The 56768-nt window shown below is 73.1% G+C and carries 49 protein-coding genes and 2 pseudogenes (1 of these 51 running past the window's edge); 28 read left to right on the top strand and 23 right to left on the bottom strand.

Annotation, left to right across the window (positions count from 1 at the left end; all coding sequences use genetic code 11):
* A protein-coding gene (dprA, locus tag FHS22_RS25035) for a DNA-processing protein DprA (protein WP_338047933.1) crosses the window boundary here: on the top strand, positions 1-831 show its 3' portion. It extends 402 nt beyond the left edge of the window; only the last 831 of its 1233 coding nucleotides appear in the window; the start codon falls outside the window, past its left edge; the stop codon is at positions 829-831.
* Between the two features lie 98 nt (positions 832-929).
* Here dprA and FHS22_RS25030 read toward each other — a convergent pair whose 3' ends face one another.
* Positions 930-1553, bottom strand: a complete 624-nt coding sequence (locus FHS22_RS25030; protein WP_338047932.1) for a murein hydrolase activator EnvC family protein — start codon at positions 1551-1553, stop codon at positions 930-932.
* Positions 1550-2017 (bottom strand): hypothetical protein, encoded by a 468-nt coding sequence (locus FHS22_RS39350; protein ID WP_221474073.1) that lies wholly within the window; start codon positions 2015-2017, stop codon positions 1550-1552. Before FHS22_RS39350 ends, FHS22_RS25030 begins: the two co-directional genes overlap by 4 nt.
* A 68-nt stretch (positions 2018-2085) precedes the next feature.
* Between FHS22_RS39350 and FHS22_RS25025 the strand changes: the two genes are divergently transcribed.
* The 6 genes from FHS22_RS25025 (at position 2086) to FHS22_RS25000 (ending at position 7483) form a co-directional block, all read left to right on the top strand.
* Complete coding sequence (locus FHS22_RS25025) at positions 2086-2688, top strand: ArsR/SmtB family transcription factor (protein ID WP_184945451.1); 603 nt, start codon at positions 2086-2088, stop codon at positions 2686-2688.
* A gap of 394 nt (positions 2689-3082) precedes the next feature.
* The gene (rpsB, locus tag FHS22_RS25020; protein ID WP_184945449.1) at positions 3083-4003 is read left to right on the top strand and encodes a 30S ribosomal protein S2; all 921 of its coding nucleotides are present in this window, start codon (positions 3083-3085) and stop codon (positions 4001-4003) included.
* Between the two features lie 158 nt (positions 4004-4161).
* Positions 4162-4995 carry a translation elongation factor Ts gene (gene tsf, locus FHS22_RS25015; protein ID WP_184945447.1) on the top strand — a complete coding sequence of 278 codons (834 nt, stop codon included), beginning with the start codon at positions 4162-4164 and terminating at the stop codon, positions 4993-4995.
* Between the two features lie 121 nt (positions 4996-5116).
* The gene (gene pyrH / locus FHS22_RS25010) at positions 5117-5815 is read left to right on the top strand and encodes a UMP kinase (protein WP_221474072.1); all 699 of its coding nucleotides are present in this window, start codon (positions 5117-5119) and stop codon (positions 5813-5815) included.
* Between the two features lie 214 nt (positions 5816-6029).
* Positions 6030-6587 (top strand): ribosome recycling factor, encoded by a 558-nt coding sequence (gene frr, locus FHS22_RS25005; protein ID WP_184945443.1) that lies wholly within the window; start codon positions 6030-6032, stop codon positions 6585-6587.
* 68 nt (positions 6588-6655) lie between these two features.
* On the top strand, positions 6656-7483 hold the full coding sequence (locus FHS22_RS25000) for a phosphatidate cytidylyltransferase (RefSeq protein ID WP_338047931.1): 828 nt from the start codon (positions 6656-6658) through the stop codon (positions 7481-7483).
* Positions 7484-7495: 12 nt separating this feature from the next.
* Here the strand turns inward: FHS22_RS25000 and FHS22_RS24995 are convergent, their stop codons facing one another.
* On the bottom strand, positions 7496-8581 hold the full coding sequence (locus FHS22_RS24995) for a suppressor of fused domain protein (protein WP_184945441.1): 1086 nt from the start codon (positions 8579-8581) through the stop codon (positions 7496-7498).
* 72 nt (positions 8582-8653) lie between these two features.
* On the opposite strand from FHS22_RS24995, the gene rlmN reads away from it, so the two are divergent.
* Positions 8654-9778, top strand: a complete 1125-nt coding sequence (rlmN, locus tag FHS22_RS24990) for a dual-specificity RNA methyltransferase RlmN (protein WP_184945439.1) — start codon at positions 8654-8656, stop codon at positions 9776-9778.
* A gap of 95 nt (positions 9779-9873) precedes the next feature.
* Positions 9874-10443, top strand: coding sequence for a hypothetical protein (locus FHS22_RS24985; RefSeq protein WP_184945437.1), 570 nt, complete (start codon positions 9874-9876; stop codon positions 10441-10443).
* A 126-nt stretch (positions 10444-10569) separates the two neighbouring features.
* Here FHS22_RS24985 and aspS read toward each other — a convergent pair whose 3' ends face one another.
* From aspS to FHS22_RS24970, 3 genes are all read right to left on the bottom strand, one after another.
* Complete coding sequence (gene aspS / locus FHS22_RS24980) at positions 10570-11946, bottom strand: aspartate--tRNA(Asn) ligase (protein WP_184945435.1); 1377 nt, start codon at positions 11944-11946, stop codon at positions 10570-10572.
* Positions 11947-12408: 462 nt separating this feature from the next.
* Positions 12409-13068 (bottom strand): hypothetical protein, encoded by a 660-nt coding sequence (locus FHS22_RS24975; protein ID WP_184945433.1) that lies wholly within the window; start codon positions 13066-13068, stop codon positions 12409-12411.
* An 8-nt stretch (positions 13069-13076) separates the two neighbouring features.
* Entirely contained in the window at positions 13077-13772 is a 696-nt protein-coding gene (locus tag FHS22_RS24970) for an ABC transporter ATP-binding protein (RefSeq protein WP_338047930.1), read from the bottom strand.
* Between the two features lie 107 nt (positions 13773-13879).
* Between FHS22_RS24970 and FHS22_RS24965 the strand changes: the two genes are divergently transcribed.
* Positions 13880-14980, top strand: coding sequence for a DivIVA domain-containing protein (locus tag FHS22_RS24965; protein ID WP_184945429.1), 1101 nt, complete (start codon positions 13880-13882; stop codon positions 14978-14980).
* Between the two features lie 63 nt (positions 14981-15043).
* On the opposite strand, the gene FHS22_RS24960 is transcribed toward FHS22_RS24965, so the two are convergent.
* On the bottom strand, positions 15044-15538 hold the full coding sequence (locus FHS22_RS24960; protein WP_184945427.1) for an Lrp/AsnC family transcriptional regulator: 495 nt from the start codon (positions 15536-15538) through the stop codon (positions 15044-15046).
* A 194-nt stretch (positions 15539-15732) separates the two neighbouring features.
* Between FHS22_RS24960 and FHS22_RS24955 the strand changes: the two genes are divergently transcribed.
* The 8 genes from FHS22_RS24955 (at position 15733) to FHS22_RS24920 (ending at position 25277) form a co-directional block, all read left to right on the top strand.
* Complete coding sequence (locus FHS22_RS24955) at positions 15733-17190, top strand: gamma-aminobutyraldehyde dehydrogenase (protein WP_184945425.1); 1458 nt, start codon at positions 15733-15735, stop codon at positions 17188-17190.
* A 26-nt stretch (positions 17191-17216) separates the two neighbouring features.
* Entirely contained in the window at positions 17217-18362 is a 1146-nt protein-coding gene (locus FHS22_RS24950; protein WP_184945423.1) for an ABC transporter ATP-binding protein, read from the top strand.
* A gap of 9 nt (positions 18363-18371) precedes the next feature.
* Complete coding sequence (locus FHS22_RS24945) at positions 18372-19625, top strand: ABC transporter substrate-binding protein (RefSeq protein ID WP_184945422.1); 1254 nt, start codon at positions 18372-18374, stop codon at positions 19623-19625.
* Between the two features lie 3 nt (positions 19626-19628).
* Positions 19629-20492 carry an ABC transporter permease gene (locus tag FHS22_RS24940; protein WP_184945420.1) on the top strand — a complete coding sequence of 288 codons (864 nt, stop codon included), beginning with the start codon at positions 19629-19631 and terminating at the stop codon, positions 20490-20492.
* Positions 20489-21271, top strand: a complete 783-nt coding sequence (locus FHS22_RS24935) for an ABC transporter permease (RefSeq protein WP_184945418.1) — start codon at positions 20489-20491, stop codon at positions 21269-21271. The genes FHS22_RS24940 and FHS22_RS24935 overlap by 4 nt, the downstream gene beginning before the upstream one ends.
* 177 nt (positions 21272-21448) lie before the next feature.
* The gene (locus tag FHS22_RS24930) at positions 21449-22843 is read left to right on the top strand and encodes an NAD(P)/FAD-dependent oxidoreductase (protein WP_184945416.1); all 1395 of its coding nucleotides are present in this window, start codon (positions 21449-21451) and stop codon (positions 22841-22843) included.
* 144 nt (positions 22844-22987) lie between these two features.
* Positions 22988-23917: an alpha/beta hydrolase gene (locus FHS22_RS24925; RefSeq protein ID WP_184945414.1), complete on the top strand. Its 930-nt coding sequence runs from the start codon at positions 22988-22990 to the stop codon at positions 23915-23917.
* Between the two features lie 202 nt (positions 23918-24119).
* Positions 24120-25277 carry a DUF418 domain-containing protein gene (locus FHS22_RS24920; RefSeq protein ID WP_338047929.1) on the top strand — a complete coding sequence of 386 codons (1158 nt, stop codon included), beginning with the start codon at positions 24120-24122 and terminating at the stop codon, positions 25275-25277.
* Positions 25278-25310: 33 nt separating this feature from the next.
* Here FHS22_RS24920 and FHS22_RS24915 read toward each other — a convergent pair whose 3' ends face one another.
* Together FHS22_RS24915 and FHS22_RS24910 are read right to left on the bottom strand one after the other, a co-directional pair.
* Positions 25311-28979 (bottom strand): ATP-binding protein, encoded by a 3669-nt coding sequence (locus tag FHS22_RS24915; protein WP_184945412.1) that lies wholly within the window; start codon positions 28977-28979, stop codon positions 25311-25313.
* A gap of 20 nt (positions 28980-28999) precedes the next feature.
* Positions 29000-29551 carry a GNAT family N-acetyltransferase gene (locus FHS22_RS24910; protein ID WP_184945410.1) on the bottom strand — a complete coding sequence of 184 codons (552 nt, stop codon included), beginning with the start codon at positions 29549-29551 and terminating at the stop codon, positions 29000-29002.
* Between the two features lie 304 nt (positions 29552-29855).
* Between FHS22_RS24910 and FHS22_RS24905 the strand changes: the two genes are divergently transcribed.
* Positions 29856-31253, top strand: a complete 1398-nt coding sequence (locus FHS22_RS24905; RefSeq protein ID WP_184945408.1) for an FAD-binding oxidoreductase — start codon at positions 29856-29858, stop codon at positions 31251-31253.
* 88 nt (positions 31254-31341) lie between these two features.
* Here the strand turns inward: FHS22_RS24905 and FHS22_RS24900 are convergent, their stop codons facing one another.
* The 3 genes from FHS22_RS24900 to FHS22_RS24890 form a co-directional block, all read right to left on the bottom strand.
* Complete coding sequence (locus FHS22_RS24900) at positions 31342-32451, bottom strand: glycoside hydrolase family 19 protein (RefSeq protein ID WP_184945406.1); 1110 nt, start codon at positions 32449-32451, stop codon at positions 31342-31344.
* 185 nt (positions 32452-32636) lie between these two features.
* Positions 32637-35345: a PEP/pyruvate-binding domain-containing protein gene (locus FHS22_RS24895; RefSeq protein ID WP_184945404.1), complete on the bottom strand. Its 2709-nt coding sequence runs from the start codon at positions 35343-35345 to the stop codon at positions 32637-32639.
* 121 nt (positions 35346-35466) lie between these two features.
* Complete coding sequence (locus FHS22_RS24890; protein ID WP_184945402.1) at positions 35467-36261, bottom strand: helix-turn-helix transcriptional regulator; 795 nt, start codon at positions 36259-36261, stop codon at positions 35467-35469.
* Positions 36262-36356: 95 nt separating this feature from the next.
* On the opposite strand from FHS22_RS24890, the gene FHS22_RS24885 reads away from it, so the two are divergent.
* From FHS22_RS24885 to FHS22_RS24875, 3 genes are all read left to right on the top strand, one after another.
* Positions 36357-36791 (top strand): hypothetical protein, encoded by a 435-nt coding sequence (locus tag FHS22_RS24885; protein WP_184945400.1) that lies wholly within the window; start codon positions 36357-36359, stop codon positions 36789-36791.
* 40 nt (positions 36792-36831) lie between these two features.
* The gene (locus tag FHS22_RS24880; protein WP_184945398.1) at positions 36832-38067 is read left to right on the top strand and encodes an NAD(P)/FAD-dependent oxidoreductase; all 1236 of its coding nucleotides are present in this window, start codon (positions 36832-36834) and stop codon (positions 38065-38067) included.
* 379 nt (positions 38068-38446) lie between these two features.
* Positions 38447-39631, top strand: a complete 1185-nt coding sequence (locus FHS22_RS24875; protein WP_338047928.1) for an ATP-binding protein — start codon at positions 38447-38449, stop codon at positions 39629-39631.
* 141 nt (positions 39632-39772) lie between these two features.
* Here FHS22_RS24875 and FHS22_RS39015 read toward each other — a convergent pair whose 3' ends face one another.
* The 3 genes from FHS22_RS39015 to FHS22_RS24860 all read right to left on the bottom strand — a co-directional run bounded on the left by FHS22_RS39015 (position 39773) and on the right by FHS22_RS24860 (position 41744).
* Positions 39773-40144, bottom strand: coding sequence for a ClpX C4-type zinc finger protein (locus tag FHS22_RS39015; protein ID WP_184945394.1), 372 nt, complete (start codon positions 40142-40144; stop codon positions 39773-39775).
* A 124-nt stretch (positions 40145-40268) separates the two neighbouring features.
* Positions 40269-40592, bottom strand: coding sequence for a GNAT family N-acetyltransferase (locus FHS22_RS24865; protein WP_184945392.1), 324 nt, complete (start codon positions 40590-40592; stop codon positions 40269-40271).
* Between the two features lie 108 nt (positions 40593-40700).
* On the bottom strand, positions 40701-41744 hold the full coding sequence (locus tag FHS22_RS24860) for a helix-turn-helix transcriptional regulator (RefSeq protein WP_184945390.1): 1044 nt from the start codon (positions 41742-41744) through the stop codon (positions 40701-40703).
* 63 nt (positions 41745-41807) lie between these two features.
* Between FHS22_RS24860 and FHS22_RS24855 the strand changes: the two genes are divergently transcribed.
* Together FHS22_RS24855 and FHS22_RS24850 are read left to right on the top strand one after the other, a co-directional pair.
* Positions 41808-42257 carry a hypothetical protein gene (locus FHS22_RS24855; RefSeq protein WP_184945389.1) on the top strand — a complete coding sequence of 150 codons (450 nt, stop codon included), beginning with the start codon at positions 41808-41810 and terminating at the stop codon, positions 42255-42257.
* Positions 42258-42484: 227 nt separating this feature from the next.
* Positions 42485-43705, top strand: a complete 1221-nt coding sequence (locus FHS22_RS24850) for an MFS transporter (protein WP_184945387.1) — start codon at positions 42485-42487, stop codon at positions 43703-43705.
* A gap of 3 nt (positions 43706-43708) precedes the next feature.
* Here the strand turns inward: FHS22_RS24850 and FHS22_RS24845 are convergent, their stop codons facing one another.
* Complete coding sequence (locus FHS22_RS24845; RefSeq protein WP_184945385.1) at positions 43709-44641, bottom strand: acyl-ACP desaturase; 933 nt, start codon at positions 44639-44641, stop codon at positions 43709-43711.
* A gap of 207 nt (positions 44642-44848) precedes the next feature.
* Here FHS22_RS24845 and FHS22_RS38345 point away from each other — a divergent pair.
* Positions 44849-46639: pseudogene (locus FHS22_RS38345) on the top strand (AfsR/SARP family transcriptional regulator); the annotation flags it as partial.
* Positions 46640-47731: 1092 nt separating this feature from the next.
* On the opposite strand, the gene FHS22_RS38340 reads toward FHS22_RS38345, so the two are convergent.
* The 4 genes from FHS22_RS38340 to FHS22_RS24825 form a co-directional block, all read right to left on the bottom strand.
* On the bottom strand, positions 47732-48526 hold the full coding sequence (locus tag FHS22_RS38340; protein ID WP_260408256.1) for a DUF998 domain-containing protein: 795 nt from the start codon (positions 48524-48526) through the stop codon (positions 47732-47734).
* On the bottom strand, positions 48523-49740 hold the full coding sequence (locus tag FHS22_RS24835; protein ID WP_184945381.1) for a glycosyltransferase: 1218 nt from the start codon (positions 49738-49740) through the stop codon (positions 48523-48525). The genes FHS22_RS38340 and FHS22_RS24835 overlap by 4 nt, the downstream gene beginning before the upstream one ends.
* Before the next feature lie 108 nt (positions 49741-49848).
* Positions 49849-50679 carry a DMT family transporter gene (locus tag FHS22_RS24830; RefSeq protein WP_184945379.1) on the bottom strand — a complete coding sequence of 277 codons (831 nt, stop codon included), beginning with the start codon at positions 50677-50679 and terminating at the stop codon, positions 49849-49851.
* 328 nt (positions 50680-51007) lie between these two features.
* The gene (locus tag FHS22_RS24825) at positions 51008-51637 is read right to left on the bottom strand and encodes a DedA family protein (RefSeq protein ID WP_184945377.1); all 630 of its coding nucleotides are present in this window, start codon (positions 51635-51637) and stop codon (positions 51008-51010) included.
* 322 nt (positions 51638-51959) lie between these two features.
* On the opposite strand from FHS22_RS24825, the gene FHS22_RS24820 reads away from it, so the two are divergent.
* The 3 genes from FHS22_RS24820 to FHS22_RS24810 all read left to right on the top strand — a co-directional run bounded on the left by FHS22_RS24820 (position 51960) and on the right by FHS22_RS24810 (position 54910).
* Positions 51960-53141, top strand: a complete 1182-nt coding sequence (locus tag FHS22_RS24820) for a sensor histidine kinase (protein ID WP_184945376.1) — start codon at positions 51960-51962, stop codon at positions 53139-53141.
* Entirely contained in the window at positions 53138-53818 is a 681-nt protein-coding gene (locus FHS22_RS24815) for a response regulator (RefSeq protein WP_184945374.1), read from the top strand. Before FHS22_RS24820 ends, FHS22_RS24815 begins: the two co-directional genes overlap by 4 nt.
* Before the next feature lie 138 nt (positions 53819-53956).
* Complete coding sequence (locus FHS22_RS24810) at positions 53957-54910, top strand: hypothetical protein (RefSeq protein WP_184945372.1); 954 nt, start codon at positions 53957-53959, stop codon at positions 54908-54910.
* A gap of 12 nt (positions 54911-54922) precedes the next feature.
* Here FHS22_RS24810 and FHS22_RS24805 read toward each other — a convergent pair whose 3' ends face one another.
* The 3 genes and pseudogenes from FHS22_RS24805 to FHS22_RS24795 all read right to left on the bottom strand — a co-directional run.
* Positions 54923-55561: a VC0807 family protein gene (locus FHS22_RS24805; protein WP_184945370.1), complete on the bottom strand. Its 639-nt coding sequence runs from the start codon at positions 55559-55561 to the stop codon at positions 54923-54925.
* Positions 55562-55827: 266 nt separating this feature from the next.
* Positions 55828-56475 carry a leucine efflux protein LeuE gene (leuE, locus tag FHS22_RS24800; RefSeq protein WP_184945368.1) on the bottom strand — a complete coding sequence of 216 codons (648 nt, stop codon included), beginning with the start codon at positions 56473-56475 and terminating at the stop codon, positions 55828-55830.
* A 91-nt stretch (positions 56476-56566) separates the two neighbouring features.
* Positions 56567-56768: pseudogene (locus tag FHS22_RS24795) on the bottom strand (ISAs1 family transposase); the annotation flags it as partial.

The following is a 56768-nucleotide window of genomic DNA, read 5'->3' as shown; positions in this document are numbered from 1 at the left end:
GCCCTGTGGCTGCGCGGTGAGGCGAATCTGCGTTTCTCCTGTGTCCGCTCGGTCGCGATCGTCGGTTCCCGGGCGGCCACGCCGTACGGCACGCATGTCGCGGCGGAGTTCGGGGCCGGGCTGAGCGAGCGGGGGCACGGGGTCGTCTCCGGCGGCGCATACGGCGTCGACGGCGCGGCCCACCGCGGCGCCCTCGCGTGCGACGCGCCCACCGTCGCCGTGCTCGCCTGCGGCGCCGACATCACCTACCCCAGCGCTCACCACGACCTGTTCGCGGCCGTGCGCGGGCAGGGCCTGCTGGTGAGCGAGTGCCCGATGGGCGTGCGGCCGACCCGGCCCCGTTTCCTGGTCCGCAACCGGCTCATCGCCGCGCTGGCGCGGGGCACCGTGGTCGTCGAGGCCGCGGTTCGCAGCGGGGCGCTCAACACGGCCGGCCATGCCGCGGCGCTCAACCGCCTGCTGGCGGCGGTGCCCGGGCCGGTGACCTCCGACACCTCGGCGGGATGCCACCGGCTGATCCGGCAGGGCATGGCGGCCTGCGTCACCACCCCCGCGGAGATGGCCGAGCTCGTCGGTGTGATCGGGGACGAGCTCGCCCCCGAACCCCGCGGTCCGGTGGTCCCACGGGACCTGCTGGGCCCGCAGACCCGCCGGGTCCTGGAGGCGGTGCCCGCCCGGACCGGGACGGGCCCGGCGACGATCGCGGTGGCGGCGGGCGTGGACATCGAGACCGTGCTCTCCTGCCTCGGCGCTCTGGCCGCCGCCGGATACGTCGAGCGCGTCCCCCGGGGCTGGCGCCTGCGCCCCGGGGGTTCGGCGGACCGGACCTGAGCGGGGCGGGGCCGGAGAGGAAGGTGAGCCGTGGGGCGCGGAGCCCGGATCGGGTGGATGCCGGAGCGCGGGTGCCGGGGCCGTGAGCGGCCGTCGGGTCAGGACGGTCCGGCGGGCCAGATCGGCAGGAGGCGGACCTGGCCGAGACCGAGGAGGAGCAGCGGGTCGAGGTAGTCGCGTTCCCGGAGCAGGCCCCAGTGGAGGCAGCCGGCCGGGCAGTGCCCCGGAACGTCCTGCACCTCTCCGATCACTTCGCCGGTGGAGACCTCCTGGCCGGCCCGGACCGACGCGCGGACCGGCAGGTAGGTCGTGCGCAGGCCGCCGGAGTGGAGCACGGTGACGACGCCCCGCCCGGCGAGCGGCCCGGCATGGCCGATCCGGCCCGGACCCGCCGAGCGGACCTCCGCTCCGGGGGAGGCGGCGAGATCGACACCGCGGTGGCCGGCCAGCCAGGGCTGCGGCGGAGGGGCGAAGCCCCGCAGGATCTCCGGGCGCCCGGTGAGGGGCCATCCCCATCGACGCGGGGGATCCACCGTCCTGGCGGGACCGGGGACGGCAGGACCTCCGGGGCCTGGGGCGCCTGCCGGGGAGAGGAGGGGATGCCGCTCCCGGGAGGCGGGGGCCGCGGTGTCCACGGGCGGCGGGGCCGCGGTGACCTGCGGGGGAACCGCGGCCAGGAAGGCCGGCAGGAGGGCGAGCGCGGTGAGGGATCGGGGAGTCACATTCGCAAGGATGAGATCGGCCAGGCGTGCACGAGGAACCGATCGGGATTCTGTGGATGGCCGGACGAGGCTGTGGACGGCCCCCGGACGCCGTACCGGACGAGGTCGTCGTCCCGGAGGAGTCTCCTGCCGTGCCGGGCGAGCTCGTCGTCGTACCGGGCGAATCCGCCGCCGTACAGGCGGAACTCGGTGCCGCGGCCGGGGAGCGGCCGTGTGCGCCGTGCCCGGAGCGCGGCCCATGCGCGCCGCGCGGCGGCGCCGATCAGGGAGAGCCAGGTCTGCGGTGCGACCGGCGGGGAGGCCTCGGCGCCGCCGGAGGCGGTGCGGGAGCCGGTGCGGGCGGCGGCGCTGGGGACGGGGACGGTGGCGGTGGGGACGGGGAGCGGCGTCCGGTGGCCGTGCCGCTCGCGCAGGGGAGTGGACCGGTGCATCGGCCACGGGTCTTTCTGAAGGGTTCGCTTCACATTTATGAAAGTAATCCTTCGGAGTTGTGAAGGCAATACTTCATATCTGGAGTGGGTACGGTTTGCACATGACCAAGGAGAGGCAGCCGCTCAGCGATCCGAGGGCGATGCGTGCGCTGGCCCATCCGGCCCGGCTCGCCATCCTGAACAAGGTCCAGACGGACGGCACGGTCACCGCGACCGAGGCCGCCGAGGTCGTCGGGATCACCCCCAGCGCGGCCAGCTACCACCTGCGCATGCTCGCCAAGTACGGCTTCGTCGAGGACGCGCCGCCGCGCGGGGACGGCAGGGAGCGGCTGTGGCGGGGGGTCAGGACGAGTTGGACCGTCAGCCCCGAACCCGACGACCAGCCCGAGGTGCGGGCCGCCAAGGACGCGCTGATCCAGATGGTCCGCGACGAGGCCGCCGCCGAGGCCGGCCGCGCCCTGCGCAACTTCGACCGGGAGCCGCCGGAGTGGCGGGAGGCGAGCACGTTCGTCCGTTCCGTGCTGTTCCTGGACGCGGCCGAGATGAAGGAGCTCACGGAGCGGATCGGCGAGCTCATCGACCCCTACCGGCTCAACGGCAGGGATCGGAGCGAGGCGCCGCCCGGCGCACGGGTCGCCGAGGCGCACATCACGCTGTTCCCCCGCGTCGAGCGGAGAACGCACGCGCCTTCCTCCGACGGCTGACGCACCCGTGCGGCCGGAGCGGCCGGGGTCTCCTCCACGCGGCGGAGGCTTGCTCGCGACCGCCGGGCGGGCTTCCGACCGGCGGCCCGCACCGGACGGCGGCCGGGCGCTCCACCCGGTGGGCGCGCCGTTCCATCCGGCGTCCGGACGCGCGTCCGGCCTGCGGCTGAGCGCGGCTCGACGCCGAAAGGTCGGGAGGCGGCGGCGCTAAGGGTACAATTTCCGATGGCCTGTCACTGGCAGGCCGACTTCGCATGCCCCATCAGGGGCCGTTCCCCCGGTCCGGACGAGAGTCCGGCTGGAGCGGCCCGGGGGCATCAGGGCGGCAGCCGAGGGCTGCCGCGTCAACCGGAACCGCGCCCAGCGATGGGCGCCCCGATCTGGAGGACGATCCATGTCCACCCCCGTCGTCACCATGCGGCAGCTGCTCGAGAGCGGCGTGCACTTCGGTCACCAGACCCGTCGCTGGAACCCGAAGATGAAGCGCTTCATCTTCACCGAGCGCAACGGCATCTACATCATCGACCTGCAGAAGTCGCTGTCCTACATCGACCGTGCCTACGACTTCGTCAAGGAGACCGTCGCGCACGGTGGCACGATCATGTTCATCGGCACGAAGAAGCAGGCCCAGGAGGCCATCGCCGAGCAGGCCGCCCGCGTCGGCATGCCGTACGTCAACCAGCGCTGGCTGGGCGGCATGCTCACCAACTTCTCCACCGTGCACAAGCGGCTGCAGCGCCTGAAGGAGCTCGAGGAGCTCGACTTCGACAACGTCGCCGCGTCGGGGCTCACCAAGAAGGAGCTCCTCATGCGCCGCCGCGAGAAGGAGAAGCTGGAGCGCACCCTCGGCGGTATCCGCGACATGTCCCGCGTGCCCAGCGCGGTGTGGGTCGTCGACACCAAGAAGGAGCACATCGGGATCAGCGAGGCCCGCAAGCTCAACATCCCGGTCGTCGCGATCCTCGACACCAACTGCGACCCGGACGAGGTCGACTACCCGATCCCGGGTAACGACGACGCCATCCGCGCCGTCGGCCTGCTGACCCGCGTCGTCGCCGACGCCGTCGCCGCCGGCCTCATGGCCCGCGCCGGCGCCGGCCGTGGCGGCGACGACAAGCCGGCCGTCGCCGGTGGCGCCGAGCCGCTGGCCGAGTGGGAGCAGGAGCTCCTCGAGGGCGCCGCCGCCCCGGCCGCCGAGGCCGCCCCGGCCGCCGAGGCCGAGGTTGCCGAGACCGAGGCCGCCGAGGCCGCTCCGGTCGCCGAGAACGACGCCGAGGCCGAGGCCGCTCCGGGCGCCGAGTCCGAGCAGGCATAGCCTCTCTCGTACGACGTCCTTTCCGTACGGCGCGCAGCCGTACGACCCGCAAGGCTCCTTCCGGGTGGGCGCCCGCTCCGGGCGCCCACCCGATCCACCCAGACACCGATCTCCTGCCGACTTCTGAGATCAGTGATGATTCCCACGAGGAAAAGACAATGGCTTCCGTGAACATGGCCGACGTCAAGCGGCTTCGTGAGCTGACCGCGGCCGGCATGATGGACTGCAAGAAGGCGCTGGAGGAGTCCGAGGGCGACTTCGACCGCGCCGTCGAGCTCCTGCGCCTCAAGGGCGCCAAGGACGTCGGCAAGCGTGAGGCGCGCACCGCCTCCAACGGCCTCGTCGCCCTGAAGCAGGACGGCGACTCCGCCGCCGCGCTGCTGGAGCTCAACTGCGAGACCGACTTCGTCGCCAAGGGCGACCGCTTCCAGGAGCTGGCGGCCCAGGTCGTCGCGCACATCCTGGCCACCAGGCCGGGCGACGTGCCGGCCCTGCTCGACTCGCAGATCGAGGGCAAGACCGTCAAGGAGCTGCTCGACGAGGCCAACGCGGCTCTCGGCGAGAAGATCGAGATCCGTCGCTTCGCGCTCCTCGAGGGCGGCTTCGTCGGCGCCTACATGCACAAGAGCGACCCGCAGCTCCCGCCGACGGTCGGCGTCCTCGTCCAGCTCGACACCGCCAACGCCGAGGTCGCCAAGGACATCGCGCAGCACGCCGCCGCGATGGCCCCGAAGTACCTCAACGCCGAGCAGGTCCCCGCCGACGTCATCGAGAAGGAGCGCGCGCTCTTCGAGGAGATGACCCGCGAGGAGGGCAAGCCCGAGGCCGCCATCGGCAAGATCGTCGAGGGTCGCGTCAACGGCTGGTACAAGGACTTCACCCTGCTCCAGCAGGCGTTCGTCAAGGACAACAAGAAGACCATCGAGAAGTACGCGGCCGAGAACGGTGTCAAGGTCGAGGCCTTCGTCCGTTTCAAGGTCGGCCAGGCTTAGGCTTAACCCAGCTTCTCTCAGCAGAACACCTTACGAGGAGGCCGCCGTCGTGCAGGAGAACCCAGGACCCGCTACGTCGGCGGTTTCGTCGTATTCGGGCACGCTTCGCTGGAAGCGCGTCATGTTGAAGCTGTCCGGTGAGGCCTTCGCGGGCAGCGAGCCGATGGGCATCGACCCGGAGGTGGTCGGTCACCTGGCCGACTCGATCGCCGAGGCGGTCCGCGTGGGCGTGCAGGTCTCCGTCGTGGTCGGCGGGGGCAACATGTTCCGCGGCGCCGCCCTCTCCGCGGGCGGTATGGATCGCGCCCGCGCGGACTACATGGGCATGCTCAGCACCGTCATCAACTGCCTGGCGCTCCAGGACTTCCTGGAGAAGCGGGGCATCGACACCCGTGTCCAGACCGCGATCACCATGCAGCAGGTGGCCGAGCCCTTCCTGCCCCGGCGCGCCATCCGTCACCTGGAGAAGGGGCGCGTGGTCATTTTCGGGGCCGGGCTCGGCTCGCCGTTCTTCTCCACCGACACCTGCGCCGCCCAGCGTGCGCTGGAGATCGGCGCCGAGGCGCTCCTCAAGGGCACCCAGGTGGACGGCGTCTACGACGCCGACCCGAGGAAGAACTCCGACGCCGTGAGGTTCGACCATCTCGAATATGGTGAGGTGCTGACCCGTGGTCTCGGTGTCATGGACGCCACGGCCATCAGCCTGTGCATGGACAACGGACTGCCGATCGTGGTCTTCGACCTCATGGGCGAGGGCAACATCCTGCGGGCCGTACGCGGTGAGAAAATCGGCACGCTGGTGAGCCCGGCAGGGAAATAGGGAGCGAACCCGACGGAGCGAGCGGAGCGGTACGCGACGTAGGAGCGGTCCGTGAAGTGAGTGAGGAGGGTGAGTGACCGGCAGACAGGTGCGAACCCGACGGAGCGAGCGGAGCGGTACGCGGCACGTGTTCACCGGAGGCGCGCCTCCGGCACGGCGGCGGTCCGTGAAGCGCGTGAGGAACGGTGAGTGACGTAGAAGACAGGGAGCCGCTGTGATCGACGAAACCCTCCTCGAAGCCGAGGAGAAAATGGACAAGGCCGTCTCGGTGGCGAAGGACGACTTCGCCGGCATCCGCACGGGCCGTGTCACCCCGTCGATGTTCAACAAGATCAACGCTGAGTACTACGGGACCCCCACCCCCATTCAGCAGCTGGCCTCGTTCCACGTCCCCGAGGCTCGCATGGTCATCATCCAGCCCTTCGACAAGGGGGCCATGGGCGCGATCGAGCGCGCCATCCGCGACTCCGACCTGGGTGTCAATCCGGGCAATGACGGGCAGGTCATCCGGGTGGCCTTCCCGGAGCTGTCGGAGGAGCGCCGCAAGGAGTACATCAAGGTCGCCCGTACCAAGGCCGAGCAGTCCAGGGTCTCGGTGCGAAACATCCGCCGCCACGCCAAGGAGGCCCTCGACAAGATGGTCAAGGACGGCGAGGCCGGCGAGGACGAGGTGCGCCGTGCGGAGAAGGAGCTCGACGACCTCACCCAGAAGCACGTCGCCAAGATCGATGAGCTGCTCAAGCACAAGGAAGCCGAGCTGCTCGAAGTCTGAGCCATGGTCCTTGTCCTGCGCGGGTCTTCCGCGCGGGACAAGGATTTTGCGTATGAGAGTAGGACCCTGTGGAACCAGCGGCGGGCGGTAGCCGTACCGGCCGGAACCTTCCCGCCGCGATCGCGGTGGGCGTCGGCCTGGGAGCGGCCGTCATCGGCTCCCTCTACTCCCCCTTCAAGTGGCTCTTCCTCCTGGTGGTGGCCGCCGCGGTGGGCGTGGGGGTGACGGAGCTCGTCCGGTCGTTCGCGGCCAGGGACGCGGAGGTTCCGATGGTCCCGGTGCTCGCCGGGATGGCGGCCATGATCGGCGGCGCCTATCTGGGCGGGCCCGGCTGGCTGCTCGGGATCTTCGCGATGACCGTGCTGGCCCTGATGGTCTGGCGGATGTTCCGCGGGACCGAGGGGTATGTCCGCGACATCGGTGCGACGGTCCTGGTCACGGTCTACCCGTCGATGCTCGCCGGGTTCGTGGCGCTGCTGCTCAAGCATCCGACGGAGGGGCCGGACCAGGTGGTGGTCTTCATCGCCACCACCGTCGCGAGCGACATCGGCGGTTATTTCGCGGGGATCTCCTTCGGCAGGCACAAGATGTCCCCGGTGATCAGCCCGAAGAAGACCTGGGAGGGGTTCGCCGGGTCGGCGCTGGCCTGCATGGCCGTGGGCGGTTGGCTGACGGCGTGGCTGCTGGAGGCCGAGGTCTGGAAGGGCGTGCTGATCGGCGCGGTCGTGGTGGTCTTCGCCACGCTCGGCGACCTGGTCGAGTCGGTGATCAAGCGGGATCTCGGGGTCAAGGACATGGGCAGCGTGCTGCCCGGCCACGGCGGGATGATGGACCGTCTCGACTCCCTCGTCGCCGCGCTGATCCCGGTGTGGGCGCTGCTGACCCTGCTCACGTGAGGCACGTGGGATCTACGCCGTCGCCCGGGTGAGCCGGGCGGCCGAGAGGCGGGGGATCAGCGGCTCGTGTCCCTCGGCTGCCACGAGCCGCAGCTCGTCCTCGGTGACCGGCAGCAGCCAGAGCCACTGCACGGCGTCGCCGCCGAAGGTGAACCCTGACAGGTCCGGCAGGCCGGGCAGGGCGGTCAGCATGATGACGCCGCCGTAGCCGGGGCCGAGCGGGAACGTCTCCGGCCGGTGGTACCACCGGGCCGTGTGGCCGTGGCCGAGCCAGGTGACCGAGTGCCATGGGTACTGGCCCAGCCAGACCAGCAGCCGGGCGGCCTCGCGGGGGTCGCGGGGGGTGGCGACGGCGAGCTCGACCCGGGCGTAGGCGTCCGGCCGGTCGATGTACTGCTCCACGGTGGGCATGCGCTGGCAGCTCATGCCGACCGTGGACAGGATGCTGTGCCGCCGGCCGCGCTCCGGGGGCCGCTCGGTGATCCCCACGGTCGGCAGCCGCCCGCCGCCGGCGTCCCAGAACCGGCCGGCGGAGCCGACGGCCCGGTCCAGATGCCCCATCACGAACTGCTGGAACGACGCCCAGGCGCCGTCTCCGCTCCGCCACTCCCAGTAGGCGCGGGCTCGGTCCAGCCGGGGGGCCAGCCCGTCGCGGGCCTCCTCCAGCGACCAGGCGAACGGCGTCTCGCCGACCGCGTCGCGGGAGTAGCCCGGCATGGCCCGCCTCATGTCCGCCCAGCCAGGAATGACCGCGAGCAGCTCGTCGTTCTCGTAGAGGGCGACGCCGTCGCCCTCCTCGAACCAGAGCGGCCGCAGTGTGCCCAGCGGCGGCCGTCCGGAGGGGTGCCGGGTGTTGGCCCGGGGCGTCACCGGGGGGAGTTCGGAGTTCAGCCGGTTCAGATCGATGGCAGGCGGGGCCGGCACGTGGTTGGCCAGCCAGACCGCTCCGTGCACCTCCCCCGTGGGCGCGCACAGGTAAGCTACCGAGGAGATCTCGTCGCGCTCGACCACCAGGGTCCGGCTCCCGTAGGGATTGACATCGGTGAGCACGACCTCGACGCCGTCTCCCCGCGTCCCTGCGGAGCGGAATGTCGCCATACATCCGGACTCTAGATCAGGGCCGAGCACCGCTTCGAGTATTCGCGCAATCGTCGAGAGAAGGCTTCGCACGTGTCGACCGCCAGCCCGGCAGGAACCCCCGCCCCCGGCCAGCTCACCTTCGTGGCGCCCCGCCGGGCCAAGCCCGCGCGCCACCTGGCCGACCTCACCATGGCCGAGCGCCGGGCCGCGGTCGCCGAACTGGGCGAGAAGCCGTTCCGCGCCGACCAGCTCTCCCGGCACTACTTCGACAAGCTCAACGGCGACGTGGCCGCGATGACGGACCTGCCCGCCGCGGCGCGGGAGAAGTTCGGCGCCGCCCTGTTCCCCACGCTCCTGACCCCGGTCAGGGAGCTGACCACCGACGGCGGCACCACCCGCAAGACGCTGTGGCGGCTGTTCGACGGCGCGCTGGTCGAGTCGGTGCTCATGCGCTACTCCGACCGCACCACCATGTGCGTCTCCTCCCAGGCGGGCTGCGGCATGAACTGCCCGTTCTGCGCCACCGGCCAGGCGGGCCTGACCCGCAACATGTCGACCGCCGAGATCGTCGAGCAGGTCGTCGCGGGCGCCCGCGCGCTGGCGGCCGGTGAGGTCCCCGGGGGTCCCGGCCGGGTCAGCAACGTGGTCTTCATGGGCATGGGCGAGCCGCTGGCCAACTACAAGGCCGTGATCGGCGCGGTCCGCCGCCTGGTCGAGCCCGCGCCCTCCGGGCTGGGCATCTCCGCCCGCGGCGTCACGGTCTCGACCGTGGGCCTGGTCCCGGCGATCGGCAAGCTCGCCGCCGAGGGACTGCCGGTGACGCTCGCGCTCTCCCTGCACGCCCCCGACGACGAGCTGCGCGACACGCTGGTGCCGATCAACACCCGGTGGAAGGTGGCCGAGGTGCTCGCCGCGGCCTGGGACTACGCGGCGAAGACCAAGCGCCGGGTCTCCATCGAGTACGCCCTGATCAAGGACGTCAACGACCAGGAGTGGCGGGCCGACCTGCTCGGCAAGCTGGTCAGGAACAAGCTCGTGCACGTCAACCTGATCCCGCTCAACCCCACCCCGGGATCCAAGTGGACCGCCTCCCGGCCCGAGGACGAGCGGGCCTTCGTCCGCCGCCTGGAGCACCACGGCGTCCCGGTGACGGTCCGCGACACCCGCGGCCGCGAGATCGACGGCGCCTGCGGCCAGCTCGCCGCGGCCGAGTAGCCCGCCGTACGGCGCCCGCCATAAAGGACGTCGAGGCACGATCAATACCAGAGGGTTACAAGTGGCATGCAAGTGTGCCAGTGGACCCTCGGAGGGTGAACATCGCACGAATCTCCCTCACCGCGCTCATGGTGGGCGTCCTGGCGGGATGCACCCATGCCCACGAGACCGCCTCGACGACCGGCGCCGAGGCGACCAAGGCGCCCGGCTCCTTCGCCGAGCCCTTCCCCGAGAGGCTGTTCACGATGGACCGCGTCTCCGTCGTGCCCGCCGCGGGGGACGACGTGATCCCGGACGGGACGCACCACAAGGCCACCGGCAAGCAGCTCACCGTGACCTACCGGAGCACCGAGGGGGTCACCGCGGGCCAACAGGTCACCGCCACCGGGTTCCAGGCGCAGGTGAGCGATCTCAAGGGCGCCCTGGACGCGCTGACCGGGAAGGCGGGCACGCCGGCCGGGGCGAGGACGGACTGGGTCGCGGTGAACCCCGGCGTGGGCCCCGCAGCCGCCGCCTGCCAGAACCTCGCCGAGGGCGAGGGCACCCGCTGCTACTGGGTCGACTCCGACACGGTCGGCTACCTGCACATGTCGAAGGAGGCCGCCCCGTACCTCCCCTTCGACAAGACCAGGCTCGAGCTGGAAGACCTGGAGAAGAAGAACTGACGCGGAACGCGGCCACCGCGGCGCTCCGGGCCTCCGGAGGAGTCCGGAGGCCCGGAGCGCCGCGGTCCCGGGGCCGCGGAGCACTCGCGGGGGCGCAGGCACCGGGGGAGTGCGGTTCCCGGGGCGTCAGGGGCTGAGGCGGTGCAGGTCGCGCGGGAACAGCGTGGCCTGCCGGATGTTGGCAGCCCCGGTCAGCCGGGCGGTCCAGCGCTCCAGCCCGATGGCGAAGCCGCCGTGCGGGGGCATGCCGCAGGCGAAGGCCGCCAGGTAGCCGGTGTACGCCTCCGGGTCCTCGCCCCGGGCGGCCAGTGCGGCCAGGTAGTCGGCGTACCGGTGCAGCCGCTGCCCGCCGGTGACCAGCTCCAGCCCCCGGAAGAGCAGGTCGAAGCTCCGGGAGAACTCCGGCCGCTCCGGGTCGGGGTGGGTGTAGAACGGGCGCTTGATCATCGGGTAGCCGGTGACGAACAGGAACTCCGAACCGTGCTCGCGCAGCGCCCACGCGCCCAGCCACCGCTCGTGCGCGGGCGCCAGGTCGGGCTCCCCCCGCGGGTCCTCGCCGGTGTGCCGACTGATCAGCTCCTGCGCGTCGGCGAAGTGGATCGCCGGGATCTCCTCCGGTACCTCGGGCAGTGCGATCCCCAGCAGCGAGAGCGCCGCCCCGGCCCCCCCTGCCGCCGACGCGTGCATGCCCGCCAGCGCCTCCCGCAGCACGGCCATCACGTCCCGGTGGTCGCGGACGAAGCCCAGCTCGGCGTCCAGACTGGTGTACTGCGCCAGGTGCCGGGCGGTGTCGTGCGGCTCGGCGCGGAAGACCGGCCCCACCTCGTAGACCCGCTCGAAGACCCCGACCAGTGCCTGCTTGTAGAACTGCGGCGACTGGGCCAGGAAGGCCGGGCGGCCGAAGTAGTCGAGGCCGAAGACGTTCGCCCCCGACTCGGTGGCGGTGCCGACGATCTTCGGGGTATGGGTCTCGGTGAATCCCAGCCCGTCCAGCGCGGCCCGGAACCCGGCGACCCCGGCCGCGGCGATCTCGAACGGCGCCCGCAGGCGCGGGTGGCGGAGCGCGGCGGGGGCGTGGTCGAGGACGGTCGGCAGCGCCGCCGGGACGGCGGGCCGGTAGAGGTCGAACGGCGGCGCCTGCACGGCCTCCGACAGCACCTCGATCGCCGGTCCGGCGGCCGGGGTACGGCTGCGCTCCGGCCCGCCGCCCGGAGCGCGGTCCGGGGCCCGCCCGGGGCCTCCCGGCCGCGGGCGGACCTCCGCGGCCAGTTCGGCGCCGCCGGGGGCCTGCGGGTTCGCGACCACGGTGCCGGTGATCTCCAGGACGGTCTCCTCCGGGTACGGCACCGGCTCGCGGAGCACGACCTGGGCGAGCCCGGAGCGGTCGCGGACCACCAGGAACGAGACGGACTTCAGCTCGCGGCGGCGGTGCAGCCAGCCGGCGAGACGGACGGTGCGGCCGACATGCGAAGGCAGGTCGGCGGCGAGAACTCGGTGGATCATCACATTCCCTTACGGAGCATGAGCTGATCCCTTGGGAGTGCGGGCGAGAAGGGCAACTCGCGGTGCCACCGCACTTTCGCCGCCGCCGCGTCGTGACGGCGGCGGGCGGCCGGATCAGGCGGCCCGCGGTGCCGTACGGTGAGGCGGCGGCCTCGTTCTGGCCCGGTGACGGGGGCCGGCCGGCGGGGCATTGGACCGTGGTGAACCGGTTCGTCCCGATCCCCGGCAGGTCGTTCCTCCCCGCGCTCGGGAGGGTCTTCACCCGGGGCACGGGACCGCCTTCGCAGCTTCCGGCGGCTCTCTCCGACCCGCGTGGTCCCCGGACTACTCGTCTCCGTCGACGCGTTGCGGTGATCTTAGGCGCAGGCCCGCCGTACCCGCAAACGTTTTCCCACCGGCCGACCCTGCGTGTCGGGGACCGCCGCAGGTGGGCGCCGTCGAACGGGACAGGCGGGGTTCGGGTCAGGGGCGGGTGCGGCGGAGCCGTACGTAGCAGGCTGTTGCGGCCGCGGACCAGAAGAAGGTGGCCGCCGCGACCTGGAGCAGGATCTCGTCGAGGGTTCCGGCGTTGGCCGCGCGTATCCACGGCATGATCGGCACCGTGAACCCGCCGGCCGGGGTGAGGCTGAGCAGCAGCAGGGCGAGGTAGCCGCCGAATAGTGCGAGCATGGCGGCGGCGGGGGAGGCCAGGATCGGCCTGCTGGTCAGCGCGCCCAGCGCGGTCCCGGCGAACAGGCCGAGCAGGTGCAGGCCCGCGCCCCTGGCGAGGTCGCCGGGGGAGGGGGCGGCGGAGAAGCCGGCGACCAGGGGGAACACCGTCGCGACCGCCGCCAGCCCGAGGTTGACGGCCAGGGCCGCGAGCAGCCCGGCGCCGATCTCCCGGCCGGGGCTCCCCGCCGCCGTCATCGAGATCAGCCGCTGCCCGGACGGCTCGGTGTCGAGCAGGCCCCGGGCGGCCCAGGCGAAGACGATGATGAGCAGCCCGGCCGAGTCCGCGTAGGAGGCGAGCTCCTTGCCAGCCGGGACCGCCGACGAGTAGAAGATCAGCATCATCGTGAAGAGCGCGATCGCCGGCTGCAGCAGCCGATGGGATCCGGCGTAGGCGGCCAGTTTGAACCGCACGAGGGAGATCATGAGGACCGCCTGGTGAGGTAGCCGTCGGCGCGGAGCTTCTGCTCGACCTCGTCGGCCTCGGCGGCGTCCACGATCACCTCGATGACCGCCCGCCGTACCCGCTCGCCGTCCCGGACGGCGACGCCGGCGTCCTCGACCAGCCAGTGGGCGGCGCCGGGGAAGCTCCGGAGCTGGTTCTGGTGGTCGCTGACCACGACCGAGCCCCCCGCGGAGGCGACCTCCGCGATGATCTCCGGGAGCTCGGCGCGGGTCTGCTCGTCGAGCCCGGCGAAGGGCTCGTCGAGGATCAGCAGGCCGGGCGGGGCCAGCAGCGACTGGATCAGGCCGACCTTCTGCGCGCTGCCCTTGGACAGGTCGCCGAGCGGCAGGCCGAGCAGGTGGGCGGCGTTCAGCCGTTCGGCGAGGGCCGCGCCGGAGGAGGGGGGAACACTCCGGATGCGGGACATGCGGGCCAGGTAGGCCGAGACGGTGAAGGGCTGCTCCACCGGGAACACGTCGGGGGCGTAGCCGACGACCGGGGGGCGTCCGGCGACCGACCCCCGGGACGGGCGGACGATCCCGGCCAGCAGCCGCAGGAGCGTCGACTTGCCGGCCCCGTTGCGGCCGGTGACCTCCACGACGGACCCCGCGGGCAGGTCGAGCCCGATGTCCCGGAGGATCCAGGGACCGCGACGGGAGTATCGGAAGGACACGCCTGAAAGCCGCATAGGCCCGTCACCCTACCGTGATCGCTCGCTTTATCCGGCCGAGTCCCCTCAGAATGGGGGGTCTGACGTGAAAGGGATGGAAAGGATCCGGGGTGAACCGCTTTCCACGGGTGCTGGGCGTGCGTTCCGGTTATGACCCCGACCAGGTGGACGCGCTGATCCGCCGGATCGAGGGCACCCTGGGCAGGGGGACGCCGGCCGGCGAGCCGATCACCGCCGACGAGATCCGCGACGCGCGCTTCCGCACGAAGCTGGGCGGCTACAACGAGACCGCGGTGGACTTCGCGCTGGAGGCCTTCATCGTGGCGGTCGAGGCCCGCGCGGCCCAGCAGTCCCACGCCCCGGACCCCCGGGCGGCGGACCCCTGGTCGGCGGACCGGGTGGCGGAGCCCCGCGCCGGCGGCCCCTGGACCGGTGAGATCAGGGCCGGTGAGGTCGTCGCGGACCCCGAGTCCGCCGCCGCCCGCCCGGGGAACGGCGAGGACCCGGTCACCGGCCCCCGGACCGGTCAGGTCCTGGCCGGGGACGCCGGAATCCCCCGTGCACCGGCCGGCGGGCCCGCGGCCGCGGCGGGACGCCCGGGTGGCCCCGCGGCGGCGGAGGAGGCCGGCACCGACGAGATATGGGTGGCCGGGGCGCAGGAGGGAGAGTCCTCCGGCGTCCGGACCGGCGGGGCGGAGCCGGAGGCCGGGGCCGCCGAGGTCCGGGAGCCGAGGAGCGACGCCCCGGGCGCCGGGGAGCCCGGGGCCGCGATCCCCGGCGCCCGGGAGGCCGGGACCGGGTCCACCGCGCTCCGCGCCCAGGAGGACCGTCCCGCCGGGAGCCGGGAGAGCGGTGCCTGGACGGGCGCGGCCCCCGCCGCCGGGCCCGGGCGCCCCCGCGACCTGTGGCCGAAGCCGCCGCTCCCGGAGAGCCTGGCCGTCGCGGGCCGGGAGGAGCAGGCGGTCAGGGTCGAGCGGGTGGCTTTCCGGCCGGGGCGGCTGGGCATGGGCTACGACGAGGGCGAGGTGGACGTCTTCCTCGACCGGCTGGTGGCGACCTTCCGGGGGACCGCCGAGCGGCCGCTGACCCCGCAGGACGTGCGGGAGGCCAGGTTCACCACGGTGATGTTCAGGGCGGGATACTCCGTGACCCAGGTCGACGGGTTCCTCGCGGAGATGGCCGAGGTCCTGGAGCGCTACCCCATCGGGTGAGGCCCCGGCGCAGGGGTCCGCGGGGCTCGGGCGCTCACGGGGCCGGCCGGTGCGCCGTGCGGATCAGCGGGTGCCCCACGAGTAGGTCTGCTTGTGGAGCTTGAGGTAGACGAAGGTCTCGGTGGCGCGCACGGTGGGGATGGCGCGGATCTTGCCGAGGATCTCCAGCAGGTGCTGGTCGCTCTCGCAGACGACCTCGACCATGATGTCGAGGGATCCGGCGGTCAGCACGACGTAGTCGATCTCCTCGATGGCCGACAGCTCGTCGGCCACCATCTCCAGGTCGCCCTCGCACTTGATGCCGATCATGGCCTGGCGGGAGAAGCCGAGGGTCAGCGGGTCGGTGACGGCGACGATCTGCATCACCCCCGCGTCCAGGAGGCGCTGGACGCGCTGGCGGACCGCCGCCTCGGACAGGCCCACCGCCTTGCCGATCGCCGCGTACGGCTTGCGCCCGTCGCCCTGCAGCTCCTCGATGATCTTCTTGGAGATCTCGTCGAGGACCACGGTGCCGGCCTTGGCGTCGTGGTCGCGGCGTACCTTGGGTGGCGTCGTCATCCGCGCTCCCTGGCGTCATGTTTCGGGGCGATGGCCGTCATGTTGCATCTCCGGTGTGACATGTTGTCAGCTTTGACCGTCGTGTCAAGCGATTCCGTAGCAATTTGGTATCTTCACAACGAAATCCCTTGTCGCGGGGCTGTCGCTCTGTAAGAGTCGCCACAACTCAGCCCCCATGTCCTAGGAGGTCGACGGTGACCACCCCGGTTGAGAACCCTGAGCTCACCCGTCTTCGCAACTACGTCAACGGTGAGCTGGTGGAGGCCGTGAGCGGCCGGTTCTCCGACGTCATCGACCCGTGCACCGGGGAGGCGTACCTCCGGGCGCCGATCTCCGGCGTGGAGGACGTGGACGCAGCCTACGCCGCCGCGGCCGCCGCCTTCGAGTCCTGGAGCCAGACCACCCCGGGTGAGCGCGCCAACCTGCTGCTGAAGGTCGCCGACGCGATCGAGGCGCGGGCCGGCGAGCTGAACGAGGCCGAGTGCCGCAACACCGGCAAGCCCCGCGCCCGGATGGCCGAGGACGAGACGCCGGTCGCCGCCGACCACTTCCGCTTCTTCGCCGGCGCCGCCCGCACCCTGGAGGGACCGACCTCGGGCGAGTTCCTCGCCGACCACACCTCCGTCATCCGGCACGAGCCGATCGGCGTCGTGGGCCAGGTCACCCCCTGGAACTACCCGATGATGATGGCCGTCTGGAAGATCGCTCCCGCGCTCGCCGCCGGTAACACCGTCGTGCTCAAGCCGTCCGACACCACCCCGGTCTCCACCGTCAAGCTGGCCGAGATCATGGGTGAGATCCTGCCGAAGGGCGTCTTCAACGTCGTCGTCGGCGACCGCGAGACCGGCGCCCTCGTCGTCGGCCACCCGACCGCGCAGATGGTCGCGATCACCGGTTCGGTGGGCGCGGGCATGGCGGTGGCCAAGACCGCGGCCGACGACCTCAAGCGGGTCCACCTGGAGCTCGGAGGCAAGGCCCCGGTCGTCGTCTTCGACGACGTCAAGGACCTCAAGGCCGCCGCGGAGGCCATCGCCACCGCGGGCCTGTACAACGCGGGCCAGGACTGCACCGCCGCCTGCCGCGTGCTGGTCCACGAGGATGTCCACGACGAGTTCACCGCCGCGCTCGTCGAGGCCGCCGCGAACATCAGGACCGGCGACCTGTCGGACGACGAGGCCCTGTACGGCCCGCTCAACAACGCCGCCCAGCTGGAGCGCGTCGCGGGCTTCTTCGACCGGGTCCCGGGCCACGCCAAGGTCCTGACCGGCGGCCACCGCGTCGGCGACACCGGCTACTTCTTCGCCCCCACCGTCGTGGACGGCCTCCAGCAGGACGACGAGATGGTGCAGAACGAGGTCTTCGGCCCGGTCATCACCGTCCAGACCTTCTCCGACGAGGCCGACGCGGTCGCCAAGGCCAACGGCGTCAGGTACGGCCTGTCGGGCTCGGTGTGGACCTCCGACCACGGCCGGGCGATGCGGATGTCGAAGAAACTCGACTTCGGCGTCGTGTGGGTCAACACCCACATCCCGTTCGTCTCCGAGATGCCGCACGGAGGCTTCAAGCACTCCGGCTACGGTAAGGACCTGTCGGTCTTCGGTCTGCACGACTACCTGCGGGTCAAGCACGTCATGCACTACATCGGCGAATAGCTGCGAACTTAAGGGATAAGCCTGGTATGACCAAAACCCAGGCGGGCACGGGGGAGGCCGCGGCCTCCCCCACCGCACCCGAGGTGCCCGCCATCGAGCTCGACGGAGTCGTCAAGGAGTACCTCGCCCAAGGTGAGGTCGTCCAGGCGGTCAAGGGCGTCACCCTGTCCATCGCCGAGGGCGAGTTCTTCTCGCTCCTCGGCCCCTCCGGCTGCGGCAAGACCACCACCATGCGGATGATCGCCGGGTTCGAGGACCCGTCGCGGGGGGCGGTGCGGCTGCGCGGTCAGGACGTGACCGGCGTCCCCCCGAACAAGCGCGACGTGAACATGGTGTTCCAGTCCTACGCGCTGTTCCCGCACATGAGCGTCTGGGAGAACGTCGCCTTCGGCCTGCGGCGCAGGAAGGTCGCCGAGGCCGAGATCAAGCGGCGCGTCGGGGAGATGCTGGAGATCGTCGACCTCGCCGGGCGGGAGAAACGCCGTCCCCGGGAGATGTCCGGCGGCCAGCAGCAGCGGGTCGCCCTGGCCCGCGCCCTGGTCAACCGGCCCCGCGCGCTCCTGCTGGACGAGCCGCTCGGCGCCCTGGACCTCAAGCTCCGCCAGGCCATGCAGATCGAGCTCAAGCGCATCCAGCGCGAGGTCGGCATCACGTTCGTCTACGTCACGCACGACCAGAGCGAGGCGCTCACCATGAGCGACCGCATCGCCGTGATGAACAACGGCGTGATCGAACAGCTCGCGCCGCCGCGCGAGATCTACGAGCGACCGGCGACCGCGTTCGTCGCCGGGTTCATCGGCACCTCCAACCTGCTGACCGGAACGGTCGAACGGGTGGCGGACGGCTGCGCCGTCCTGGCGGCGGGTGAGAGCGGCCGGGTCCTGGTGGCGGACGGCGCGCACCGGGTGGGGGACCGGATCGTGGTCACCGTCCGTCCCGAGAAGATCGTCATTTCCACCGAGGAACCCGCGGGGGAGGTAAGCGCGGTGCGCGGCACCGTCTCCGAGGTGGTCTACCTGGGCACCTACAACAGCTACGTGGTCGGGCTGCCCGGCGGCACCGAGGTGACCGTCTTCCAGCAGAACGCCCATGACAGCAGCACCACCGCCGAGCGCGGTGACTCGGTGTGGTTGTCCTGGCAGCCGCAGCACTCCTACGCGATTGGAAGTTGACCTCCCCCGATGAGCACCCCGCACAACTCCCCCTTCATCGATCCCGCGTTCCTCCGCGGTATGACGCGCAACCGCGTCGCCAGCCGCCGTGACGTGTTCCGCCTCGCCGGGCTCACCGCCGCCGGGCTCGCCCTGAGCGCCTGCGGGGTCCAGGGTCAGAAGAAGGCCGCGCCCAAGCCGTCGGAGGTCGCCGACTTCTGGGCCGGAAAGCAGAAGAACGGCAAGGTCGTCTTCGCCAACTGGCCGGAGTACATGCCCGAGGACCGCGGCCCGCTGAAGAAGTTCCAGCAGGAGACCGGTACCGCGTTCGAGTATCTCGAGGTCATCGAGGAGAACGCGTCGTTCTTCGGCAAGTCCGAGCCGCAGCTGCGGGCCGGGCAGTCGCTGGGCTACGACATCATCGTGATGACCAACGGCACGCAGTTCGCCCGCATGCAGGCCCTGGGCTACCTGGTCGCGCTGGACCACAAGCAGCTGCCGAACTTCGCCGCCAACGCCGCGCCGAAGTACAAGAACCCGGCCTACGACCCGAACAACACCTACTCCATCCCCTACACCTCCGGACTGACCGGCATCGCGTACAACACCAAGTACGTCAAGGAGCCGATCACCAGCATCCAGGCCCTGTTCGACCCCAAGTACAAGGGCAAGGTCGGCATGATGGCCGACTCCCAGGAGATCGCCAACTTCGGCCTGTTCGCGCTCGGCATCGACCCGGAGAAGTCCACCAGGGCCGACTGGGAGAAGGCCGCCGCCAAGCTCAAGGAGCAGCGCGACGGCGGCATCGTCCGCAAGTACTACGACCAGGACTACATCGACGCCGTCTCCAAGGGCGACGTGTGGCTGACCATGGGCTGGTCGGGCGACGTCTTCCAGCGGCAGCTCGCCGGGGAGCCGGTCGCGTTCGCGGTGCCCGAGGAGGGCGGCACCATCTGGACCGACAACATGATGATCCCCAAGGGCGCGGCCAACCCGGTCGACGCGCTCATGCTGATGGACTACCTCTACAAGCCGGAGATCGCCGCCGAGCTCACGGAGTACATCCAGTTCGTCACGCCGGTGCCCGCCGTGAAGGACCTCCTGTCGACCAAGGCCGCGGGACTGAAGGGCGAGGACAAGGAGGCCCTCGAGGCGATGGTCGGCAGCCCGCTGGTCTTCCCGACCGAGGCCGACTACGCCAAGCTGCACGGTTACATCTCGCCCGCCCAGCCGGCCGACCAGGAGGCCTTCGAGGGCATGTTCCAGGCCGTCACCCAGGGCTAGCGGATGAGAAGAGCCAAAGCGGCCGCCGCGCCGTACCTGCTGGCCCTGCCGGCCTGGATCTGGTTCGCGATCTTCTTCGTGGTCCCGATCGCCGCCATGGCCTCGGTCTCGCTGACGACCGGCAACCTCCTGGAGGGGTTCCAGCAGACCTTCAGCGTGTCCAACTACGCCGACGCCATCGGGCAGTACCACACGCAACTGGTCAGGTCGCTGATCTACGGCGGCACGGCCACGGTGGTCATGCTGCTGCTGGCCTACCCGGTGGCCTACTGGATCGCCTTCAAGGGCGGCAGGAACAAGTCGGTGTACCTGTTCCTCCTGCTGCTGCCGTTCTTCGTCTCGTTCGTGCTGCGCACGATCTCCTGGGGCTTCATCCTCGCCGACGACGGCATCCTGTTCGGGCCGCTGAAGTCGGCGGGCCTGCTGCCCGGTGACTTCCACGTGCTGGCCACGGACGTGGCGGTGATCGGCGGCCTGGTCTACAACTTCCTGCCGTTCATGGTGCTGCCGATCTACGTGGCGCTGGAGCGGGTGGACCCGCGGGTGATCGAGGCCGCCTACGACCTGTACGCCTCGCGGTGGGCGGCCTTCCGCAGGGTGGTGCTCCCGCTCTCGCTGCCGGGCGTCTTCGCGGGCGTGCTGATGACCTTCGTGCCGGCCACGGCCGACCCGGTCAACGCCCGGGTGCTCGGCGGCACCGGGAACACGATGATCGGCAACATCATCCAGACCGAGTACATGACCAACAACGACTACCCGACCGCGTCGGCGCTGTCGTTCACGCTGATGGCGGTGCTGCTGGTGGGCATCTTCGTCTACGCCCGGTCGCTCGGCACCGAGAACGTGCTGGAGGCGGCGGCCCGATGAGAGGCAAGCTCGGCGACCGGCTCCTGCACGGCTACACCTGGCTGATCATCGCGTGGCTCACCGCGCCGATCCTCGTGATGATCATGTTCGGCTTCAACGACAAGAAGAGCAAGTCCAACACCTCGTGGCAGGGGTTCACGCTCCGCTGGTACCGGGAGCTGTTCGCGGACGGCTCCCTCACCGAGGCGCTGGTCAACTCCCTGCAGGTCGCGGTCGTCAGCACGGTGCTGACCACCGTGATCGGCACCGCTCTGGGCCTGGCCCTGGGACGCCACCGCTTCCGCGGCAAGGGGCTGAGCAACTTCCTCGTCTTCGCGGCGATCTCGACGCCCGAACTGGTCATGGGGGCCTCGCTGCTGTCGCTGTTCGTCTCGGGGAACACCCCGAGGGGCCTGGCCACGATCACCATCGCGCACGTGCTGTTCTCGCTCTCCTTCGTGGTGGTGACGGTGCGCGCCCGGGTGGTCGGGCTCGACCCCTCCCTCGAGGAGGCGGCCAGGGACCTGGGGGCGGGCACGTGGACCACGTTCCGCCTGGTCACCCTGCCGGCGATCATGCCCGGTGTGCTCGCCGGGGCCATGCTGGCCTTCGCGCTGTCCATCGACGACTACGTCGTGACGAGCTTCGTCAACGGCAACGAGCTGACGTTCCCGCTGTGGATCATCGGCTCGGTCAAGGTGGGCATCCCGCCGCAGGTCAACGTGATGGGCACGCTCATCTTCGGCATCGGGGTCGCGATCGCGGTCGCCAACGCGATCGCGAGCCGGCGCCGCACCTGAGGACTCCGGAGCCCCGCGCCGCGCGGCGCGGGGCTCCGTCATACCGCCCGGACAGGGAACGCGGCAAGGAACAGGGAGGCGAGATCGGAATCAGGCGGGGGGAACCCGCGCCCGATCAACTGACTGATCGAGCAATCAAACAACCTTTTTTCAAGACTCACGTTGGGAAGTGAGATTGTGGATCCGCTGAAGGCACTGACTGATGCGGAGCGCAAGCCGTACTGGCTCGACAGTCCGGCGAACCCGGAGCCGCAGCCGCGGCTCTTCGGAAACACCACGGCCGACCTCGCGGTGGTCGGCGGAGGCTTCTCGGGGCTGTGGACGGCCCTGATGGCCAAGGAGCGCGACCCGTCGCTGGACGTGGTCCTGCTCGAAGGACGCAGGATCGGCTGGGCGGCCTCCGGCCGCAACGGCGGCTTCGCGATGGCGACCCTCACCCACGGCATCGCCAACGGGCTGGAGCGCTGGCCAGAGGAGATCATGACCCTTGAGCACATGGGTCTGCGCAACCTCGACGAGATCGGCGAGACCGTCGCCCGCTACGGCATCGACTGCGGTTACGAGCGCACCGGTGAGCTGCACGTCGCGACCGCGCCGTGGCAGCTCGAGGAGATGCACGAGAGCGCGCAGGTCGCCCGCGAGCTGGGCGTGCGGTTCGATGTGATGGACCGGGACCAGGTACGGGCGGAGGTGAACTCGCCCACCTACGCCGGAGGGATGTGGGAGCGTGACGGCTGCGCCATGCTCGACCCCGCCCGGCTGGCGTGGGGACTGAGGCGCGCCTGCCTGGAGGCGGGCGTGCGCATCCACGAGCGCACGCCGGTCCGGTCCGTCAAGGACGACCTCGCGGGCCTGGACCTGATCACCCCGTACGGCACGGTGAAGGCCGCCAGGGTCGCCCTCGGCACCGGCGTGTTCCAGCCCCTGCTGCGGCGGCTGAAGCACTTCCTGGTGCCGGTCTACGACTACGCGCTGATGACCGAGCCGCTCTCGGCCGGGCAACTGGCCTCGGTCGGCTGGCACAACCGGCAGGGCGTCGGCGACTCGGCCAACCAGTTCCACTACTACCGGCTGACCGCCGACAACCGCATCCTGTGGGGCGGCTACGACGCGGTCTACTACAACGGCGGGAAGATCAGGCCGGAGTACGAGCAGCGCGACGAGACCTTCGTCAAGCTGGCCGGGCACTTCTTCGAGACGTTCCCCCAGCTGTCGGGCCTGCGCTTCACCCACCGGTGGGGCGGGATCATCGACACCTGCAGCCGCTTCAGCGCCTTCTACGGGCAGTCGCACGGCGGGCGCCTGGCCTACGCCGTCGGCTACACCGGCATGGGCGTCGGGGCGACCAGGTTCGGGGCGAACGTCATGCTCGACCTGCTGAGCGGGGAGCGGACCGAGCGGACCGAACTGCGGATGGTGAAGGAGAAGCCGATCCCCTTCCCGCCCGAGCCGGTCCGCTCGGCGGGGATCCAGATGACCCGCTGGTCGATCGCCCGGGCCGACCTCAACCAGGGCCGCCGCAACCTGTGGCTGCGGACCCTGGACCGGATGGGTCTCGGGTTCGACTCCTAGGAGCGTCCTGTACGGCCGGGGCCCGCGTCGTCCGCGGGCGGGCCCCGGGCCGCCCGCCGTCGCCCGCAGGCGGGCGCCCGGCGTCGTCCACGGCGGGCGTTTCCCGGCTGGCTCCGGAGGCGCGGGCCGTACAGACTGGAGGACATGATCGAGAGAGTTGAGTTCGCCGCCGACGGGATCACGCTCGTCGGCGACCTGCGCGTCCCCGCAGGGCCGGGGCCGCACCCGGCGCTGGTCCTCACCGGACCGTTCACCGGCACCCGCGACCAGGTGGCCGGGGTGTACGGCGCGCGGCTGGCCGAGGCCGGATACGCGACACTGGCCTTCGACCACCGCAACTGGGGCGAGTCCGGCGGGCAGCCGCGCCGGCACGAGGACCCGCAGGGCAAGCTCCAGGACCTGCGGGCCGCGGTCTCGCTGCTGCGTGCCCGGCCGGAGGTGGACGGAGACCGGATCGGCGCGGTCGGCATCTGCCTGGGCGGGGGCTACGCGCTGCGCTTCGCCGCGTTCGACCCGCGGGTGAAGGCCTTCGCCGGCATCGCCGGGGCCTACAACAACCCCTACGCCATGCGCGCCGGGATGTCCCCGGCCGGCTACCAGGGTGCGCTGGCCTCCTTCACCGAGGTCCTGGAGCGCCAGGACCTCGGGGGACCGGTCGAGTACATGCCGGTCGTGGCGGAGGAGGGGGAGGCGGCGATGCCCGGCGACGAGCCGTTCGCCTACTACGGCACCTCCCGGAGCGCCTCGCCGCACTGGCGCAACGAGGTCACCCGGGCCTCCCTGCGCGAGCTGGTCACGGTCGACAACATGACCGGCGCCGACTTCCTGTCACCCAAACCGGGGTTGATCGTGCACGGCGTCGTCGACCGCTTCTGCTCGCCGGAGGGCGCGGAGGAGGCCTACAAGCGCATGGACGAGCCCAAGAAGCTCCTCTGGCTGGACGCCCGGCTGCACATCGACCTCTACGACGCCGAGCCGTACGTCACCCAGGCCGTCGAGGCCGTCACCGCCTTCCTCGGCGAGCACCTCCGCGGACCGTCCCGCGACGCGGGCGCGGCTCCGGCCGGCGGCTGACGGCCTGCCGGGCGGGGACGTCGTCCACCGTGATCCGGCACCGTGATCCGGCACAGTGATCCGTGGCCGTGATCCGTGGCCGTGACGCGCGCCGGTGCCGTCCGGTGCGACCGAAGTCGAGGGCCGTACATCCATCGATGTACGGCCGGGTCGGCACCGGACGAGGATGTCCCCTGCCGATCCGGGCGCAATCGTGGGGTAGGTGACGAACCAACGCATCGACGTGCTCGACGTGCTCAGGGGAGTGGCCATCATGGGCACGCTGGGCACCAACATCTGGATTTTCACCGACCCCGGCGGCCCTGCGGGCGTCCTCGACGCGCTGGCGCAGCCCGGTGCCGTGGAGACCTTCCTGAGGTTCCTGACCAACGGCAAGTTCCTGGCCCTGCTCACCCTGCTGTTCGGGGTCGGCCTGGAACTGCAGTACCGCTCGGCGCGGAGGCGGGGCGCGCCCTGGCCGGGCTGGTACCTGTGGCGGGCGGCGCTGCTGTTCGCCGAGGGCCTGATCCACTACTTCCTGATCTTCGAGTTCGACGTGCTGATGGGCTACGCGGTCACTTCGATGATCGTCGCCTGTCTGATCGGCCGGAGCGACCGGGTGGTCCGTGCCTGGATCATCGGCGTGGGCGTGGTGTTCGCGGTGGTGATCGGCCTGCTCACCGCCGCCCTGTCGGCAGGTAGGGACACGGCCGCCGGACCGGCCTCCGGGGAGGACACGCTGTTCAGCGCCGGAAGCTACGCCGAGCAGGTCGCCGCCCGGGCCGAGCTGTTCGTCCTCTACCGGCTGGAGGCGGTGTTCATCGTCCCGCTGGGCATCGTGCTGTTCCTGCTGGGCTCGCGGCTGATGCGGGCCGGAGTGTTCGAACGCTCCGAGCGGGGCGCCGCGCTGCGGCGCAAAATCATGATCGTCGGGCTCGGCGCAGGCGTCCCGCTGAACCTGCTGACCTCCTACGCGGGGGAGGACTGGTTCCTGGTGGACCGCTACCTGCTGCCGCCGCTGGTGGCGCTGGGACTGCTCGGCCTGGTCGCCACCCTCGCCCACCGGGTGAGCGGCGCCCCCGGCCCGGTGCGGCGGGGTCTGACGGCCGTCGGCCGGACCGCGTTGAGCTGCTACGTCTTCCAGAACCTGGTGGGGGCCGCGCTCTGCTACGGCTGGGGCCTCGGGCTGGCCGCGCGCCTGGACGGCCTGCGGCCGTGGTGGGTGCCGGTCGCCTGGGCGGGCGTCTGCCTGCTGTTCATGACGCTGGCCTCGCTCTGGCTGCGCCGCTTCGACCGGGGGCCGCTGGAGCTGCTGTGGCAGTGGGCCTACCAGGCGCCCCAGCGCTCCCGCCGCGGGCCGGAGCGCGCCCCGCTGCGGTGACCTGAGCGATCCCGCCCATGGCGCCGGCGGGTGTCAGCCCTCCCGCAGCTCCCGTACGAGGGCGGCGCTGCGCCGTTCCAGGTGCCCCAGGCCCAGGCGGCGGTGGGTCTCCAGGGCCCGCTCCGCGTGGGCGAGGGCCTCCCCGGCCCGCCCCGTCCGGCGCAGCAGCAGCGCCACGGTGTCGTCCAGAGCCCCCCACGAGATGCAGCCGGTGCCCAGGGTCACCAGCTGCGAGGCGATCGGCGTCAGCTCCGCGAGCAGGCCGTGCGGGTCGGGACGGCCGATCCGGGCGGAGACCAGCCCCCACTGCCAGACGACGAACCGCCACGTCCAGTCCCGCTCAGCGGCGGTGCCCCAGCGGTCGACCAGCCGGTGCGCGAGAGCCTCGTCCCCGGCCTCGACCGCGGCCAGCACGGCGGTGGGGCGCAGCAGGAGGTTGGAGTCGTCCTCGCCCGCCTCGGCCAGCCGGGGCAGCAGCTCGCCCGGTGGCCGTCCCCGGGCCCAGCAGGAGACGGCCGCGCAGAGCAGCTTGAGGGTGTCGGGCCCCCACAGGCTGGTGCGGCGGTAGCTGTCGGAGGCGATCGCGGAGAGCCGGTCGACCTCGTCCCAGTCGCCGCCGAGCATCGCCCGCCCCGTCGCCGCGTAGGTCACCTGCGTCTCGATCTCCGGCATCCGCACCTCGGAGGTCATCCGCAGGCAGCGGGCGAGGTCGGCGTCGTACTCGGCGAGCATGCCGGAGGTGAGGAGCCGCGGCATGCGGTGCAGGCGGGCGATGATCTCGGCCACGCGGGGCAGCTCCGGCAGCGTCAGGATCTCCTCGGCGGCCTGGAAGTGCTCCGCCTCGTCCTCGGGGGTCCAGGTCGCGATGACGAAGTTGTTCAGGGTCCGGGCCAGCAACCGGGGGTCGCCGGAACGCCGTGCCAGCGCGACGGCCTCCGCGGCGTGCCGCCGCCCCTCCTCGCGGCGCTCCCCGTAGTACAGCTCCACGCCGAGCGTGCCGAGCAGCTCCGCGCGCCGGTGCTCCCGGCCCGGTGCCTGCCGGGCGAGCTGGTCCTCCAGCACGCCCACCATGCGCTGGTCCACGACCCCGTAGGAGCGCCAGTTCCAGAGCGTCACCCCGCCGAAGACGGTCGCCGCCTCGGTCACGGCCGCGTCGTCCCCCAGCCGGGTGGCCAGCGTCACCGCCTCGTCCAGCGCGGCCCGCGCCCCGATCACGTCACCCGTCACCCGCCGGGCCCGGCCGAGCTCGATGAGCAGCGCGCAGCGGGCCGAGGCCGAGTCCGGCGCGGCGGGGTCGAGGACGGCGAGCGCCTGCTCCCAGAGCGCGACCGCCTCGTCGTAGGCGAGATGGCTCGCGGCCTGCACCGCCGCCCGTGCCGCGTACGAGCCGGCCTTGGCCGAGCGGCCGACCCGGGCGGCCATGCCGAAGTGGTGGGCCAGCACCGGCAGCCGCGTGGTCACGTCCCCCCGGGAGAGGTTCTCGATCGCCTCGCCCACCCGCCCGTGGAGCTGAGCCCGCTGCAGCCGGCTCAGCCCGGCGTACAGGGTCTCCCGCACCAGGGCGTGCGAGAAGCGGTAGTCCCAGCCGCCGTCCACCTCGGTGAGCAGGCCCGTCGCCACGGCGGGCTCCAGCAGCATCATCATCCGCGCGCCGCCGATCCCCGAGGCGGCCTCCAGCACGTCCGCGTCGACGTCCCGGCCGATCACCGCGGCGGCCCGCAGCAGGGCCTGGGAGTCCTCCGGCAGCCGCGACACCCGCTGGGTGATGACGTCGCGCACCCCGTCGGGCACGGCGAGCGAGGCCACGTCCTCGGCGGCCACCTGGTCCAGGGAGCGCACGCTGGCCAGCAGCCGGAGGAGCTCGCCCAGGAAGAACGGGTTCCCGCCGGTCCGGTCGTGCAGCGCGTGGACGAGAGCCGGGTCCGCGCCGTACGGCCCGTGCGGCGCCCGGACCGGGCCGGAGGCACCCGGCGGACGGGCGGGGACGGAGCCGGCCTCGCCCAGGTAGTCCGCGATCTGCTCGGGAGTGAAGGCGGTGACGGTCATCCGCTCGGTGCCCCGCTGCCGGGTCAGCTCACCCAGCGCGGCGGTCAGCGCCGGCCGCGCCTCGGCGGACTCCTGGCGTACGGTGGCCAGCACCAGCAGCGGAACCCGGTGCAGGTCGCCGCCGAGAAAGGTCAGCAGTTTCAGCGAGGCGGCGTCCGCCCAGTGGACGTCCTCCATGAGCACCAGCACGGGCGTCTGCGCCGCGCGCCGGGACAGGGCCTTGGCGGCGGCGTCGTAGAGCAGGAAACGCGCGGTGTCGGGGTCGGCGGCCTCCCCCGGGTCGTCGCAGGTCAGCCGGTGGAGCACCGCGCCCAGCTCGCAGCCGTCCCCCTCGTCCAGCTCCTGCAGGACCTGGATCCACGGCCAGAACGCCGGCGCCCCGCTGCTCTCGGCGCACCGGCTCCACACCACGGTGAGGCCGAGCCCGCCGGCCAGCTCCGCGGCGGCCTCGGCCAGCCGGGTCTTGCCGATGCCGGACTCGCCGCCCACCACGAACACCCCGCCCATGCCGCGTCCCGTCTCCGACAGGCGCTCGGCGATCCGGCGCAGGTGGGGCTCCCTGCCGACGAGCCGGGGCAGGATCCCCGTGCTCCCCGCGCTCCCCGGCCCGGAGGACGGAGCCGGGACGCCGCGCGTTCCGCCGGCCGCCGGTCCCGCCGGGGGGATCGGGGCCGGCCCCGGAGCGGCGGCCGGCACCGCGGGCGGGAGGGGCGGCGGGGCCGCCGGCAGGAGGCCGGTCGCGGCGGGCCCGGCCGGCTCCGCGAGGGTGGCGGACACGGGCGGCCAGGGGCCGCCGGGGCCGTCGAGGGCCTCGTCCTGGTCGAGGACGGCCCGCTCCAGCCGCCGCAGCTCCGGGCTGGGGTCCAGTCCGAGCTCGTCACCGAGGAGCGTGCGGCAGCGCTGGTAGGCGGCCAGCGCCTCCGCCTGCCTGCGGTCCCGGTACAGGGCGCGCATCAGCAGGGCCCACAGCCCTTCGCGGTAGGGGTCGAGGCCGAGCAGGCGCTCGGCCTCGACGGCCGTCTCGGCGTTGCGCCCCATGGCGAGCCAGGACTCCGCGCGGACCGACAGCGCCGACATCCGGGTCTCGATGAGCCGGGCGGCGGTCGGCCGTGCGAAGGGCTCGTCCGGGAAGTCGGCGAGCGGCTCTCCGCGCCACTCCCGCAGGACGGGTTCCAGGACGCGCTCGACCTCCTCCGGCCTGCCGCCGGACAGCGCGGCGCGCGCCGTCTCGGCGGCTGCGGCGAAGCGGCCGGCGTCCACCTGGCCGGTGGAGACGTCCAGCAGGTAGCCGGGCTCGCGGGTGCGCAGGAGCCGGGCGGGGGAGCGCGGGCTGCGCCGCGGTTCGAGGACCCTGCGGAGCTGGGAGATGTAGGCCTGGAGCGTTCCCGTGGCGCTGGACGGGGGCTCGTCCGCCCACAGCCGGCCGATCAGCCGGTCGAGGGGGAGGACGTGCGGGGCGTTCAGCAGCAGGAGCGCCAGCACGGCCCGCTGCTTGCGGGACCCGATGTCGAGAGCCGTCCCCGAGGCGTCCACGACCTCCAGCGGCCCCAGGATCCGGAAGTCCAGCAGGTCCCCCGCTCCGCCGGCCGTCCCGCTCGCGGTGCCGCCTGCGGTCCCGTCCGCGGGTCCGCCCGTCCGACCTGCTGGGGCTCGCATGCCATAGACCGCCGTTCGCATCACAGTTCCCGCACGAGCCAGACGATCGCGAGAGGCCCGGTCTCGGCCTCATCGTACTGATATGTCACCTCAAGTCCCCCGGTCTCCCTCAATTCGTGAGGATTCGGTGCTCCGGGCTGCCTCGGGCCGCCCGGACCCCCTTCCTCGCAGGTGAAACCGGCCGAGCGGAGCAGCGCGGACACGCCGCAGTCCTCGGCGTCCTCGCGATAGTGCACCCGCCGTACCCCGTCGGCGCGCAGTTCGGTCAGCAGGTCCGCCAGCAGCCGCCGGCCGAAGCCCCTGCGCCGGTACGGCGGGGCCACGGCGAGCGCGCGCAGACGGGCCCGGCGGGCGGCGGACTCCGTCTCGACCAGGACGGCGGCCGCGGGCGGAGCGGCGGCCGGGCCCGCCAGGTCGGCCAGCACGTACATGCGGCAGCGGGCGGCCGGCGTCTCCCTGAGCGCCCCGGCGAGCGCTGGGGCGAGCAGCTCCGTACCCGCCGTGCCCGCGTGCGCCGGAACCTCGCGCAGCAGCAGGGTGGTGGGGAGACCGGACTCGGGTGGCGACGGCATGCCCGCAGCATCGGCCGGTCTTCTAGGAAGCCGCTAGGACCCGGCTAGGAGGGCGCGTCACGGGACCGCGTCGCGGGGGAACCGCCGCGCGCCGGCGTGCCGGGCCCGCCGTGCCGCCCTGGCGGGGCCGGGGCGCGCTGGGCCGCCGTCCAGCCGGTTCCAAGCCGTCCCCAGGCCGTTCCCAGGCCGGCCCCCAGCCGGCGGCCCAGCGGCCTCCTAGCGGGAGGTGCGAGAACTGGAGGGCCGGACCCGGTCGTGTCCGGCGGCAACCGGCCCGACCGCCCTCACCACCAGGAGAAGATCCATGACCACCCACCCGACCGCCGCCCTTGCCGACGCGGAGCTCGCGACGCTGCGCGAGCAGGTCTCCGGGCCCGTGCTCACGCCGGGCCAGGACGGCTTCGAGGAGGAGACGGCCGGGTTCAACCTCGCCGTCCGGCACCGTCCCGCGCTCGTCGTCGGCGCGACCGGCGCCGAGGACGTGGCGGCCGCGGTCCGCTTCGCCGCCGCACGCTCGCTGCCGGTCGCCGTCCAGGCCACCGGCCACGGCGCGGTCCAGGCGGCGGACGGGGCGCTGCTGATCACCACCTCGCGGATGCGCGGGGTCGGCGTCGACCCGTCCGCGCGCAGCGCCGTGATCGGCGCGGGCTGCACCTGGGCCGAGGTCGTCGAGGCCGCGGCCCCGCACGGCCTGGCCCCGCTCAGCGGCTCGTCCTCCGGGGTCGGCGCGGTGGGCTACACGCTGGGCGGCGGGATCGGCCCGATCGCGCGGACCTTCGGCTTCGCCGCCGACCACGTCCGGGAGATCACTCTCGTGACGGCGGACGGCACCCTCCGCACCGCCGACTCCGGTCGCGAGCCCGACCTGTTCTGGGCGCTGCGCGGGGGCAAGGGCAGTTTCGGCGTGGTCACCTCGATGACCGTCGACCTCTTCCCGGTGACCTCCCTGTACGGCGGCGGCCTCTACTACGCCGCCGAGGACGCCTCCCGGGTCCTGCACGCCTACCGGGAGTGGGCCGGAACGCTGCCGGAGGCCGCCACCACCTCGGTGGCGATCCTGCGCCTGCCCCCGCTGCCCGAGCTCCCGGAACCGCTCCGCGGCCGCCTGGTCGTCCACCTCCGCTTCGCCTTCCTGGGCGAGGACCGGGCGGCCGAGGCGCTGCTGGCCCCCATGCGCGCCGTGGCCGAGCCGGTGTTCGGCGGTGTCGGGCGCATGCCGTACACCGCGCTCGACTCCGTGCACAGCGACCCGGTGGATCCGATGCCGACCTACGAGCGCGGCGCCCTCCTGCGGGAGCTGCCCGAGGAGGCGGTGGACGCGCTGCTGGCGGCGGCCGGTCCCGCCGCGGACGTCCCGCTCGCGATCCTGGAGCTGCGGCAGCTCGGCGGGGCGCTGGCCCGCGAGCCCAAGGAGCCCAACGCCGTCGGCGGGCGCGGCGCCGCCTTCTCGCTGCTGGTCATCGGGGCGCCCGTCCCCGAGCTGCTGGAGGCCGTCGTCCCGGGCTGCGCCCAGGCGGTGATCGACGCCGTCGCCCCCTGGGCGACCGGGGGCTCGCTGCTCAACTTCCAGGGCGGGGCGCTCGCCCCGGAGCAGCTCTCCCGCGCCTGGCCGGAGCCGGTGCTGCGCAAGCTGGCGGAGCTGAAGGAGCTGTACGACCCGGCCCGGCTCTTCCGCTTCGGGCACGTGGTCCCGCGCGTCTGAGCCGGTGCCCCGCCGTACGGGAAGGGCGCGGACCGGTGGTCCGCGCCCTTCCGCCATGCCCGGGAACCCGTGCTGAGAGGGGGAGGTGTCAGCAGGTCAGGTTGGAGCCCGGGGTGGTGCCCAGGATCTGGGTGAACCTCTGGTAGGAGTTCACCCGGCTCTGCACCTGGGCGGGGTTGCGGCCGCCGCACTCCAGGCTGCCGTTGATGCTGCGGATGGTCTCGCCGAAGCCGCGGCCGTTGACCATGGCGTTGTGCGGGGTCATGGTGCCGGGGCCGTTCTGGGTGTTCCAGTACCACAGGGCGGTCTTCCAGGCCACCGCCGAGTCGGTCTGCACCAGGTTGGGGTTGCTGAGCAGGTTGATGCCGAGCGCGTCGCCGGCCGCCTTGTAGTTGAAGTTCCAGCTCAGCTGGATCGGGCCGCGTCCGTAGTAGGCCGACTGGCCGGCCGGGCAGCCGTAGGACTGGCTGCGGTCGCAGTAGTGCGAGTAGTTCGCGGTGTTCTGCTCCACCACGTGGACCAGGCCGCCGGTCTCGTGGTTGACGTTGGCCAGGAAGGCGGCGGCCTCCTGCTTCCTGACCGTGTCGGTGCCGGTCTTGGCGAAGCCGGGGTAGGCGCCGAGCGCCGCGGTCAGCCCCTTGTAGGTGTAGAAGGGGTTCCGGTTCGGGAACATCTGGTTGAACTGCGCCTCGCTGACCACGAAGCCCGAGGGGGTGGAGGGACCGGTCGGCGTGGGGGTGGGCGTGGAGCCGCCGCTGCAGGCGTACGGCTCCCAGTACCAGGTGCTGATGACCGGGTCGTAGCCCGGGTTGTCGTGCTCGGCCCGGTAGTACCTGCCGTCGGTGTACCGGACGACGTCGCCCGTCTTGTAGGCCCTGCCGGCCGCCCAGGCCGGGTGGTTGCAGCTCGGGGCGGAGGACGGGGACGGGGCCGGGGTGGTCGTGCCGCCGCCGCAGGCGCCCTTGTCCGCCCAGACGCCGGAGGTGGTGACACCCGGGGTCTCGTTCTGGGTCCACCACTTGGCGGACCAGTTGCGTCCCTTGTAGGAGGCCGTCATGCCGCCGGTGTACACCTTCGAGGAGCTCCATGCCGCCGCGCAGTCCGCCGCGGCGGCGGCGGGGGACGCCGGCATGACGACCGTGAGCGCGCCCGCGGCCGCCACGCCCGCGAGGGACGCCAGGATGCGCTGTCTCGACACTCGATCACTCCTCTGTGCGGCACGACCGGCCGCGGATGGGAAACCCGTACGGCCGGAAATGCTGGCAGAGCCGGACTTAACAGCGCCTTAAGTGATCCTTTGGCTCTCCATATCCTCCCGGCCGTATCCTCCGGCTCCCGGCGGGCGGTACGGAGGTCGCCCGGCCGCCCGCCGGGAGCCGCGGGCTACCCGTCCACCGGCTCGGGGAGGGGCGAGGCCGGGGAGACCGTGCCGGAGGCGCCGTCCACGGTGATCGCCTGGCCGGTGGCGACGCGCTCGGTCGCGCGGGCGACGCCGACGACCGCCGGGATGCCGTACTCGCGGGCGACCACCGCGCCGTGCGAGTTGGCCCCGCCCATCTCCATCACCAGGCCGCCCGCGGTCAGGAAGAGCGGGGTCCAGCCGGGGTCGGTGGACGGGCAGACCAGGATCTCGCCGGGTTCGAGGTGCGCCCCGGCCGGGTCGAGCACCACCCGGGCGCGGCCGGTCACCGTCCCCGCCGAGGCCGGGGTGCCGGTCAGCGCGCCGTCCGCCGCCGCGCCGGGGGCGGTGACCGCCTCGGGTTCGGTGCCGTCCGACAGGATGACGCGCGGGATGTGCCTGCGGCGCCGCTCGCGGGCGGCCTCCTCCCGCCGCCCGGCGACGAGCGCGCGCGGTGCGGGCCGGTCCGGGCCGGGATCCGCGGTGAGCGCGGCGCGGACCTCCTTCAGCGTGAGGAAGAAGACGTCGTCGGGGGCGTCGAGGACGCCTCTGCCCGCCAGCTCCGCGCCGACGGCCCGCAGCTCCGACCGCATCGCGGCGAACGTCGTCACGATGAGGAACTTGGGCAGTTCGCGCAGGCCCGCCAGGGCGCGGACCCGGCGGAGCGCGAAGCGGACCGTCCGGCCGCGCAGGCCGCCCGCGCGGGCCGCCAGCGTCTCGATCATGCGGGCCGCCTCGGCGGCCCCCCTGGCGAACGCCGCGTCCGGGGCCAGGGCCGGGTCGTCCAGCCGCAGGTAGTTGGCGAGCACCCCGATGACGTGCGCCGGGTCCTCCGCCCAGCGGGGCACCCCCAGGTCGATCTCGGCGACCGCGCGCACGCCGTACAGCCCCAGGAACTCCCGCAGTCCCCCGTCCACGACGGCGGGCAGCGAGCCCGCGTGGAAGCGGGCGGCGAGCTCGGCGGCGGGGGCGGTCAGCAGCAGGGACGCGGCCTGCCCGTCCTCGCGGATCCGGGTGGCCAGGCGCCACAGGGCCAGGTCCATCTCGGTGGTCACGTTGTGCGGCAGGCCGCGCAGGACCGTGTAGAGCTCGCCGGGCCGGGCCCGGCCGCCCAGCAGGCGGTGGGCCAGGCCGAACATGGCGAGCCCGGCCACCGCGCTCGGCAGGATCGCCGGGATGATCGGGAACGCCTCGTCGCCCAGCGTGCGCTCGACGCGGTCGAGCCGCTCCAGCGCGGTGACGTCCTGCGGGAAGTCGAGCCGGGCGCGCAGCGCCGCCTCCACCCGTGCCGCGCTCCGGTGCGCGGCGGCCGGGCTCAGCAGGGCCCGGGCGAGGCGCGCGGGCACCCGGTAGCGGGCCGCGACCCGCAGGACCCGGCGCAGGGCGGGGCGGACGGAGGGCTGGGTCACGCCGAACCCGGGGTCGCGGATCAGCTCGCGCAGGACCACGGCCGACCGGGCCTCCATCATGTCCAGCAGCCGGGGGACGACCGCCCGCCCGGCCCGGCTCCGCATGACCCCGGTGACGTCGATGAACAGCCGCCCGGCCGCCGTGCAGAAGACGGGCGCCCCCTCCAGCCGGTCGGCCACCGGGAAGCCGAGCACCCCGCCCGCGGCCGCCGAGAGCAGCCGGAAGGTCTGCTGGCCCATGGGGGTGAAGGGCTGGAAGACCCCCTGGGCGACGCTGATGGAGAAGTAGATCCGCGTGCCGGCGGGGGCGGGTCCGGCGGGGGAGTGGCGGGGGATCGGGAAGAGGGTGGTGATCGGCCGCGACTGCGTGAGCCAGAGGGTCCCTCCGCCGTCGACGGCCCACTCGGTGTCCTGCGGCGCCCCGTAGTGGTCCTCGACCCGCCCGCCCAGCTCGGCCAGGGCCCTGACCTGGTCGTCGGTGAGGCAGGCGTGCTCCGCCCCGCCGTCCGCCCCGGTCTCCACGTGCTCCACCCCGCCGCCCGGCAGGGGCCGTACGGCCAGCCGCTTGTCGCCCGGCCGCCGGCCGGTGATCCGCCCGGTCGCGATGTCCACCGTGAAGTGGTCGGGGTTGACGGCGCCGGAGACGACGGCCTCGCCGAGCCCGGGGGCGGCGTCGATCACCGCCTCGCGCCGCCGCCCGGTGACCGGGTTCGCGGTGAACATCACCCCGGCGACCTCGGCCTCGACCATCTCCTGGATCACCACGGCCAGCCGCACGGAGCGGTGGCCGATGCCGTTGGCGGCCCGGTAGGCCACCGCCCGGTCGGTCCAGAGCGAGGCCCAGCAGCGCCGGACCGCGTCCAGCACGGCGTCGGGGCCGACGACGTGGAGGTAGGTGTCCTGCTGCCCGGCGAAGCTGGCGTGCGGCAGGTCCTCCGCGGTGGCCGAGGAGCGGACCGCGACCGGGCCGTGCGCGCTGTTCCGCACGGCCTCGGCGACGTCGTCCGGGACCGGTGCGGCGAGCACGGTCCTGCGGGCGGTCGCGGCCAGCTCCCGGAGGGCTCCGGTGTCGTCGGCGGGGGTGACGTCCAGGGAGTCGAACACCGCCTCCAGCGACCCGGAGCGCTCGGTGACCCGGCGGTAGGCCTCGGTGGTGAGGCAGACCCCGGGGGGGACGGGGAATCCGGCGGCCGTGAGCACGCCGAGGTTGGCGGCCTTGCCTCCGACGAGCGGCAGGGCGTCCGCCGTGATCTCGCCGAACTTCAGGATCAGTGGAGCGTCCATGGTGTGCCTCCCTGAACCCCACGATAGGTCCGGGCGGACATTAAATCAACAAGTGATGAAATACGCTCCTTCCGGGTTCCGCCCCCGCCGCGGTGGAGGGGTGGCGAGCCGCGCGGCCCGGTCAGGGGGCGGGCCGGAGCCGTACGCAGCACAGGCCCGGGGCGGGGGCCAGGCGCGCGGTCATCCCGGTGGGGGCCAGGCCCTCCAGGACCCCGTCGAGCAGGCGGAGGTTCATCCCGCAGACGAGCTCGGTGTGCGCCTGCGCGAGCAGGTGGAAGGGGCAGTTGCGCAGGACGACGTCGCCGCCTTCCGGGCAGGGCTCGTAGCCGTGGGCCTCCAGCGTTTCCAGTACGGCGGCCCTGCTGTCCCGGCCACCGGCGCCTGCGGCGTCCCCGCGCTCCGTGCCCCGGGGCTCCTCGGCCCCTGGACCGGTGGCGCGCCCGCCGCCCGCGGCCGGGCGGGCGGCCTGTGCGATCTCCCGGCCGAGCCGGTGGGCGCGCCGTTCCAGCGCGGCCCGCGGTGAGCCCCCCGAGTGCTCGGCCTCGGTGAGGGCGTCGGCCAGGAGCAGTCCGGCCAGGTCGTAGTGGCGCTCCGGCAGGGAGACGGCGACGTCGCAGGGCGAGCGGCGGTACAGCTTGGCCGGGCGTCCGGCGCCGGGGCCGTTGCGGCCGGTGCGCCGCTCGAAGACCACGGAGAGCAGGCCCTGTCCGGCGAGGCGTTCGAGATGGAAGGCGGCGGTCGTGCGGGGCAGGCCCAGGGATGCGGCGACCTCGTCGCGGCTGGCCGGCTCCGGCAGTCCGGCGACGTGGTCGTAGACCTGACGGCGGGTCGGCTCGTCGAGCGCGGCGACGGCGGCGATCTGCGCGGTCCGGTGCCTGCCGTGCCGGTCCTCCGGCCGCTCTCCGGGCTCTTCCATACAGATCAGTCTATAACCAATTCCCGTTGACGAAATCAGAGGGGAGGTCTAGCGTTCTAACTGAAGCGAAACCTGTTTTTAGAAGGAGAAGTGCCATGGCCTCCGGCATCTCGGCCGTCCGTTCGTCCGGCCGGACAGATTCGTCCGACCCCGCCCGCCAGGCTTTCCTGCTGCTGCGCACGGTCTTCACCGCGGCGCCGATCGCGTTCGGCCTCGACAAGTTCACCGGCCTGCTCGCCGACTGGCCGGTCTACCTCGCCTCCTGGATCGACGGCGTCGTCCCCGGCACCGCCCAGCAGGCGATGTACGGCGTCGGCGTCATCGAGATCGTCGCCGGGATCGCGGTCGCGGTGATGCCGCGCTTCGGCGGCTGGCTGGTCGCGGGCTGGCTCACCGGGATCATCGTCAACCTGGTGACCGGCCCCGGTCTCTACGACGTCGCCCTGCGGGACCTCGGCCTCCTCGCCGCCGCGGTCGCACTGGCCCTGCTGTCGGCCCGATACGCCCCCGCCCGGCGCCCGGACGCCTGATACTGAGCCGTACCACCACCCGAGCATGGAGGGGACTCCCATGGCCACCGAGCAGACCTTCGTCATCGTCGGAGCGGGCCTCGCCGGGGCGAAGGCCGCGCAGACCCTGCGGGAGGAGGGCTTCACCGGCGGGATCACGCTGGTCGGCGCCGAGGCCGAGCGGCCCTACGAGCGGCCGCCGCTCTCCAAGGGCTACCTGCTCGGCAAGGAGGAGCGGGACAAGATCTACGTCCATGACGAGGGCTGGTACGGCGAGCACGAGGTGGAGCCGGTCCTCGGCACCCGGGTGACGGCCCTGGACCGGGGCGCCCGCCGGGTCGAGCTGGACGGCGGGCGGCGGCTCGGCTACGACCGGCTGCTGCTCGCCACCGGCGCGTCCCCGCGCCGCCTCGACGTGCCCGGCGCCGACCTCGACGGCGTGCACTGTCTGCGCACCGTCGGCGACTCCGAACGGCTGCGGGAGGCGATCCGGGCCGGCGGCAGGGTGGTCGTCGTGGGAGCCGGATGGATCGGGCTGGAGACGGCCGCCGCCGCGCGGGAGTACGGCTGCGAGGTGACCGTCGTCGAGCCGCGGCCGGTGCCGCTGGAGGCCTCCCTCGGTCCGGAGATGGGCGCCTTCTTCGCCGGCGTCCACCGGGAGCACGGCGTCGACCTGCGGCTGGGCCGGGGCGTGACCGGCTTCTCCGGCGACGGGCGGGTCCGGGCGGTCGCACTGGACGACGGCACCGAGATCCCCGCCGACGCGGTGGTCGTGGGCGTCGGCGCGCGGCCGAACACCGGGCTCGCCGAGCAGGCGGGCCTGGCCGTGGAGAACGGCGTCCTCGTCGACGCGGCCCTGCGCACCGACGACCCGCACGTCTACGCCGCCGGAGACGTGGCCCGCGCCCTCAACCCGCTGTACGGCGCCCGCATCCGCGTCGAGCACTGGGCCAACGCCCTCAACGGCGGACCGGCCGCGGCCAGGTCCATGCTCGGCCTCCAGGTCGTCTACGACCGCCCGCCGTACTTCTACACCGACCAGTACGAGGTCGGAATGGAGTTCACCGGCTGGTTCGCGCCGGGCGGGTACGACGAGGTGGTCGTCCGCGGCGACCTGCAGGCCCGCGACTTCCACGCCTTCTGGCTGGCCGGGGACCGGGTCGTGGCGGGCATGCACGTCAACCGGTGGGACGAGGGCATCGCCCCGGTCCAGGACCTGATCCGCACGGCCGCCCCCGTCGGCCGCGACCGCCTCGCCGACTCCTCGATCCCCCTGGGCGACCTCGCGAAGAGCTGAACGGAACCCGGCTCCGTGATCCGGGGAGCCACGCCCGGCCCAGAAGGGCCTGACTCCCCGGATCGAGACCGTGAGCTCTGGCCGGCGGCTTGCTCCGCGCGGAGAATCTCTCCCAGGTCGTCGCCCAGCGGCTGCGGCACTGATCATCGTGGTCTCGCGCATCGGGCAGAGACCAGGAATCCGACGGTTCGGCTGATCGGACATGGAAGGTGCGTCCAATCGGACACGGATCATGCGGCTGATCGGACATGGAAGGTGCGTCCAATCGGACACGAAGTGGCATGATGGGAGGATGTCTGAGCCGGTCACACCACTCGGAAGGGTGGTTCAGCGTAGAGCCCATGGGCGAGTTCTCGAGGCTCTCTCCGATACACGTGTCGTGCTGATCAATGGTGCACGTCAATCTGGGAAGAGCACCCTGACGGCCCTCGTTGCAGGCACTCAGGAGAACCCGCTCACCAAAAGCCTGGATCGCCCGCAGATTCTTGAGGCCGCGCGGGAAGACCCGAACACGTTCGTGGAGCATCCAGGACTGTTGGTCATCGATGAGATCCAGTACGCTCCCGAGCTTCTTCTCCCGATCAAGTATCAGGTGGACATCGATCCCCGCCCCGGCAGGTACCTGCTCACCGGGTCGGCGAGAGTGCTCGGACTGAAGTCTCTCCCCGACGCACTGCCCGGGCGGATGGAGACGATCGAGCTCTGGCCGTTCTCCCAGGGGGAGATCGAGGATGGAGTCGATGGCTTCGCCGAGGCCGTTTTCCATCTGGCGGACGCTCCGCTCCCGGTGCTGCCCGGAGACAGCAGGCGGTCACTGTCCCTGCGCATTGCGCGGGGCGGGTTTCCCGAAGCCGTCGCACGATCCGATCCCCGGCGCAGACGGCGTTTTCTCGCGTCGTATGTGAGCACGCTGATCGATCGGGACATCCGGGATCTCTCTGACATTTCGAAGCCCGCCGACCTGCGTCGTCTGCTCCAGTTGGTGGCGGCCCGGACAGGGCAGCTGCTGATCGCGGCGAACCTGGCCTCGGACCTGAGCGTCTCGGCCAGAACGGTGCAGCGGTACCTGGATCTCTGTGAGGAGGTTTTCCTGATCAAGCGGGTTCCCGCGTGGTCGAGCAACCTGGCCACCAGGGTGGTCGCGACTCCGAAGGTCGCGTGTGTCGACTCGGGGATCGCGTCGTACCTTCTCGGCTTGGACGAGAACAGGCTGGCGACGGGTGGGGACCTCTTCGGGCCGCTTCTGGAGGGCTTCGTCCTGATGGAGCTGTCGCGGCAGCTCACCTGGGCCGAAGACGACATCCGGCTCTTCCACTACCGGACCAAGGACCAGGTGGAGGTCGACGCGGTGCTGGAGAAGGCAGACGGGCGCATCGCCGGCGTCGAGGTCAAGGCGAGCGCCACTGTCAGGAGCGAGGACTTCCGCGGCCTCCGCCTGCTCGAACGCCAGGCGGGTGACGCGTTCGCCGCCGGGGTCGTCCTCTACACGGGTGACCAAGCCTTGAGCTTCGGTCCCAGGCTGAAGGCGCTGCCGGTCAGCGCGCTCTGGCGGCTGCCCCGGTGAAATCACGATGGTGTGCGTACGGAACCCGCCGTGATTCCACGGAGTACGGATTGCATGAGGTCTCGTTTGCCCGTCACCGCCGTCGTGCTCGCTTTTCCCGCCTGAGGCGGGCCGCCCCAGCCGGGCTCCGGGGCTCGCGGCCTACTCCTCCCCGGAGAACCTCTCCCAGGCGGACTGCCGGGTCATGCCGAGGGCCGCGCCGATCCGGGCCCAGGTGACGCCGCGGGCGCGCAGTCGGCCGACCCAGGTCTGCAGGTCGGCGTCGACCTGGGCGCTCACCGCCGCGACGCGAGGCAGGTGGTCGAGCATCTGCTCGTCGGTCATGGTGTCCGGCCAGGGGATCGCGGGGGCCGCCGGGGACGCGGCCTCCTGGCCGAGGATGTCGTTGCAGAGCTGCACGCATCCGTCGCAGATGTGCACACCGGGGCCGGCGATCAGCTTGTTCACCTCCGCGTCCGTCTTCGCACAGAAAGAGCAGTGCACCTGCTGCCCGGCAGGGGCCGAAGCCGCCATGGAGTCCTCCTCGATCGACCTTGTCAGGGTATGCCTGACGCCGTGACATGACTCTATGGCGTCAGGCATACCCTGACAACGGGTATCCCCAGACGCTTCGTGCGCCTGCGGGAACCGGAGGGGATCAGACGACGGGCAGAGCACGGGCCATGCGCCGATCGCGCAGGCGAGGGTCGTCGGCGCAGGGCTCCTCCTCGCCGGTGAACTCGAAGCCGAGCCGGCGGTAGAGGCCCGTCGCGCGGTCGTTGCCGTCGACGACCCACAGCTCCACCCGGGGGTGGCCCCGCTCGGGCGCCATCATGGCCTGCCAGCGGGCGTCGTCGTAGGCCTGCTCCCTGGCGAGGGAGGAGCTGAACGCCTCCGGCGCGTCGGCGAGCGCGGCGAGCCGGATGTCCCGGAAGGTCCGCCAGTCCTCGGGCGTGAGGCGACGCACGTCGATCGAGCCCATACGGTCGTTCCTTCCTCGGGGTGCGGGAGTCCGCACGATATGGCCCCCCCGGCAGGATGATCAACGGATTTCCCGGTCCGCGCGGGCCGCGGCGGAGCGGGGCGGTCGTCACGGATCCGCGGCCGAGGGTGCTTCGCCGTACAGTGCGGCCAGGGAGCGGGCGGTCTCCGAGACGAGGTCGCGCAGGCCGGCGGGGGAGAGGACCTCCAGGTCCGTGCCGAACCGCAGGAACTCGCTCAGGGTGTGCGAGGGCGACTCGGTGGGGACGGTGATCCGCGTCCAGCCGGGTCGCCCGTCGGGTTCGGCGGTGGCCTCGGCGGCGCGGAGCATGGCCGGGCGGGCCATGTCGGGCAGGCGCTCCATGCCCGCGGGGGAGAGCCGGACGACGGCCTCGCCCTGGACGAGCCGGGCCTCGAACTCCTCCAGGGCGGCGCGCCAGTGGGCGGCCAGGTCGAACCCGGCGGGGCGGTCGAAGGTCTCCGCCAGCACCCGCAGGCCGAGGATCTGCGAGACCCGGTAGGTGCGCACGCCTCCGCGCCCGCCGTCGTCCCCGCCGCCCGCGGCCCTGCCCCCGTCGCCCTCGTCCGCGCGGGCGACGAGGTACCAGCGGCCCGCCTTGAGCACCAGCCCGTACGGCTCCAGCACGCGCACCACCTCCTGGGGCGCCTTCCACCGGCGGTAGCGGACCTCGGCGCGGCGCTGGTTCCACACCGCGTCGGCGACGGCCGCCAGGTACGGGGTCTCGTCGGCGTCGTGGTACCAGTTCGGGGCGTCGAGGTGGAAGCGCTCGCGGATCCGCCCGGCCCGGTCCCGCAGCTCCGCCGGGAGCGCGGCCATGAGCTTGAGCCGGGCCGCCGTCACCACCGAGCCGAGGCCGAGCTCCGCCGCGGGTCCCGGCATCCCGGCCAGGAACAGCGACTCGGCCTCCTCGGGGGTCAGCCCGGTGAGCCGGGTGCGGTAGCCGTCGAGCAGCCGGTAGCCGCCCGAGGGGCCCGCGTCGCCGTACAGCGGGATCCCGGCGGAGTGCAGGGCCTCCACGTCGCGGTAGACGGTGCGGACCGAGACCTCCAGCTCGCGGGCGAGCTGCTGGGCGGTCATCCGCCCGCGGGTCTGGAGCAGCATCAGGAGGGAGATCAGCCGGCTCGCGCGCATGACATGAATTATCCGGAAAATCACTGCCAGGAGATGTCAGTGACCCGGGCTTAGCCTTCGATCATGAGCGACTTCGACTTCCTGATCGGTTCCTGGAACATCGCCAACCGCAAGCTCGTCAAGCCGCTGTCGGGCTCCGACGAGTGGGAGGAGTTCCCGAGCACCGCCGTCGTCCGCCCCATGTTCGGCGGCGCCGCCAACATCGAGGAGATCACCTTCCCGACCAGGGGCTCCTCCGGCCTGACGCTGCGATTGTTCGACGTCGAGCGCGAGGAGTGGTCCCTCTACTGGGGGAGCAGCGTCACCGGCACCCTGTTCCCGCCGGTCGTGGGCCGCTTCACCGACGGGCGGGGCGAGTTCTACGGCGACGACGCCCACGAGGGCGCGCCGATCCGGGCGCGGTTCGTCTGGTCGGAGATCACGGAGAACTCGGCCCGCTGGGAGCAGGCGTTCTCCGCCGACGGGGAGAAGACCTGGGAGACCAACTGGATCATGGAGTTCACCCGTGCGTAGGGCGCGCGGACGGGCCCGGGCCTCCGCAGGGCGCGGGGTTCCGGGTGGGGCGGGAGTGAAGTTGAGTCCGATTCGTGGCATAAGATGACTTGTTGGTGCGTTCTGAACGGACGCACGCAATGACCGCAAGGCGGCCGCTATAAGCGGTATCTACCCCGGTCGAAGCCCACCACGACGGTGCGCTCCCGGACCGGGCAGCGCTCCGTCTGGACTCGGACGGAGACCCGTTGAAGTCGTACCTCGCCGTGCTCGGCTCCCCCGGCGCGTGGCGTTTCCTCGCCCCCGCCTTCCTCGCCCGCCTGCCGTACGCGATGCTCCAGCTCGGCGTCCTGCTGCTCGTGCACTGGTCCACCGGCTCGTACGGCGCGGCGGGCATCGCCTCGGCCGCCGCCGCGGTGACGCAGGCGCTGGTCGGCCCGCAGACCGGGCGCCTGGCCGACCGGTACGGCCAGGCGAAGGTGCTGCTCCCGCAGGTCGCCGTGCACGCCGCCGCGCTGGGCGCCCTGCTGGCGCTGGCCGCCGCGCAGGCCCCGGCCGTGGTGCTGGTGGCCGTCTCGGCGCTGGCCGGAGGCTCGATGCCGCAGGTCGGATCCATGGTCCGGGCCCGCTGGGCGCACCTGCTCGGCCGCTCGGGGCGGCTGGGCACGGCCTTCGCCCTGGAGTCGATCACCGACGAGCTGACCTTCACTCTCGCCCCGGTGCTGCTGGTGGCCGTCTCGACCGGGTTCTCGCCGGTCTGGGCGCTCTCGGCGGCGCTGGTCATGGTCGTGGCGGGCACACTGGCGTTCGCCGCGGTCCGCGCGGGCGCCCCCGAGCCGATGCCGGTCCGGGTCCGCGCCCAGCACGGCGTGCTCCGGCTGCGCGGGGTGGCCGTGCTCGCGGCCGCCTTCGTCGCGATCGGCACCGTGTTCGGCAGCCTCCAGGTCGGCATCACCTCCACCACCGCCGCCCTCGGCCAGGCCGGCGCGGCGGGGCCGATCTACGCGACGTTCTCCGGCGCCAGCCTCGCCGGTGGCCTCGTCTACGGCGTCGTCCGCTGGCGGGCGGAGATCGCGGTCCGGCTGCTGGCCGCCGTCGCCCTGCTCTCCGCCTCGACGGTCGCGCTGGCCTTCGCCGGCTCCGTCCCCCTGCTGTACGGCGCCGCCGCCCTGGCCGGGTTCGTGATCGCCCCGGCCGTGATCACCGGCTACACCCTGGTCGAGCGGCTGGTCCCGGCCGAGGTCAGGACCGAGACGTTCACCTGGCTCAACGGCGCGACGGGCCTGGGCATCGCCACCGGCGCCGCGGTCGCCGGCCAGCTCGTGGACCGTTCCGGCCCCGCGCTCGCCTTCATCGTCCCGCCGGTCACCACCGGCCTCGCCGCCCTGCTGGTGTTCTTCTTCCTGTCCGGCCTGCGGCCCGCGGCCGACCGCTCCCCGGACCGCGAGCCGGCCTCCGCCGCCGTCTGACGGTCAGGCGCGAGCCGCCTGGGCGGCGCGGCGGGCCTCGCGGCGCTCGACGAAGCGGGAGGCGGTGGCCTCGGTGCGGGCGAGGAACGCGGCGAGCTCCTCACGGGCCTTCTCGCCGTCGGCGTCGAGGTCCTCCATGTCGAACACGGCCCACTGGCGCAGCACCGGCATGAGCACGTCGTCGAGGTGCAGGCGCAGGTCGTAGATGCCGGCGTTGGCGATCACCAGGGCCTTGCGGGTGAAGCCCTCGATGCCGGTGCCGGGCATCTGGAAGGTGGTCACCACGTCGGTGACGGCGCGCATGGTCTGGCTCGGGGTGAGCTGGAAGGCCGCGTTGAGCAGGTTGCGGTAGAAGAGCATGTGCAGGTTCTCGTCGGCCGCGATCTTGGCGAGCAGCCGCTCGCAGTTCGGGTCCCCGGAGGCCTTGCCGGTGTTCCGGTGCGAGATGCGGGTGGCCAGCTCCTGGAACGAGACGTAGGCGAGGGAGTGCAGCACGCCGTCGTAGGAGTTGGTGAAACCCTCACCCATGTGGGTCATCCGCGCCCGCTCCAGGGCGACCGGGTCGACGGCCCGGGTGACCGTCAGGTAGTCGCGGATGGCGGTGCCGTGCCGGCCCTCCTCGGCCGTCCAGCGGTGCACCCACGTGCCCCACGCCGCGTCGCGGCCGAAGGTGGTGGCGATCTCGTGGTGGTAGCTGGGCAGGTTGTCCTCGGTCAGCAGGTTGACGATGAGGGAGATCCGCGCCTCCTCGGGGATGGCCGAGTCGGTCTCCGCCCACGGCTCGCCGCCGAACAGGCCGTCGTAGTCGCGGCCTTCGGACCACGGGATGTACTCGTGCGGGAACCACTCCTTGGCCACCTTGAGATGCCGGTCCAGCTCGCCCGCCACAACGGGCTCAAGCTCGTGCAGCAGCTCGGTCTGGCTGAACTCTCGCATGGTGCTCTCCCTCGCGGACTACGGAACCGTAACCTACGTTAACGTAGGTTAATCCGGGCCTCGTAAGTGTGATTGGTCCTATTTATTGCCGCGAGGTTTGTGGTGTTCCCACTTGTGGTGGCGCCCGCAGGGAAGGACGATCCGCCGAACCCGTATTAGTGCGTGGTCGCCGCGCACCCCGGCCGGGAGGGTGGGGGCGTGGAATTCATGATCCTTGGCCCGCTGGAGGTCCGGCGGGACGGCGAGTCCGTCGAGGTGACCGGGGACCGGCAGCGGGCCCTGCTGACCGGCCTGCTGCTCCGCCGGGGCCTGGTGGTCCCCGTCGACCAGCTCGTGGACGAGATGTTCGGCGACCGGCTGCCCCGCGACGCCCGCAACACACTGCAGACCTGCGTGACGCGGCTGCGCCGGTTCCTCGGCCGGGAAGGGCTCGTGCTGACCCGTTCGCCCGGCTACATGCTCGACGTCCCGGCGGACGGCGTGGACGCCGAGCGCTTCACCGCGCTGGCGGGCCGGGCCGGGCGGACCGCCGACCCGCTGGCCCGGCTCGGCCTGCTGGACGAGGCGCTGGGCCTGTGGCGGGGCCCCGCGCTGGCCGGGTTCGACTTCGCCCGGGCCGAGGCCGCCCGCCTGGAGGAGCTGCGGCTGACCGCCCGCGAGGACCGCGCCGCCGCCCTGCTCGCCCTCGGCGAGCCCGGCGCGGCCGTGGCGGACCTGGACGCGCTGGCGCTCGCCCACCCGTGGCGCGAGCGCGCCGTCGCCCTCCTGGTCACCGCCCTCACCCGCGCCGGACGGGTCCCCGACGCTCTGGCCGCCTACACCCGGCACCGCGACGCGCTCCGCGACGAACTGGGCCTCGACCCCTCATCCGACCTGCGCGACCTGCACCGGCGCGTCCTCCGCGGCGAGCTCCGCCCCGACTCCCGCGACCTGCGCCCCGACACCCCGCACGGTGGCCAGGGATCGCGCGTCCCGCACGGTGCTTCGGGATCGCGCGTCCCGCACGGTGCTTCGGGATCGCGCGTCCCGCACGGTGCTTCGGGATCGCGCGTCCCGCACGGTGGCCCGGGATCCCGCCTTCCCGCCTCCCCGCCGTGCGAACGCCGCCCGGACTCCCTCATCGGACGGGAGGGCGAGCTCACCGCGATCCGGCGGACGCTGGCCGCCGGCCGGATCGTCACGCTCACCGGCCCCGGCGGTGTCGGCAAGACCAGGCTCGCCCGGCGAATCGCGCACGACCACGGCGAGGAGGTCTTCTGGGTCGACCTCGCCCCGCTCGGGGACGCGGGCGCGCTCGCCCACACGGTGGCCGCCGCGGCCGGACTGGAGGCGGAGCCGGGGGTGGCGGTCGCGGACGCGCTCGGCGAGTGGGCCGCCACGACGCGCGGGCTGCTCGTCCTGGACAACTGCGAGCACCTGCTTCCCGCGGTTCCCGAACTGCTCGACCGCATGCCGGGGGCGGCGGTCCTGGCCACCAGCCGCGAACGGCTCGGGGCGGCGGGAGAGCACGTCCTGGACGTCCCTCCGCTGGAGGCCGGCCACGCGGCCGAGCTGTTCCGCGCCCGGGTGCCGATCCCCGGGTTCGCCGACGAGCCGGGCCAGGAGGAGCGGATAGCCGAGATCTGCCGGGCGCTGGACGGGCTGCCGCTGGCCGTGGAACTGGCGGCGGCCAGGATCGGCTCGCTCACCGTGGACGACCTCGCCGACCGGCTGGACGGGCGCTTCGCGCTGCTGCGCCGTACCCGCCCGGTGGGCCGCCACGGCGCGCTGGAGACCGTGATCGACTGGTCCTACGACATGCTCTCCGCCGAGGAGCAGCGGACCTTCCTCCGGCTCGCGGCCTTCGCTGGCCCGTTCGACCTGGCCACCGCCGAGGCCGTGGCCGGGCCGTACACCGCCGACCTGGTCGCCAGGCTCGCCGACCGGTCGATGCTGACCCGGCCCGGCCACACGGGGGTCGGCCGCTACCGGATGCTGGAGACCCTGCGCGCCTACGCCCTGCGCCGCCTGGACGCGGGAGAGCTCCGGCGGCTGCGGCACCGGCACGCCACGGTGATGGCCGAACTGGCGGAGGAGGCCGAGAAGAGACTGTGGGGCCCGGACGAGGTCCGGTGGACGCAGACCGTGGAGACCTGGCTCGCCGACATGCGCCTGGCCTGGAACTGGGCGCGCGAGGCCGGCGATCACGACCTGACGATCCGGATCGCCGCCGCGCTCGCGCGGTACGGCTACTGGGCCGGGCGCGGCGACGTCACGGCCTGGGGGGAGGCCACGGTGGCCGCGGCGACCGCGGCGGCCGCGGAGCATCCGAGGCTCGCCGTGGTGTACGGCGCCGCGGCCTTCGCCGCCTGGGGCGACGGCCGGCTGGCCGAGGCGGCCGGGCTCGCCCGGCAGGGCGTCGCGCTGGCCGCCGGCGGACTCGGGGAGAGGGCCCGCACGACTCTTCTCGGCGGGCCGGGGAGCGGCGGCACGGGAGCGGCGCCGCCGGTGCGGCGGGGGGACGTGGTGACGGCGGTGGCGGCCCTCGGGGACGTGGCGCTGGTCAGCGGCGACCTCGGCACCGCGCTGGACGCCTACCGCGCCATGGAGGAGCTCGGCGCCGCGCAGGAGTCCGGCGGCCAGACCGTCCGGGCCATGGCCGCGGCCTGCCAGGCGCTCGCCCACTGCTACTCCGGTGACGCGGACGCCGCGCTGGAGGCCGCCCGCCGGGCGGTCGCGCTGGCCGCGGAGTCGCGCAACCCGACGGTCATCGCCTTCGCCCGCTTCGCCGAGGGCGAGGTCCTGACCGATCTCGACCCGGAGGCCGCCGAGGCGGCGCTGGCGGTCGCGCGGGCGCTGTGCGAGGAGGTGGGCAACCGGTTCGTCGCGGGCCTGGTGCTCACCTCGACCGTCGCGCTGCGCGGGCGGCACGGCCCGGCGGGACCCGCCCTGGAGCTGTTCCACGAGGCGATTGCGCACTGGCGCCGGGTCGGCAACCGCACGCTGATCGCGACCGCGCTGCGCAACCTCGTCGTGCTGTTCGCCCGGACCGGCATGGACGAGGCCGCGGTGACGCTCGCCGCGACGTTGAGGCGGGCGTCACCGGGCGATTCATACGGAGCCGAGGCCGAGCGGCTCACGCGGGCGCTGGCGGCCGTCCGCTCCCGGATGGGCGGTGGCCGGCACGCGAGGGCCGAGCTCACCGGCGCGGGCCGGTCGCTGGAGGAGGCCGCCGACCATGCCCTGGCGGTGCTGGACGCCCACGCCCCGGCCGCGCTGGCCGCCCACACCGCGGGCGGCCAGGAAGACCAGCACGATCTCGGCGAGCATCAGCAGGCGCTCGACCAGGCCGTAGTAGGCCGGACCGTCGATCAGGTCCGCGGTCAGCGAGCCGGGGTGGGCCGCTAGGAACGCCGCCAGCAGAAGCACCGAGAGCGCGCTCACCGCCGAGAGCAGGGTGTCGCCGGAGCGGCGGCCGAGCAGCCGGCCCGCGCACGGCAGCGCGGTGAACACCACGGCCGCCGACCAGCGGTGGATCTCCCCGGTGATCGAAACGACCCCGGGCGCGGCGTCGGTGGGGAACGACGCGGTCAGCAGCAGGCCCAGCGCCGCCGCCACCAGCAGCACCCGGGCCGCCGCGCTGCCCGCCGGGTCCGTCCCGGCCAGGCCGTACGCGGTCCACAGGCAGCCCGCGGCCAGCGCGAGCGTGCCGCCGACCAGAGCCCAGGCGGTGCCGTCCAGCAGGGCGTAGTCGCTGATCAGCCCGGTCATCGGGTCCACCGCGCCGCCCCCGGCGAGGTGCGCCCAGGCCATCGCGACCAGGGCCAGCGCCGCCCCGCCCATGCCGAGCGCCCGCCAGATCGGCTCCGGACCCCTCTGCGGGGCCGCCCCCTCGGGACCGCTCATCGGGCCACCTCCCGGTAGATCTCCTCGAACCGGGCCAGGGAGGCCTGGTGGTCGTGGCTCAGCGCGATCGCCCGGCTGGCCGCGCCCATCGCGGCGCACAGGCCGGGCGAGGTGAGCAGGGAGGTCAGGTGCCGGGCCAGTTCCTGGACGTCGCCGGGCCGGAACAGGTGGCCGTTCTCGCCGGGCCGGACCAGGTGGGGCAGGGCCATCGCGTCGGCGGCGACCACCGGCAGTCCGCTGGCCATCGCCTCCAGCGTGGCGATGCTCTGCAGTTCGGCCACGCCCGGCATGGCGAAGACGTCCGCGGCGGCGTAGGCCAGGGGGAGTTCCTCGTCGGGGACGAAGCCCAGGAAGGACACGTGGTCGCCGACCCCGATGCGCCGTGCCAGCCGCTCCAGCACGGCCCGCTGCCCGCCGGTGCCGACCAGGGCGAGCTGGACGTCGCTGCCGTTGAGGAGGTACGGCAGGGCGCGGACGAGCTCGTCCAGCCGCTTCTCCTCGTCCAGCCGCCCGACGAACAGCACGGTCTCCCGGTCCGGCAGCTCGAAGGCCTTGCGCGCCCAGCTCCTGGGCTCCGCGGAGGGCTGGAAGCGGGACAGGTCGATGCCGCACGAGACCGGTTCCACGGGCGGGGCGAACCCCTTCTCGGTGAGCAGCCCGGCCGCGATCCGGGTCGGCGTGGTCACCCGGTCCGCGCGGGAGAAGACGCGGTTGAAGTCGCGCCAGGCGAGTGCGCCCGCCTGGTCGCGGAACCGCCCGGGGACGTGCGCGAACTGGAAGAGGTTGTCGGGCATGAAGTGGTTGGTCGCGACCACCGGGACGCCCCCGCGCCGGGCGGCCGCGATCGCCGCGCGGCCGACCACGAAGTGGCCCTGCACGTGGACCACGTCCGGGGCGAGCGCGCCGATCAGCCGGTCGAGCCTGGCCGGCAGCGAGACCCGCATGGTCGGGTGGACGAGCAGCGGGGCCGAGCGCAGCCGGTGCACGGTCACCCCCTCGACCCGTTCGGTCCTGGCCGGGCCGGTGTCCGAGGCGCAGACCACGTGGACCTCGTTGCCCCGCTCGGCCAGGCCGCGGGCCAGCCGGTGGGTGAAGTAGGCGGCGCCGTTCACGTCCGGCGGGTAGGTGTCGGTCCCGATGAGCACCCGGCTGGGCCGGGTGGCGAGCGGTTCGGGGGCGAGGGCGACGGGTGAGGGGGTGGCGGTGACGGCCATGGAGGGGGCTCCGTTCATCGGGCTGCCGGGGTTCGTCAGGCTGTCGGGCAGAAGGTCGGGCAGTCAGGCAGTCAGGCGGTCAGGCGGGCACTGCGCGGAGGGCGGGATTCACGGGGCCGCCGCTCCGGGCGCGGGCGACATCGGGGTGGTGCGGGCCAGGGCCACGGTCCCGGCGACGGTGAGCGCCGCCGCGGCCAGGGCGGTGAGCGTGCTCGCCGCCCCGGTGGGCAGCGGCTCGCCGAGCAGGAGGGCGCCGAAGGCGACGGCGGTCAGGGGGTCGGCCACCTGGAGCGCGGCGAAGGCCACGCCGAAATGGCCGACGGCGTAGGCGCGCTGCAGCAGGGCCAGCGCGATGAGGGCGGGAACCGGAGCCGCGGCCAGGAACCAGAGCTCCCGGTTGCCGTCGGCCAGGACGCGGGCGAGGGTGGCGGTCGCGCCGTACAGCACGCCCGCCGCGGTCGCGAGCAGCACGGCCCGCCCGGTCGGGGCGGCCCGCCGGGCGAGGACCCACAGGACGAGCGCGGCGGCGGTCGCCCCCGCGAGCAGGGCCACCGCCTCACCCGTGCCGAGGTACGGCGTGCCCGAGTGCTCGGGCACGACCAGCACCAGGCCGACGAGCCCGACGGCGATCACGGCCGCGGCGCCGAGTTCGCCCGGCCGGACCCTGCGGCGGTGCAGGGCGGCGGCGCAGGGCAGGGCGAACAGCAGGCTGGCCACGCCCATCGGCTGCACCACGGTGAGCGGGCCGTACGCAAGCGCGACGACGTGCAGGGCGGTGCCCGCGCCGATCGCGAGGCCGCCCAGCAGCCAGCGGGGCCGCCGCAGCAGCCGCCGCAGGCCGGGCCCGGCCGTCCCCGCCGCCTCGAACTGCTGCAGCGCGGCGCCGAGTGCGAAGAACAACGATCCCAGCAACGCCAGTACGGCCGCCAGCACGGTCATACGCACTCCTCTCCCGACAGATCAAGACATGGCGAGATGACCGCGACACCTCACGGAGGCGTCCGGACGGGGTCTTCCGGTGAACTAGTGGCAGCGTCCCGCGACGGGGGAGCCCGGAGCCATAGGGGATCTCCCTGACTTCGGTGGGAGATCCCTGAGATCTGCGTCGGGGGGAGCGGGCGGGCCGGACGCCCGCCCGGCCCGCCGGAGAGGGGAGCGGCCGGGCGTCGCCCGGTGGCCGGGGGGCGGCCGGTCGCTCGTCCGGCGAGGGAATCAGGCGCTCGCCGGTCGGGAGGAGAGAGACCGGTCGGGACCGGCCGGGGAGCGGTCAGTCGGCGGCGTAGGCGGGCTGCTCGGCCTCCAGGGGGGCGGTCCGGGGACGGCGCACGTACCGGACGACCTCGACGATCACCGTGATCGTCACCGCGATGCCGAGCCCGAGCAGCAGGCCCTTGATCGGGTCGTGCTCGAAGGCGGCGCCGCCCACGTAGCCGATCAGGCCCGAGTAGACGGCCCAGGAGACGGCCGCGATCCCGTCGAAGAAGGCGAACGAGCGGCGCGGGTAGGCGACCGCCCCCATCGTCAGCGTGCAGGCCGTACGGCCGCCGGGGATGTAGCGGGCGACCACGAGCACGAGCCCGCCCCGCTCGGCCAGCGCCTGCTCGGCCCAGGCGAACGCCTTGCCCGTCCGCCTGCCGTTGCGAAGCCTGCCGTTGGTGGTGCGGCCGATGGCGTAGGAGATGTGGTCGCCGGCGAACGCGCCCAGCGCCGCCACCACGATCACCAGCGCGATGTCGGGCGCGCCGGTGGAGGCGGCGAACACGCCCGCGGTGATCACGGACGTCTCGGCGGGCACGATCGGGAAGAACCCGTCGAGCATCGCCAGCGCGAACAGCGCCAGATAGATCCAGGGCGAGGACATCGCCTGCTGGACCGCGTCGAGGATTGCCTGCGTCATTGCCGAGCTCCATGGGGTTTCGGGGGACTTCCTACAGCACGCTGACGGCCCGGCGATCTCAGGGCATCGGGGAGGGACCCCGATGGCTGCGGGGCGCGCCCCTGAGATCCCTCAGGGATCCGCCATGTGGACCGTACGAGCGGTACATGTCAGCCGACTTGCATGTGGATTGACCGTATGAATTGTGCAGGTTCGCCGGCATCGCACGAACGGCCCCGCCCGCCCCCGACTTTCGTCGGGGGCGGGCATGCTCCCCAAGGCGGAGGAACCGGCCGCGGGACGCCTGTAGCGTCACGGAGTGACGGGCGGGGGAAGGAGGGCGATGAGGGGGAAGACGGTCCGCGGGGCCGGGCGGGGGCTGCTGCTCTGGGCGGTCCTGTGCGTCCCTCTGCTGCTCGCGCCGCCCCTTCCCGCGTGGCCGGGGCCGGTCGGCGGCTGGGCGCGGGCCTCGGCGGTCCTGGCCGGGGCGGTCTTCCTGGCGGTGGCGGTGCTCGCCCGCCGCCGGGCCCCGCTCGCCGTCGCGCTGGCGGTCCTGGCGGCGGGGTCGTTCAACGTCGAGGAGGGCTGGGCCACGACCGAGCTCTGGTGGGTGGCGGAGCCGGTGAAGCTCGGCCCGCTGAACGGGTTCACCCTCGCGGCCGTCGTCCTCGGCTACCGTGTCGGCCGCCGGACGGCCCGCGTGCGGACCGCCGCGTCGGCCTACGCCGTTGCCGCGGGAGCCGTCGCCGCCGTGACCGCGGCGGTCTCCCTCGGCCCCGCACCGGTCCCCGCGGCGGCGTTCTGGTCCTCGGTCCTGTCCGGGGTGCTGCTCTGGGCCGTCCTGCCCTGGTCGGCCGGGCTGGTGGTACGGCAGCGCGCGGAGGCGCACGCCCGTGAGCAGGAGCTCGTCGCCGCCCAGGCCGGGCTCCGCGAGCGCAACCGGATCGCCCAGGACATGCACGACTCCATCGGCCACGACCTCGCCCTCATCGCGCTGCGGGCCGCCGCCCTGGAGATGGCCCCCGACCTGGACGAGCGGCACCGCCGCGCCGCCGGGGAACTGCGGGCCGCCGCCGCCGACACCACCGAGCGCCTCCGCCGGGTCATCGGGGTCCTGCGCGAGGGGGAGCCGGCCCCGCTGGACCCGATCGAGGGGAGCCTGGCCGAGATCGTGGACCGGGCGAGGGACTCGGGCCTGCGGGTGGAGCTGCGCGGTGCCGGGGAGCTGCGGGACCGCACGGCGGGCCGGGTCGTCCAGGAGGCGCTGACCAACGCGGCCAAGCACGCCCCGGGCGCCCCGGTGACGGTCGAGGCGCTCGACGGGCCCGGCGGGATCACGGTGACCGTGAGCAACCCGCCCGCGGCCGTCCCGCCTCCCCGGTCCGGCGGGGGCGGGCTGGGGCTGATGGGGCTGCGCGAGCGGGTACGGCTGGCGGGCGGCACGTTGGAGGCGGCTCCCCGCGCGGGCGGCTTCCGGGTCGTGGCGAGCTTTCCCCGCGACCTTCGAGAGAACGGAGCGACATGATCCGGGTATTGCTGGCCGACGACGAGACCATGATCCGGGCGGGGGTCCGGGCCATCCTGGCCGCCGACCCGGGGATCGAGGTGGTCGCCGAGGCGGGCGACGGGCGGGAGGCGGTCGACCTGATGCTCGCGCACCGCCCCGACGTCGTCCTGCTCGACATCCGCATGCCCCGGCTGGACGGCCTGGCGGCGGTCGCCGAGCTGCGCAGGACCGCACCGGAGACCGGGGTGCTGATGCTGACCACGTTCGGCGAGGACGAGTACATCGCCCGCGCGCTGGGGGAGGGCGCGAGCGGGTTCCTGCTCAAGTCCGGCGACCCGCGCGAGCTGCTGGCCGGGATCCGCGCCGTCGCCGAGGGCGCCGCCTACCTCTCCCCGCGGGTCGCCCACCGGGTCATCACGGAGCTGACCGGCGGCCGGATGACCCGCGCGGCGGCCGCCCGCGACCAGGTCTCCGCCCTCACCCCCCGCGAGCGCGACGTCCTGGTCCTGGTCGGGGCCGGGCTCTCCAACGCCCAGATCGCCCGCAGGCTCAGCCTGGTCGAGGGCACCGTCAAGGCCCACGTGAGCGCGATCCTCACCCGCCTGGACGCCCGCAACCGCGTCCAGGCCGCCATCCTCGCCTACGAGGCCGGCCTCCTCGACGCGGCCGCCGGCGAGCGGACCCGGCGACCGTGAGCAGGCGCCGCTACGTCGCCCGGGGCGTGCAGGCCGGAGACCTTCCGGCCCGGCCGCGGGCGTGTTTCCCCCGTGCGGGGGAGGCGGTTCCCTTCCGAGCGGGAGGAGCGGGCGGGCCGGGGGCGGGAGGGTCGGGGCATGACCACTCAGCTGATCGACGACCCCCGGACCGCGGCCCTGCGCCTGACGGCGAGCGCGGTGGCCGTGGCGGGCATGCTCCCCTACCTCGCTCTCAAGATCGTCTGGCTGACCGGCGGCTCCCTCGGGATCGACGATCCCGGCGTCCTGGCCGACGGCGCCTTCTTCGGCCTCAACCTGCTCACCTTCGGCATGGACGCCGTCGCGCTGCTCATCGCGCTCGCCTTCGTCCGCCCCTGGGGGCGGCGGATCCCGGCGGGGCTGATCCTGCTGCCCATCTGGGTCGGGATCGGCCTGCTGTCCACGATCCTCGTCCAGGTCCCGCTGAGCAGCCTGGTCGGGGTGTTCAGCGGGACCCCGCTCGTCCAGCCGGGCGGGCCGGTGGCCGGCTGGGTCTACCTCGTGGTCTACACCGGGTTCTGCTGCCAGGGCATCGGGCTCATGATCGGCTTCCAGTACCACGCGCGCCGCCGCTGGCCCTGGGTGTTCACCTCGCGGACCTCGGACGGCGCGGCGGACGCGACGCGGGAGCTGCAGCTCTTCGTCGCCCGGGGGACCGTGGTCGTGGCGGGCGTCCTGGCGGTGGTCAACCTCGCCTGGCTCCTCGGCGCGACGTACGGCCTGCCCGCCGAGACGATCGCCCGCCGCACCTTCGCCTTCCACCTCAGCAGCGGGATCAACGCGGCACTGGCCGTCGCGGCGGCGGCGGGCCTGCTGGTGATCGCCCGAGGGCGTTCGCAGCGGCCGCTCTGGGTGCCGGTGACGCTCGCGTGGGTCGGCTCGGGTGCGATGTTCGGCTGGTCGCTCTACGGAATGATCATCACCCTGGTGCCGAACCCGCTCAACCCCGGCGGCGACCAGGGCATCACCGGCCTCGTCATGCTGTTCACCCTGCTCACCGGCACGATCGTGGGCCTGACCGGGATCTTCGCCCTCGCCGGGCGGGCCCGCTGACCCGCCGGGGGCTCAGGCGGCGGGGGCTGGCTCGTGGTGCAGGCGGCGCAGGACGCGGCGGAAGGCCCAGACGGAGAAGACTCCGGCGGCACCGGTGATCGCGGCGACGGCCGAGGTGCGGACCAGCAGGTAGGTGCCGACCGAGTTGTGGAGCAGGAGCCAGATGCTCACCGTGGAGTTGGCCAGCAGCACGAAGGCCCACAGCAGGGTGATCCGGGCGAAGAACCGGCGGACCCGCTCGTTCTTCAGCACCGCCGAGGGCAGGTGCACGTAGTCGAGGGTCAGCTTCTGCACCAGCGGGCGGCGCAGCCGCACCGAGGCGAGGAAGACCATGCTGATGCAGATGGTGCCCAGTTCGGGCTGGAGGAAGAAGACCGTCGTGCTCCCGGACCAGAGGCCGACCAGCGCGCGGAGGGTGATCGCCAGGGCGGCGAGGAGCATCGTCGCGGGCACGCGGGACCGCCGCAGCAGCCGCCAGCCGATCCCGGCGTACACCCAGGCGGCCGCCGCGACCATCGCGCCGTTCTCGCCGAGGAGGACGAAGGCGGTGTAGAAGACGGCGAGCGGCGCCACGACTGCTTCCAGGAGCCGCGGCACCGCCTGGCGGGCGAGCACGGTCAGGCGGGGAAGGGCGAAGGGCGTAGGGCTCACTGCTGCTCCACGGGGCGGAGGACACGACCGGCGCTTGGGAGTTCGCGCCTACCCCAGCAATAGATGACCAGGCATGCCGGGGCCTTGAGACACACTTGCGGAACGGTTACTCCGGTGTGCGCGGCCACTCACGCTACCCGGCCGGTACGGCCGCCGCCCCCCGCTCCGCCGATCCGGCGCCGTGAGCCGCGTCGAGCGGAGGCGCCGCCGGGACCTTCCCCGATCAGGCCCGGTCTCCCGGCGGCGGGACGGGTCGCCCGGCCGGGTCAGCCGGCGGTGGCGGTGGCCAGTTTCGCGCCGAAGCCGACGAAGAGCGCGCCCGCGCCCGCGGTGAGCCCGGCCGCCATCCTGCGCCGCCGCCGGAAGTTCGCCGCCAGGTAGGTGCCGCCGAAGATCAGCGTGCTCAGGTAGAGCATGCTGAAGACCTGCAGGATCGTGCCCAGGATGAGGAACGACAGGGCGGGCGCGGCGTAGCCGGGGTCCACGAACTGCACGAAGAAGGTGATGAGGAACAGGATCGCCTTCGGGTTGAGCAGGCTGACGATGAGCGCCCTGCGGAACGGGTTCACGGCCGGCTCCACGGCTTCGGCCGCGGCGGCCGTCTCCGGGGACCGCCACGAGCGCCAGGCGCCGCGCAGCATCTGCAGGCCCATCCAGGCCAGGTAGGCGGCGCCAGCGTACTTCACGACCGTGAACAGCACCACGTTGGTCTTCAGCACCGCGGCGGCCCCGGCCGCCGCGAGGACCATCAGGACCGTGTCGCCGACGAACACCCCGGCCGCCCCGAGGTACCCCTGCCGGACCCCGCGCTGGGCGGCGGTGGTCAGGACGTACAGGGAGTTGGGGCCGGGCAGCAGGATGATGAAGAACGCACCGGCCACATAGGTCCAGATGTCGGTGACGCCGAAGAACATATGGTGCTCCAGGGGGCAAAGAGGAATTCTGTGCCACGGTACTCCCACGGCCCCGGCGTTGAAGGGTTTTGTCCGGCCTGCTGATGGTTGATCAGAGGTTGTAGATGGCGAAGGCCGTGTCGTGATCGAGGAGGTCACGGCGGGCGTGGGCGATGTTCGCACGTCCAGCCAGGCGGAAGGTGTTGATCGCCAGATTGTGGAAGGACGCGAGAGCTCGCGGCGCGGTCCCGGTTCTGAGCTGGGAGGCATCCTCTCGAAAGGTCACATCGCGGACCCAGTGGAGACGGTTTTCC

Origin of the sequence: Thiemannella venezuelensis, assembly GCF_014203605.1 — a bacterium.
GTDB classification, from domain to species: Bacteria; Actinomycetota; Actinomycetes; order Streptosporangiales; family Streptosporangiaceae; genus Planomonospora_A; species Planomonospora_A venezuelensis.
The sequence above is the reverse complement of the archived record's forward strand: the minus strand, read 5'-3'. Positions and strand labels throughout refer to the sequence as shown.

Bases quoted from the DNA above. Each gene is read 5' to 3' on its own strand.
- FHS22_RS25025 (WP_184945451.1), top strand. From the start codon at position 2,086: ATGACCAAGGAGAGGCAGCCGCTCAGCGATCCGAGGGCGATGCGTGCG.
- rpsB (WP_184945449.1), top strand. From the start codon at position 3,083: ATGTCCACCCCCGTCGTCACCATGCGGCAGCTGCTCGAGAGCGGCGTG.
- tsf (WP_184945447.1), top strand. From the start codon at position 4,162: ATGGCTTCCGTGAACATGGCCGACGTCAAGCGGCTTCGTGAGCTGACC.
- pyrH (WP_221474072.1), top strand. From the start codon at position 5,117: ATGTTGAAGCTGTCCGGTGAGGCCTTCGCGGGCAGCGAGCCGATGGGC.
- FHS22_RS24995 (WP_184945441.1), bottom strand. From the start codon at position 8,581: ATGGCGACATTCCGCTCCGCAGGGACGCGGGGAGACGGCGTCGAGGTC.
- aspS (WP_184945435.1), bottom strand. From the start codon at position 11,946: ATGATCCACCGAGTTCTCGCCGCCGACCTGCCTTCGCATGTCGGCCGC.
- FHS22_RS24960 (WP_184945427.1), bottom strand. From the start codon at position 15,538: ATGACGACGCCACCCAAGGTACGCCGCGACCACGACGCCAAGGCCGGC.
- FHS22_RS24950 (WP_184945423.1), top strand. From the start codon at position 17,217: ATGACCAAAACCCAGGCGGGCACGGGGGAGGCCGCGGCCTCCCCCACC.
- FHS22_RS24945 (WP_184945422.1), top strand. From the start codon at position 18,372: ATGAGCACCCCGCACAACTCCCCCTTCATCGATCCCGCGTTCCTCCGC.
- FHS22_RS24940 (WP_184945420.1), top strand. From the start codon at position 19,629: ATGAGAAGAGCCAAAGCGGCCGCCGCGCCGTACCTGCTGGCCCTGCCG.
- FHS22_RS24935 (WP_184945418.1), top strand. From the start codon at position 20,489: ATGAGAGGCAAGCTCGGCGACCGGCTCCTGCACGGCTACACCTGGCTG.
- FHS22_RS24925 (WP_184945414.1), top strand. From the start codon at position 22,988: ATGATCGAGAGAGTTGAGTTCGCCGCCGACGGGATCACGCTCGTCGGC.
- FHS22_RS24915 (WP_184945412.1), bottom strand. From the start codon at position 28,979: ATGCGAGCCCCAGCAGGTCGGACGGGCGGACCCGCGGACGGGACCGCA.
- FHS22_RS24910 (WP_184945410.1), bottom strand. From the start codon at position 29,551: ATGCCGTCGCCACCCGAGTCCGGTCTCCCCACCACCCTGCTGCTGCGC.
- FHS22_RS24905 (WP_184945408.1), top strand. From the start codon at position 29,856: ATGACCACCCACCCGACCGCCGCCCTTGCCGACGCGGAGCTCGCGACG.
- FHS22_RS24895 (WP_184945404.1), bottom strand. From the start codon at position 35,345: ATGGACGCTCCACTGATCCTGAAGTTCGGCGAGATCACGGCGGACGCC.
- FHS22_RS24890 (WP_184945402.1), bottom strand. From the start codon at position 36,261: ATGGAAGAGCCCGGAGAGCGGCCGGAGGACCGGCACGGCAGGCACCGG.
- FHS22_RS24885 (WP_184945400.1), top strand. From the start codon at position 36,357: ATGGCCTCCGGCATCTCGGCCGTCCGTTCGTCCGGCCGGACAGATTCG.
- FHS22_RS24880 (WP_184945398.1), top strand. From the start codon at position 36,832: ATGGCCACCGAGCAGACCTTCGTCATCGTCGGAGCGGGCCTCGCCGGG.
- FHS22_RS39015 (WP_184945394.1), bottom strand. From the start codon at position 40,144: ATGGCGGCTTCGGCCCCTGCCGGGCAGCAGGTGCACTGCTCTTTCTGT.
- FHS22_RS24865 (WP_184945392.1), bottom strand. From the start codon at position 40,592: ATGGGCTCGATCGACGTGCGTCGCCTCACGCCCGAGGACTGGCGGACC.
- FHS22_RS24860 (WP_184945390.1), bottom strand. From the start codon at position 41,744: ATGCGCGCGAGCCGGCTGATCTCCCTCCTGATGCTGCTCCAGACCCGC.
- FHS22_RS24855 (WP_184945389.1), top strand. From the start codon at position 41,808: ATGAGCGACTTCGACTTCCTGATCGGTTCCTGGAACATCGCCAACCGC.
- FHS22_RS24845 (WP_184945385.1), bottom strand. From the start codon at position 44,641: ATGCGAGAGTTCAGCCAGACCGAGCTGCTGCACGAGCTTGAGCCCGTT.
- FHS22_RS38340 (WP_260408256.1), bottom strand. From the start codon at position 48,526: ATGAGCGGTCCCGAGGGGGCGGCCCCGCAGAGGGGTCCGGAGCCGATC.
- FHS22_RS24835 (WP_184945381.1), bottom strand. From the start codon at position 49,740: ATGGCCGTCACCGCCACCCCCTCACCCGTCGCCCTCGCCCCCGAACCG.
- FHS22_RS24830 (WP_184945379.1), bottom strand. From the start codon at position 50,679: ATGACCGTGCTGGCGGCCGTACTGGCGTTGCTGGGATCGTTGTTCTTC.
- FHS22_RS24825 (WP_184945377.1), bottom strand. From the start codon at position 51,637: ATGACGCAGGCAATCCTCGACGCGGTCCAGCAGGCGATGTCCTCGCCC.
- FHS22_RS24820 (WP_184945376.1), top strand. From the start codon at position 51,960: ATGAGGGGGAAGACGGTCCGCGGGGCCGGGCGGGGGCTGCTGCTCTGG.
- FHS22_RS24815 (WP_184945374.1), top strand. From the start codon at position 53,138: ATGATCCGGGTATTGCTGGCCGACGACGAGACCATGATCCGGGCGGGG.
- FHS22_RS24810 (WP_184945372.1), top strand. From the start codon at position 53,957: ATGACCACTCAGCTGATCGACGACCCCCGGACCGCGGCCCTGCGCCTG.
- leuE (WP_184945368.1), bottom strand. From the start codon at position 56,475: ATGTTCTTCGGCGTCACCGACATCTGGACCTATGTGGCCGGTGCGTTC.